Genomic DNA, 51,568 nt, shown 5'->3' with positions numbered 1-51,568 from the left:
GTGAGCAGCGCCTCATAGCTCGCCGGCGGCAGGTCGATCTGCGCACCCTGCGGCGTCGGCGGAATGATCAGCGCCGCTCGCCCATCGCTTGGGTGCAACTGCCACGCCCAGAGATACTGCGTCGCGCCGGGGGGATAGCCGAGGGCGTCCCACGCCGCCGCGCTGCGGGCAGCCGCCTCAGTGGCCGAGGCGAAGATCAGATAGCTCATGGCATGATCCCCTGCAGGGCAGCATCAAGGGGCGCGATATCGAGCGCGGCGCGGGAGAGCACCAGAGCGGACATCTGGCCGGTAAGGGGGACGCCGCTGTTTGGCGCAATGGCGATTCTCGCAACACCGTCATTGTCGACAGTGGGCGTCGTCGTCCCTAGCGCCACGGTGGAGAAGCCACCATTGATTGCGATTTCAGCCTCGCCCGCAAGAAATCTCCCGCGCCCGATGAGGCGCGCCCAGGCTCCCGGCGCGTAGGCACGCGACGCGAAGGGCGGATTGTCGGCATCGTCGCCGGAGGACGCAAACCGAACCGAGCCAAGCGTCGGCGTGTGCAACAGGCCGACGCGATACCAGGAGAGGTTTCCTCCTCTGGACGCGGTGAAGAAACCCGAGGATAGCGACGTTGCCGAGGACATTGCTGCCGCACCCACAGTCAGGTCACTGGCGTTTCGCGCGAAGCCTGCGGCGCCGGCAATGCCGAAGCTCTGGGCTCCGGTGAAGACGAGGACGGGGCGCCCATTGGGGCCTATATCGACCACGCCGGCATTCACCAGCCGAGGCTGAGAGGCCGTGACCGTCTGCGTCGCGTGGCGCCCATTCCCGCTCTGATCGTACCAGGTGACGACGAAGGCGCTCCCCGCGCCGGAGAAAGCGAGCAGCGCCGCAACGTCGAGCGCCCCCAATGCCGTAAAGCCGATATCCGTCTCAGCGCCGTCGCTGGAGCGGCGCACCCGGACGCCTGGCCCCGTGTACGAACTCAGCAGCCGACCCAGCCCATAGGCTGCATAAATCTGCCCTTGAAAAACGTCGAGCACCGGCGCCAAGGCCGGCCGGGTTGCTGCGAGGCCGAGCCCGATGGTGAGGTTCATGGCGGCCTCAGAGCAGCGCGATGATGTCGGCCGCCGTGGTGCCGGTGGCGCGGACGCGCGAGGCGCAAACCGGCAGCGTGGTGCCGCTGGGCACATTCTTGAACAAGCCGGTGGTGCCGCCGCAGATAAGCGAGATATTGCCCCCCGTGCCGACGAAGATGCCACGGGACACCGTCGCGAGGTCGACCGTATCGGACGGCGTCACCGCGATGATGCCGGATGCCGGCGCCGCCTTGTCGGTGGAGGCCTTGATGGCGTCCTGCTTCGCGGCGGTCGCCATCAGCGCCAGCAACCCCTCAAGGCCGTCCACATGGCCTATCAGCGTGTCCTGCTTCGCCGAAGTGGCAAGGGCCGCGAGTGCGGCCAAAATGGAGTCCTGTTTGGCAGAGGTCGCCGCCCCCGCCGGCAAGGCGGACGAGGTCACGATGTGCTTGGGGGTGTGAACGCCGGCGACATCGGTGGTGGCGAGCACCTGGCTGGCGCCGGCCCCATCCTTGATCGTCAGATTATCAGCCATGGGAACCTCAGAAGAGCGGGATGTACTGGGAGTTTGCCGGTTCGCTGAAATCGAGCATCGGCGTGGGTGCCATTTCGGCGGGGAAGACGAACAGCGAGAGATTGACCGTCAGCCATCCGCCGCCGGGCGTCACCTGCTCGGGAATGCCGCCGGTGATCTGCACAACGCGGGGCGCGTAGGTCGATCCGTCGAGGCAGACGGGCATCAGAAACCGCTGCGTGCCATCGCCGATGCTGGCGAGGAAGGCGAAGAAAGCGGCCGCCTCGGACGGCTTCAATTGCCGGCCCCAGCGCATCATCGCCAGCCGGTCGCCAGGTCGGCGGCGGCGGCGCACATTGCCGCCCTCCATCTGCGTCTCTGGCGGGTCGCGCAGCGGCTTCACGCCCCACATGTCCCGCTCCGGGCGAAAGGGCACGTCGGCCGGCCATTCGGCGTAGCTCATCGGCTGCGCCCTCGCATGGAATTCAGCCCGTAGCTCGTCTCCATGGCCGGCGCGAGCGGCCCGCGACGATTGGCGAGGTTCTCGGCCAGTCGCCCCTCCATCTGGTCGAAGATGACGTCGATGTTGAGCGCGCCGTCGGCGCCGAAGCGCGCATCGGTCTGCGCCGACATCCCGGCCGGCGCCCCATGGATATTGACGTTGACCGTCGGTGCGGCAGGCACCGCCCGGCCGCCCTCCCCCGAGGCGGCGCGGAGGCCGCGGAGCGTGTCGAGCGCGCCGACGGCCCCTCCCTCGGCATAGCCCCGCAAACCCCGGTGCAGGGCATCGAGACTGCCAACGCCGGCCGCCCGCGTCGCTTCGGACGAGAAGACATATTCGCCTCGGTGCACCACGCCCGCGGCCTGGTACTTGCCACCGGAACCGGTATAGCCGCCGGCGGCATAGATCCCCCTGCCCGTCGCCGGCGCATAACCGGCCATTCCCGCCGCGCCGGCCCCGCCGCCCGTGAACGCCGACACGATGCTGCCGAGGAAGTTGCTGCCGCCGGTGCCGGGGCCGAACAGGCTAGCGGCAAGGTTCTGCATCGCCATGTCGAGAATGACGTCGAGCGCGCGTTTCGCGGCATTCTCCAGCGCCGTCATGGCGTCGGCGCCATCGAGAATATCGCGCGCGAAGCCGGACAGGGCATCGCCGGCAATGTCGCGCGTCATGCTCAGCGTCGCGTTCAAGCGCAGCGCTGCGGCGTCGGCGGAGTCCAGATCGACCTTGAGCCCGGCCGAGCGCAGGGTCGAGGCGATCTGCTGATCAACCGGCCCCCGCCCCAGCTGGTCGCGCTCGAACTGGATATCTGCCATCAGCTGCGCCCGGGCGGTCAGCTCCACCTTTCGGCCAAGCTCGGCGTTTTGCTGCTTCAGGAGATCCAGCTGGCGCTCGTCGACCTCGGTCCCGTTATCGATCGCCTCGCGCTTGAGGTCCCAATAGGCGGCATAGTTGGCGCGCAGGGTCGCGACTTCGCCGGCGGTCTTGCTGATCAGCTGCGCTTCGAGATCCTGCGCCGCGATGCTCTCCTGGGCACTCAGCATCCGCTCGCGGCCGGCGCGCGTCAGCTGCACCTGCGCCTGCAGCATCTCCTGTTGAGCCGCCGCGCTCGCCTTCGCCGCTGCCGTCGCTGTATCAGCCCCTTCCGCCTCCGCCTGGTAGCGCGCGAGAGCGGCAGCGGCGGCGGCCCGCTGCGCCGGCGTGAGGGCTGTCACGACGGCGTTCTGCAGTTCCTGCTCGCGGCGCACCGCCTCCGCCTGCGGGATCAGATTCCCATAGGCGTCGGTCATCTTGCCGATCTGGTTGGTGACACCCTCAAGCGCACGGCGCTGCGCCTCGGTGTCGCCTACGCCCGCTTTAAGCGCCCGCTCCAGGTCGGCCTGCTGGGTGCGTAGCTTGAGCAGATTGTCATAGCGGCCATCCCACGACCGCAGCGCATCACCGCCGGCGGTCGAGATCTTGTTCCGCTGCGTCTCATTAGTGCCGAGCGCCGACCACCGGCGCTGCTGCTCCATCGCATCCTCGACGAGAGCGATGTCGGCCTGGATCTGCTTCCGCTTCCAGTTGGTGAATATGCCCCAATCGGGCAACTCATTGAGGCTCCCCTGAAGCTGGGCGAGGCCGCGCTGGCTGACCGACAGTTCCAGGCTGTCATTGACAGCGCGGCCAAGATTGGCAAAGGCATCGGAAATCGTCCCGCTGAGCGCCTTCCACGCACGCCCCAGCGCAGTCAGGCGCTGCTCGGCGTTCGGAAGGGCCGCGTTCAACCGGTCCAGAAGCAGGGCCTGCGCTTCCGTCGTCCGATTGGCCGCATCGAGCGACTTCACATATTGCAAGGTAGTGTCGTCGAGGAAGTTGAGCTTGCGGTTAAGCTCCTCCGCGCCCTTGCCCGGCTCGGCGAAGGCCTCCGCGATCTCCTGCCCCGCCTGCCGGACGTCGCCCGTCGTGATGCTGGCATAGGCTTCGACGGCGGCGATCAGGTCGACATAGAAGCCGGTCGCAATCTGGCCGGTACTGGCAAGGGAAGCCGCAATGTCACGGGCCGCCCCCTGCGTCAGGCCGCTGGCCTGCGAGGCGGCGGCGGCGATCGCCATCAACTCCTGCGCGGTCGCTCCGATCGCGCGGCCCCGGCCTTCCAGCGCGGCCTGCAGTTCCTTCTCTGCCGAGACCCAGCTTCCATAGGCCGCCGTCGCGGTAACGCCGACAGCGGCCAGCGCGGTGACCGCCGCGCCCGCAGGCGTCACCATGCCGGCCAGCGACCCACCGAGCGCCTTCACCCCGCCGATCAGGCCGCCCTGCTGGCTGGCGAGGATCTGATAGACTTGGCCGGCCTGCGTGGCGATGATCTGAAGCGGAGGCGCGCCCGACGCCAGCATGGTGAGGATATCGTTGACCTGGTACGACAGGTTCGCGAGATCATGGGAGGCGAGCCGCAGTCGCCCGCCAGCCTCCTGCACCCCGCGCAGCGCCACCACCTGCTCGGCGAAGGCGGCCTTGGTCCGCGACACGGCATCGGCACGTTCGGCCTCTGTCAGCACGCCGGCCTTGGCCGCCTGGTTGATCTCCTGCAGGGTTTCGAGATAACGCCGCTGGACGGCGGCGAGCGGCACGTACCGTTCCCGCAGGCGCTGGATCTCGTCGCCGACAGCCGCGATATCGGCGGCACGCGCTGCCGTCCCGAAGTCGCTGCGAACGCCGAGCGACGCATTGTAGCGCTGCTGGGCGGCGGCGGCGTCGGAGAGGGCCCGTGCTTCCGTATCGAGACGGCGCGCCATATCGGCCTGCGCCTGGCTCACCACGCCATAGCGCGCGTGCATCAGATCAAGCGTGCGGGTGTAATCCTCGGCCTCGATACGCCCCGTATGGAGTGCGCGATCCAGACGCTGATGCTCGCGCGCCAGCGTCTGGAGGGCACGAAACTCCTCGTCATATTTGCGGCGGACGGCATCGGCGGCACGGCCGGCGTCCATCTGGCGCTTGGTCGCCACATCGGTGACGGTCGCCATGGTCTGGCCGGTCTGGGCGACAAGCCCCTGCGCCGCCGCGACAGCATTGAGGTCGGCTGCTGACTTGCCGGCGCCGCGGCTCTCATACTGCGTGACGACACGGCGGATCTGCTCGACGGTTACAGCCATCGTGGACCTCACTCAGGATCGCGGGGGAGAGGGTTGGCGCTCGGCCAGAACATCGTTGAGAGCGGCGTTCATGGCCGCGAGCAGATCGCGGAACCGGTCGAAGTCGTCCGCGCCGTCGATGCCATAGCGGGCGGCGTAACGGTCGATCGATGAGAACGGCACCGCCGAGTGCGGCCCGGAGGGGCGGTCGGACAGCAGCGCCCAGAAGGCCCGCCACTCGAATTCGAGATGCGGATGCACCGCCGGGCGCTCGGCCAGCGCCTTTGGAATCTCGCCGGTTTCTTCGGCGAGATCCATCAGCCACGTTATCTGGTCGCCCCACGCCAGCAGCCAGCGCAGGGCGTCGGTCAGTTTTTTGCGTCGGCCTCGAAAGAGGCGATGCCCTTGGTCTGCACCTCACTCGCGGCGAAGACCGCCGCGGCGCGTAGGTACACCCCGATATCGGGATCGAGCAGCAGCGGCTTGGTGCAAGGCTCGTCAAGGCTCCATCCGGTCACCACCGTCGCGGCGAGGATCTCGGCGAAGATGTCGTCGGACACCTCGGGAGGGAGGTTTTCCTTCTGCTCCTCACTGAGCGCGGCGACCAGGCGGCTGCGGAGCCGGGCGGCGTCGGGATTGTTGAGGGTCCGGGCACGGATCGAGATCTCGATACCAAGCTCGTCGAGGCGAATTCCCCGCACCCACACGCCGGCATCCGCCTTGGCCTTGGCCGCACGGATGTCCTGCAGGCTGATCACGTTCGACGTTTCAGGCGTCACGGGTTTTCTCCTTGGTGGACTTATCCTCGCGCGCATGCCCCTTGCCGACGATCATCCTGGCAAAATCGAGGGGCACATCGTTGGGAATGGAAAGGGGCTGGCCGGCGACGAAGTCGCGCCGGCGCCCCTCGGGGTAGCCCGTGAAGGGCTCCACGACGGTGACGGTTTTCATGGGCTTGGTCCTGGTGGCGGAAGGATCAGGCGACGGCGCGCGTGATCTTGAGCGAACAGGCCTCGGCGGGGTCGAGCTTGGCGCGGAATGGAACGCTGACCATCACATCGTCATTGTTGCCGCCGATCTGCTTGGCGCCATCGAGGAAGACGATGTTCGGGCAGAGGATCGTGTATTTCTTGTTCGCATCCTTGCCGATCGTGAGGCTCAGAGCGCCGCCGCCATGGTCGAGAACCGCCTGATAAAGCGCCTGGCTCTCGAAATAGGCTTCCAGCGTTCCGGTGACGTCGCAGCGCCCAGCCCCGAATTCTTCGCTGAAGAGCGAACCAACCGCGGGGCGCTCGCGGAGATTGTTGTTGATCTCCAGATTGACGCTGCGCAGCTTCGGCGTCGGGTTGAGGCCGGCGACGGAGAGCGCCGCCACATGAGCGGAAGAGGTAAGGATCGGTTCCGTGGTCGCGGCGGTGTAGGTGGCTCCGGTCACGATGGCCGAGGCCAGCGCTTCCTTCTGGCCCATGAGTCCGAGCGAGCCGGTGACCTTGGCGCGGGCGGCTATGGCGAGGGAGAAGGTATTGACCGAACAGCCGGTGAAGCGGCTGAAGCTGTCGGTGGCGCCAAGCTCCAGGGTCTCTTCGACCGTGAAGTATTTCGGCGTGACGCCATTCTTCAGCACATTGGTCGTCCATACACCCCGAAGGGCGGACTCCAGCATGTCGTCGAACGTCCCGTAGGAGAACTCGAACGGGTAAGCGCCGCCGGCGCCGAGCCCGAGCAGGCCCTCATCCGTGACGTTCCGGTCCGCACGCAACTCGTCGCTGGTCTGCGTAGTCTTGTTCGTCCGCACCCCGCCGCCAGTGGTGCGGAGCACCTTGAAGGTAGGGGTGGCAGGCGTGGTGCCAAACGCCGTCTCGGCGACATAGGCGATCCGCGCCTCGCTGGAATTGGCGAAGGGCATGGCAGTTCTCCGATGTGAGAAGGGTCAGCCGATAAAATCGGCCTCGTAGACGATGGCGGCGCTGATCGACCAGTAATTGCCATCCGCGTTGCGATCGTCGGTCACAGGCGGCGAGGCCTGATAGGTCCGCACCGGCCCGAAGTCCTGATTGCGGAAGTGCCGGCGCAGATCGTCCAGCCATTCGGTGCCCGTGACGACACCCGTTCCCCGCTCCACATAGAGCACGAACCGGATCACGCCTTCCTCGCGTTGGACGTTGGCGCCCGGCGCGCCAATGCTCGCCGGGCCTTCGTTCGCGATGGGGTACTGGACCTCAAGATAGGGCGAAGCATCGATCGGGGTCTCGAAGACCTCATTCGGGTAGGAGATCGGGGTGAGGGTCCAGAAGCCGTCGAGCCGCAGCTTGACGGCCTTCATTACATCGGCGGATGCCATCTCAACCTCACAGGGTGATCACGATGGCGGGCTGGCGGGTGACGTGCTCCTGGGCACGAGCCGCTGAACGCGCGGAGGCCGCCGCGAACCGGCCGCGCCTGTCGCGACTGACAGGCGCGCCGGCGGGAATATAGGAAGTGAGGCCGCCGCCCTGATAGGACCGATAGGAGAAGCGGATGCGGGCCAGATTCCCGAACCTCGCTTTCGCCATGGCGGCAACCGCTTCATAAACCCCGTCCGGGGCCTGTGAGCTCGATCCCCGCTCGATCCTTCGGGCGTAGGGCACCGTCGAGAGAAACACATATTCCTCGGCGCGCGGGAGCGCCGCCCCCGGCCGCACCTCGGCGCCGTCCGCGAAGAGAACATGGCTGTCCTGGTACGCGCCCGTCAGCACCGGCGAGTGACGGACAAGCATGTCACCGATCCACTCAAACAGATCGTCGAGCAGATCGAATTCGAACACGATCACGCCGTCTGCCTTGACGCTCTCCAGCGGCGCACCCTGGCGGCCGTCGACGAACGTTTCATGAGGCGGCACACGGCCGAGCGCCCGTCGGTTGGTCTCCTGCGCCTCGGCCAGGCCCTTGCGCGCGTAATCTGCGAGATGCCGCGCCCGCTCGGCGGGCGGCTCGCCCTCGCGGATCGCCAGCGTAATGCTGCGATCCAGCGGCTCAATCCGCGTCGACACCCGGCTCATCAGCCGCGCACCCGCATTTCAATGCGGGAGACCACATCCGCCGTGCGGATGAGATCGACCGCCATCACCGCGCACACCCGCCCGCCAACCACCGCCTTGTCACCTACCCGCGGCGACCACGCGAAGGGGAAGCCCGTCGGCGACAGGATAAGGCGCCGATCCCCTTGAACCACACCGCCGCCGAGCTCATCCGGCAGGTAACCCCGCACGCAGGCACGCACCGACACTTCTTCCGCGCCGCGCCGGAGGGTTACGCCTTCGCCATAGGCGACAAGGGAGCGATCGAGCACCGCAATCATCTCGGCCGGCTTCATCAGAGATATATCCGATAGGGCAAAAGGAGGCGCTCTATGGCGCTCTGCATCAGGCGCTCGGCCTGCGGCGAAACCGTCCATTCCTTTTCGACGATGCCGTTGGCGCTCTCGCGCTTCAGGAAGATGTCTTCCCGCGCGAGAGAACGGAGCGACTGCACCGAAAGGGCGACTGCCTGCTTTGCGGGAAGAAGCTCGGGACTATCGTCGGCATAACCAGCGACGAAGCGGATACGCACGGCATCGGGTGATCGGGAGGTTGCCGGCCAGGAGAGGCCGGGAGCAGGACGGACGCCGCACAGTATGCCCTCAAGCGAAGAGCGATAGTTCGCCGGAGGGACGGTTTGCACCACGCCACTCCGGTCCTCGTACGTGATCGACACGATGCTGGCGATCGGCGGGTGCGGCAGCGGGATGACGCCCTGACTATCGATCGCACAGAAGTCGTCGGTCACCACTTCCAGCGTCTGCACGCCAAAGGCCCGACCAACCCAGCTGTTCGGCGGCTCGATCGCCTGTTGCGCCACAGCGATCAGCAGGCGGAGATGGGTGTCGTCGAGCCCCTCCAGGCCGGGGACAAACCTGCGAAGATCTGCCTCACTCAGGATAGGCCGCGCGGGCTCGACGACGATCACGGACATGGTCAGTTGCTCTCAACAGCCGGCTTGAGCAGCGCGACGATGTCCGCCTTCTTGGTGACATCGGCAGGGATCTCGATCCCGGACGCCTTCGCATGATCGCGAAGTTCCGCCACGGTCATTCCTTCAAGATCCGACCCCTTAGCCTGCGCCGCCACCGCCGCCGCAATCTCTTCCGGCGAGCTTTTGGACGCATAGCCGCGCGGCGGATAGGCATCGGCCCGATAGCCTGCCGACACAAACTCGGCGATGGTCGGCCCGTCCTGACGCAAGGTGGGCACACCCTCGCCCCCCTCGGTCAAGCATTCCGCCTTCACAAGCCGCTTGATCTGTTCGGCATCAAGCGGCGGGTCGATAGCGTCGCCCTCACCCGGGCGATAGCGGCGCCCGGTGCGGACGTCGACGAATTCGGCAACGATCTTCATCGCAGACTCCTTTGGAGATCGGCAGACAGGACCGGGTGCCGCCCCACGGCCGGCGCCCGGCTCGTGAGGGAGATCAGACCGGCGGGTTCGGCGTGGGCGCGTAGCGGGCGCCGAACAGCAGGGCGACGGCGTCGACGAAGATGTTGCCGGCATCATTGCCGGCCGGGGTGATGGTGAGGCGCACATAGCGCTTCGGCCCGACGTAACCGATCTTGCGGACCTTGTTATCGTCGTCTGCGGCGGTGAACCCCGCCAGCGCTTCCGTACCGCTCAGCTGCGCATCCGGCACGGCGGCAGCATCGGAAAGATTCGCCTGGTCGCCATGCTCGACGAGCACGGCGAAGGTGGCGTTGGTGTCGGTGTTCACGCCGATGTTGATGGCGAAGACGAGGCCATTGTAGCCGGCGAGGTCGATCACCTGGCTGACGATTGCGGTGTTGTCGGTGCGCGCGGCCTGCGGGCTGATCGCCCGCGCGACGTGCATGCGGCTCAGAAAGTCCTGCATCTGCGGACCCTTTCGAAATGGAGGAGATGGGAGGCAGGAGCAGCCCGGCGTGACGGCGGGGCTGCAGGAGGCGGCGTCAGCCGGCCGGGACGTCGAGGCCGACGAAGGGCGAGACCTGGTAACCGTTCTCTTCCTTGATCGGAGCAGTGAGCCAGGGAGCGCCGTCGACGTTCCAGAAGATCTTGATCACCGTCTTGTTCGACGTGAACTTGACGTGCTCGGAGGTCGCGACGAACGGGCCGGAGCCATCCTTGATGAGGTAATAGGACCAGTCGGCGAGCAGGATATCGCCCTTGGAGCCGAGGCCCGGCGCCCGGTTGTTCCAGCGCACCGGGTAGCCCAGCAGAGTGCCGGCGAATCCTTCGCGCGCATTGGCCTGCCAGATCAGATTATTGTTGTCGTCCTTGAGCAGGGCGATCTGCGGCAGGGCCGACTGCGGCATGGACCAGACCGGAGAGGTGCCGCCGCGCATCAGCAGGCGCGCCACCATGCCGACCAGATCGCGGTAGGAGACCTGGTTGGCCACCGCGCGATTGACGAAGTAGGTGGCGCCGGAATTCAGCGCACCGAGCGGCTGGGTGATGCCGTTGCCGCGCTGGAAGGCATAATCCTCGGCAGCGGTCACGGCACCGCGGAGCAGGTTCTCGATAAAGGTGCTGGAGGCGCGCCAGTTACGCAGCAGCTTGTCGGTGATCGTGGTGAAGCCGGCCACCTCATGCGGCGTGAGCGTGATCTCGCGCAGCCTGGCGTCGGTTTCGGGCTTTTCGTCGCCCTCACCGATCCACTTCACCTCGACGCCGCCATACATGTTGCCCGGGTTGGCACCGGTCTGGTCGAGCGCAGGGAAGGTCACGCCGGCGTCGGGCGGATCGCCTGCCTCGATAACGTTGGCGCGGGGACGCACCAGCGCATCCTGCGCGGGGACGGACAGGAGCGTCGTGCGCAGCTGGGCCGGCACCATGAAGCCGCCCTGCGCATTGCTGTCCATGCGCATCTCGGCGGAGAGGTCGTCGGCATTGGCGCCGGCACTCTCGACGAAGTTAAGCCGCTGATCGTTCGGGTTGAACCGAACGGCGTGCATGAACTGGCCGAAGCTCTCGAATTCGCGGGCCGCTTCCGGCCCGGGCGGGCGGATGATGCCGTTCTGCCGGGCCGCCGCCGGGCGAATGCTGGACAGGCTCGCCTCCTCCTGCTCCAGCCGCTCGGCGCGCTCGATCTGCGGCTTGATCTTTTCGAGCTCGGCCTCCAGCGCGTCAAATGCGGCGGTCTCCTCCGCCGTCAGGTCGCGACCATTGTCGTTCTCGGCGCCGGTGAGGATCGCGCGCATATCCGCGACCAGCTTGGCGCGCTTTTCGCGCAATGCCTTCAGCATGAATGTTCTCCAGATGCTGACGCCGGGCATGACAAAGCCCACGCAACGCCCCGGCGCGCGCGTGGATCGAAACCGCCGGTGGGCGGATATCCGATGAGGGCTAGAGGTCGAGCAGCGCCAGGGCGCGCCTTTCGCGCGCGACAGGGCGGCGGGAAGCGGCCGGCGCGGCGCTGGCGCCGAACCGGTTCAAGGTCTCTTCAAGCGTCGCGATGGAGTCGGCCATCTTTTCGGAGACGGCCGCCGCAGCGGTCACCGTGCGGCCCATGCCGAACCCTTCCCGCACCGCGGAAAGGGAGACGTTGCGGTTGGACGCGACGCGGCGGACGAACACATCGTAATAGTGATCGACGCGAGCCTGACGATGGGCAATCGCCTCTTCGCTCATCGGCGAGAAGGGCGAGCCCTCGGCTTTGTACTTGCCGGCCGAGATGATCGTCTTTCGCACGCCGGCCTTTTCCAGCGCGGCGCTCACATCCTCATAGATGCCGAGCACACCGATGGAGCCGACTTCGGCCGACGGGTTGAGCACCATCTCATCCGCTGCCGAGGCGATCCAGTAGCCGGCGCTCGCGGCCGTCGAATTGACGTGCGCGACAATGGGCTTGGCGCCGCGCGCGGCGAAGATCTTGGCCGCCAGTTCGTCGGTTCCGGAGACGACACCGCCCGGCGTGTCGACGTCGAGCACGATGGCCTTCACCGCATCGTCAGCCATGGCCATGTCGAAAGCACGCCCGAACCCCTCGGTGCTGGTGCCCCCGGAAATGTCGCTCATCAGGCTCATGCGATTGGCAATGACGCCGCGCAGCGGCAGCACGGCAACAGTCCCTTCGCGCCGCGCGACGTCGCGCTGGGTCTGCCGGGAGATCCGGGCTTCGATCTCCTCCGCTGAAAGCTTGTCGCCGGCGGCCTGCAGGGCGAGGAAGGCGACGATCTGCTCAAGCTTTTCCGACTGGATCGCCCAATACTCGCTGGCCACCGCCATCAAAATGTTGACGTACTTCATGCGGGCACCTGCTCGGGTTCAGCCGGCGTGGCCGGCTGCGGGGGCGGAACGCGTGGAGCGGGCGGCTCCGGTGGGTTGAGGGCGTTTTCAAGCGATTGCAGGTTCGTCGAGACGAACCGCGCGTCTCCGCCGGGGCCGGCGGGCTCCATATCCTCAAGGGCGCAGATTAGGTCGGGCGTGAGAGCGCCCACCTCGAACAGCGCTTTGTAGAAGGCGGCACGGGCGGCCATGTCGCCGCGTAGCAGCGCGTTCATGTTGAATTTGACGTAATAGCCCTGCTCGCGTTCCTCTTCGGTGAAGAGCTTCCAGTCGAGTTCCTGCTCCCACGCCGCCACCCAGGGCTCGATGGTCTGCCGCACGAAGCCAATCATCAGCTGCTCGATGCCGGCCCCCCAGGACGGCACGCCGTCATGGCTCTGGAGCAGGATCAGCGGGACGTCGTACATGCGGGCGATCTCGGCGATCTGCGCCAGCCGGGTGCCGAGGAACTGCGCATCCTCCGGCGGGATGGTCGTCTGCACGTATTTCATGCCCTCTTCGAGCACCTTCACCCGATGAGCATTGTCCAGCCCGCCCTGCGCCTCCACCCGCGAGGCGGGATTGGCGGGGTCTGCCCGCTTTTCGCCGTTCGGTCCCCGCAGGTTTTGGTGCGCCTGGCCGGACAGCTTGCCAGGATGCAGCAGGAAACCGCCGCTCTTCGCATCATTGGCGAAGAACTTGGCACCGAAGGTCTCAAGAGCCTTTGCGAGACCCAGCGCCTCGCGTGCCATGGCGATCGGCGACAGGCCGACATAGCCGTCCTGGCTGATGTCCATGATGTGCAGGACATCGCCCTGGTCTATACGGAACTGCTGGCCGCCGATCGTCGTGCGGTACAACAGGCGATCATCGCGCCGCTCGGGCGCCGTCGCCCACGGCAGAAGCGGCCACAGCCCGACCGCCTGCCCCTTCCCGTTTCGCTCGATCTCAATGTAGCCGTTACCCCAGAGCAAGGCGTGGGCCTGCACGGTCTTGCGCAGCGTGCGCGACGACATGAACGGGTTCGGCCGCAGCCCCAGCGTTCGGTAAAGCGGGTGCTCGGTCGCCTCTTCGGTGCCGCCGCCGGCCTTGCGCTTGAGTATCTTGACCGGGAAGCGGGCGATGGGATTGGTGATGCGGTTGACGCAGGCATAGACCACCGGCAGCTGCAGGGCCGTGCTCTCGGTCACGCTCACACCGGCATTGGTCTTCCCGCCAACGGCGCGGATAAGCCAGTGGTTCGGATCGCTTGTCGGCTGGGACTGGCCGAAGGCCGCCGCCATCAGGTTGGCGAAATAGCCCATCGTCAAACCTCGATCTCGATAATGCCGCGCCCCTCGTAGACCGAAGGCCCTTCGACCTCCTGCGTCATCGCGAGCCCGACTGCCATGACGCCAGCAGCAATGCCGTCGATCTTCTCGCGGCTCTTCTTCTTGGCCACGCAATAGTTCAGGTTATCATCGAACCGGACCACGGCATTTCCAGCCATCCACTTAAGAACGGGGTGCCCGCCATGGTCCAACTCCCCCGCCATTACCAATCTCTCAAAATGCTTGGTCGGCTCCCCAAGCGTCGGGATGCCCTGGCGCATCTCACGGAACAGGTTCGCATCAGCCCCCTCTTCCTGAAGATCGGTCAACAGCTTGGTCGAATTCCACGGGTCGTATGCGATGGCCTCGACGCCGAATTCCTCGATCCCCGCAAGGATCGCCCGCTTGAGGTAGTTCTGATCGACGACATTGCCGGGCGTCGGCGTCAGAGCACCTGCAGCGGCCCATTGATCATACGGCAGGCCATCGTTCTTAACCCTGGCCGCAAGCGTGTCTTCCGGCACCCAGAATTCGCAGAGCACCTGCCAGACCGGGTGATCGTCATCGGGCGGGAAAGCCCAGACGAGAGCGGTCACATCCTTGGTCGACGATACGTCGAAAGCGCCAAAGCACCGCCGCCCCCGGAATAGGAAACGGTCACTTCCCCAGACCTTCCAGGCCTTGGCATCCTTCGCACACCGTGCCCACGCCTTTGGATCGAGCCATCGAACGACGGCATCGATCCACTGGTTCAGATGGTAGCACTTGAAGTGAGCCTCGGCCCTCGGGTTGTCCTTTGCCGCCTTCGCCTCGCGCCGGAGGAAATCGATCGTGGGCGAAAGACCGAGCGAAGGATTCGCCCGGCGCCACACGGCCTCGTCTGTCCAGTCATCATCCTTCCCGGCGGCAAACAGCACGACGAGCGTTGACGGATCGTCGATCCGGCCATCGAGAATGGCGAGGCTCTTTTCCCACAGCCCGTAGCCGACATCGTTGGCCCGCACCCCGGCCGTGGACGCATAAAGCTCGATCGGCTGGAGCCGCGCGCCCGTCCCCTGGCGGAGGGTGTCGGCAAGCTCCGTGCTGATCCACTCGTGCATCTCGTCGCCGGCAATAACCGTGGGCGAGCGCCCGTGCTTTCCCTCCGGTTTGCCGGACAGCAGTTCGAACGTTGAGCGTATCTGCGGGATCCAGATGCTCTTTTTGAACGGCGTCACACGCCCGGCCATCGGAGGCGAGAGGGCTATCATCGCCTTCATCTTGTCGAAGACGACTTTCCCCTGCTTCTCGTCACGGGCGAAGGCATACCCTTGCCCACCAACGGCGCCATCGAGCACGAAGAATAACAGCGCGAGGGCCGAGAGGAATTCGCTCTTACCGTTCTTTCGCGGGACCCATAGCATCAGCTGCCGGAAGAGGCGGACGTGCTCCATTCGGGGCAGCCCGGTCTCTTCGTCGAGCACCTCGACCGGCACTTTCCAGCCGACGAGCAGGCGGACAATGATCTCCTGCCAGCGATTGAGCCGGAATGGCTTGCCGGCGAACCGATCCTCGGTGAGGCGGAACACCTGCGGCCACATGCGCACCGCTGCATCGGCCTTTACGGCATCGAACCACGCGCCAGGCACTTCCCGCGCGCGCCTCCACGCCGTGAGCGCCCAGGCGTAGACCTCCTCTTCTGCGACCGCGGCAAGCCATTTCGGTTCCGGGCATTGCGGCGGAGCGGCAGCGCGGACTTCCGCCTCCGCATCATCCATGATCAGCGCCTAGTTCGGACGCGAGCCCGGCGGCGCCGAATCCAGTCGGGCCAAAGCTCCGATCGGGTCCACGTCCGCCGGTGGAGCAGGATCGTCCGGAACCGACGAGGGCGCAGCTTGCGGAGCCTGATCCCCAAACAGTGGAAGGCTGCCATAGCCTCCCAGCGCGGCCGACTGGTCGCGCAGGATCTTGAACCGGGCGTCGGCGCGCATTCCGTAGGATGCCTCAAGGTCCGACAGCACTTTTTCGAGCGTCTGCATGGCCTTGAAGGCGGGATGCTGCCGCTTGGTCTTGTTGCCGTTCGTATCGGTCGCGTCGTACCAGGTGCCCTCTCGCCGGATGGCCTCGTCGGCGGCGATCCACTCGACGACATAACGGCAGTACCTGCCGAGCGGCTGTGCATCGAGCGCGTTGACGAAATTGAGCCGGGCGAGAAGCGGCACGTATTCGCGCCAGACATCCATCGCCTTCCGGCTCTTCGACAACCAGCGCGGCGGCTTGATCTCTCCCGGGTTCACCGGGGTGGTAGTCGCCTTGGCGGGACGCCGTCCGGGATTCCCCTTCGCGTCCTGCAGGCCGGCATCGTCCGGTTTTCTGCCCCGCATCTAAGTCACTCCCGGAAAAAAATAATCCGCCAATTTCGCGACAACACACGCGACCTTGCCCAAGCGGTCCGGGGCCCAAGGCTCTGGACTTTTTGCCCCCCCCCTACCCCTCGGCGTCGACCCGGAGAGCCCGCGTGACCCGGACGGCCTCGGGACTGTCGAGATGCAGATCGCGAAGGCGAATCTCGCCTCGATCAAACCGCGCTTCGAGGTGCTTCTTGACGACGTCGTGATGCCAGCGGCAGGAGGGCTGCCACATCTCCATCACCCAGAACTTCGTCATGTCGCCGCGATGCGGCTCGACATGGTCGACCAAGGTGGCAGGCGTGAGCCGGCCCTCTGCCGTGCATCCAAGACAAAGCGGGTGACTGGCGAGATAGGCCTTTGCGGCTCGGTCCCACTCGGCGGTATAGCCGCGAGCCCGCGCCGATCCCCGCCGCTTGTCATATTCCTGTGCCGGAGTGAGGCGCGGAGCCCGCACGTGCGACGGCCGGAACATCGGCGGGCGCGTGGGCATGGCAGGCTCCAGAAATGACAATGCCCGGCAGCGATATCGCTCCGGGCACATGTGCTCATCCTGTTTTTTGTACGGGTACGCCCGTTAGCAGAGATCGTCAACCATCGGCATAGACGATGCGCACCTCTTTTTCGTCGTGCATCCACACACCCCGCTCCTGATCGCTCCCTACCACTCTAACAGGCAAGTCATCGCCAGCCTTCGGATCGGTCATCTTCCACCGTCGGCACAGTTGAGAGAGGCCACGCTCAATCCGCATAAGGTCTCTTTCCGAACAGGGAAGGTCACGAATGATAACCCGCTCCATTGCAGCGAAGACGAGCGGCGCATCATCGAGACGACCAATCGCCTTCTTTGCCCCGTCAAGCTGGCTGAGCACGCGCGCGCGCATCTCCACTTCAGTCTCAGCCCTCTCATTCTTGCCGGACTCCCCGCGCTTCCACGCATCATCATCGTCGTCCACACCCGCCGAAACGACCCTGCCCAAGGCGGTGCCTGTAGGCATGGGCGTAGCGAGCACGATGTGGAACTGCATGACGATGGACCGCCAGCGGTCAGCCGCCCAATACTTGGCCTCGCTGATCTTGCCCGCCAGGTGCAGCCGCCCGATCTCGCTTTCGGCCCGCTGGTCGCGACGATGGGCATCCTTCAGCCAGCGCCGATGCGGCTGCTCGAAAACCACGGCACGCACATCGACGCGCTTCTGCTCCGAATCCGACAGCCGGCCGCACGGTTTCCGCTTCCCCAACTTCCTCGGCCTGCCCCGTCGCGCCATCTCGCCTCTCCTCACCCGCCGCCGTCCACAAATGCCGCCATGTCGTCGTCGCTCGTCGCTGCTTCGCCCGGCGGGCCGGCGCCCGGCTTGGGCGGGAACAGCGTCGGGAAGCTGCGCCCCAGCCGGCGCTGGTGCGTGCCGTCCGGCATGCGCGTCAGGATGCGGGCGCAGGTCATGCGGTTGCCGAAGCCGACAGCGGCATAGGCCTCCTGCCACGCCCGCCACGGTTCGCTGCCGGCCGCGACGAACACCCAGCGCTCATCGGTGCGCCCGCTCATCGCCCATTGCACCGCCCGGCTCACAGGGTCCGCCTCAACCGGCCGCGCGGCCGGCGCGTCAGAGGCCGGCGCCGTCGCCGGCAGCGTGGCGAAGCGCTCCCAGCGTCGTTCGGAAAGGTAGGTTGCCGGGTCGCAGATACGGCGCTTCACCGCCCGGCAGTGGTCGAGGAAGCGCGAGGCCAGCGCCAGCGCCTGCGCCCGGTCGACGGGCGAGAGGCGAGCCCATGCCCGCAGGAACTTGGCCTTGCTCGCCGCCGGGTCGGGAACGAACATTTCCCACAGCGCATCGGCCTGGGTGTCCGGCGCCGCCGGTGCCGCCCCCTGCTCCCCTTCCCCATCAGAATTTGAAATCCCCACCCCGGCCCCCTGGGGGGCTTGGGGGGATTCTTCCTTCAAGTGATGGTTAGGATGATAGTTATGGGCCTCCTCAATTTGAGGAGGGGCACTCCCCGAAATTGAAGAGGGGGCCTCCTCAATTTGAGGAGGGGGGCCTCTCCAATTTGAGGAGGGGGTGGCCCCGTTCCCCTGCCCCTTCATCATCAGCCGGATCATGTCGGTGGAGCGCGAACCGTTGTCGCGAAGCCGCTCCTCCCGGGCGATCAGCCGCGCGGCTTCCAGCGCCGCCAGATGGCGCGAAACCGAGCCCGGCGCCATTTCGGTGTCGTCGGCAATCTGCCGGCGGGAAGGCCAGCAGCACCCATCCTCGTCGGCATAGTCGGCCAGCGCCCGCAGCACGCTCTTCGCGCCCATGGAACCCGTCTGCTGCCGCTTCGCCCAAGCCATGGCCTCGACGCTCATGCGCGCCTCCTCGCCGGCCGCAATGCGTCGGACATTTTTGTACGAAACCTCTTGGCATCCGCACAGAAATGTGCGAATATCTCTCCATCGAAAACGGAGATGGGGAGATGAACAGGGACGACTTCCTCCGGGCGCTTCGCAAGTATTGCCGCAAGAATGGCCTTACCTTCGAAGTCAACCGCCGGCATGGGAAGGGAAGCCACTACTGGATCAAGGTCAACGACAAGTCGACCACGGCTCCAAAGGGTGACTACTCCTCCGATAAAGGCCCCCGGAGATATGTATGCCTTCAGCTTGGCATCGACCCCGCCGCCTTCTAGGCGGCGGGGCAGAAGTCGAAACCGGCTCACCCCATCCGAAACTGAGAAGGGAAAGGTGCATGCACGATGTCCATGACATACGCCGTTACGCTCACGCCCGACGCTGAGCTCGGTCACGTCGTGCGCTGCCGGGATATCCCGCAGGTTCTCACCTGGGGAGACACGCCCGAAGCCGCGCAATTGCAGGCAGAGGACGCGATCGAGGTCGCGCTCCTCTCCCTGATGGAAGAGGGGGCGGATATCCCCTCCCCCACGCCCCTCCAGCCGGGAGAGGTGCCGGTCACGGTGCCGGCCCGGCTGGCGGCGAAGGTGGCGGTCTATGCAGCGTGGAAGGCGGCGGGCATCAGCAAGTCCGCCCTCGCCGCGCGCATGGGGCGCAGCGAAGGCGAGGTCCGCCGCATCCTCGATCCGAGGCACGGCACCAAGCTGGAGCAGCTTGACGAAGCCGCGCGCGCTCTTGGCGGGCGCATCGTGGTGGGTTTCGAGAAAGCCGCGTGAGCGGCGGGGGCCGTGGAGCGTATCCACGGCCCCTTTTGCATTCATTCTTCGCCCAATCATTCCGCCGCCTCCACCTGCCGCGCGGCGGCCGTGCTCCACTGCGCCGCCATCGCCGCCGCCAGCCCCTCATAGGTGCGGCTGCGGTCCTTCCAGCGGTCAGGCCCGGGCGATGCGCGGTGCACCTGCGACCACGCCTTGTGCTCCTGCGTGCCGCGCGCCGGCGGCGTCAGTTTCCGGGTCGGCACCAACGGCGGAAGCCCGCGCAGATACAGCCCGGTGGCTTTGAAAGCCGGATCGCCAAACCACCAGGGCTGCACGGTCTGCGGCTTCACCCAGTTGCGAATGCGCTCGCGCGCATGGCGGTGCATGACAGGGTTTTCGACACACACCCGTTCCACCGGCGCGTTCCAGCAGTCGGAGAACAGCGCCGCGCCCTCGTCGAGCTTGGCCCACATGAAGGCCAGCCGCGCATCGCGATCCATTGCGGCATAGGCGGCAATGTCTACGGCGCTGTAATTCTGATTCAGCTTGGTCGGCGGCTCGTCGAGCCAGCGCACCCCGCTATTGCACAGCCGCGTGCAGGGCGGGTGCATCACCGCGAGCAGATCCCACCCCTCGGCGAGATAGTCGCGCACGTCTCCGATGATATGGCGGTTGCTGCCGTCTTCCGCCGGCAGCACGTCAACCGACCAGACATCGTGCCCAAAGGCGGCGAACGCCCGGCGCACGACGCCGGAGGTCTCGCAGCCGATGAGCACGCGCATGGGGGCGGGATGGATATCCATCCTCGATGGTGCGATCATGACGCGCCCCGTGTTCGCAAGGGGTTGCAAAGTATTAGCGTCGCAACATGCCCAGACACCCGGCCTTCATCGGCACCACTCTTGCGGTTGGTATTGTCTCCGTCGGCCTCATATTCGCCGACGGAACCGTCATCGCGGCCGCGCGACAGAACGGCGCTTATCGGGTGCTGACCGATCTGGGGGGCTTTATTGGAGCGCTGGTCGCCCTTGCTGGCGGCTGGCTGGCATATGCCGGCGCCATTCGCGCCTCCGACAACGTTCTTCGCGCTTCGATGATTGATCGCTTGAGAAATTACGCAACAGCTGTAGAAAAATTGGAGTATGCATACCATTTTGCCAAGCAGAAAATTCGGCAGCCTGATGACGACGTTGAACGAAGGAAGGCAATTAGCGAAGTTGATGAGCTCCGTCGCTGTGACGACATTACGTTGATGAGACTCGACCCCATATTCAGCGGCGAGGGAAGAGCATTCACCTTCTTCACGAATACAATTATCGCGGCCGTCGCCGTCTCGCATCCCGACCGAGAAAGAGACAGAGATGTGATCGACGCGATGGTATGGGAAGTAAAAGCCTCGATTTCTCGTCGAATTAAGATGCTTAATGAGGGATATGATATCGATCGCGTTAGCGCTCTGAATGTCATTTCCATGAACAAATACGGAAAGCTCATCGTCGACGGCACTCCCATTCCTTGGCGCGAGGTTGTTACCGAGTAGCATCACGTCCCCTCCCCGCTAGAGGGCGCCGCCGTCGCGGCCAGATGGTCCACCACGGCGCCGATAGGCCCCAGCGGCACGCCTTCGCTGTCGCGCTGCACGGCTGTCGCGAAGGCAGCGGGCGGCACGCCGTACTGCATGGCAATGGAGAGGATCGCCGCCGCGTCGCGGGCATTGGTCTCGGCGTCGGAGCCGCTCTTCGGCCCGCCGACAAACACTTCGCCCACGCGCCCGTCATCGTAGTAACCGAGCGTGACGGTGTAGAAGATCGTGCCGAGCGTGAAGCTCATGCTTTCGGCAAAGCGCCGCACGGGAAGCAGTTCGCGCGTCATTCGGCAGGCCCCGTCAGATTGGAGAAAAGCCCGTCAAGGGCTGGCGCGTTTGCGGTCTTGGCGCGCTCGGTCTGCGCGGCGCGGCGGCGTGTGCCCGGGCCGGCGGCGGCGAGATCCATCCGCCGGCGGATATCCGCCTGAAACTGCGGTTCCCGCTCGATCAGCACAGCGCGAAAACCCTCGCGCCACGCCGCCTCGCCCGTGGTGCCGGTGCCGGCAAAGGGATCAAGCACCGTTCCGCCCGGCGCCGTCACCAGCCGCACCAGCCATTGCATCAGGTCCACAGGCTTCACGGTCGGGTGCTTGGAGCCAAGCCGGTCGTCGCTATCGGCCTTGGCGGAATAGAAGAACCGAGCGGCGGACTGTTCTCCATCGGAAGGGAATGCCGCTGTCACCTCGCGCGAGCCGTATTGGATCACGTTCGCAGGATGCCGGCCGGGTGGGTTATAGTTCGCCTGCGCTCGCTCATCGCGGCCATACACGACGTTCTGACGTGGTGCGCTACCGAAGTCGTCGTGCTGGTTTTTGCCCTTGCTTTCCGCTTCGTCCGCAGCCCCAGCGAAATCCACCCGGCACCCGTCGATATTCAGCGCGCCGGTGCCGTGCGCGAGCACGTTCTCTGCCACTGTGCCAACCAGCGGCTTGCGCGCCAGCACGATCGGCTCCCATGCCGGCTTGAGCGCCGTGCCCCAGCCCTGCCATTCGCGTGCGGCGTCAGATGCAGGCTTGTCACGCCGGAGTCCGTCTTTCGAGGTGACTGCGTAATTGGTTCGGCCAGTCCACTCGACATGTGTTCCGGTGACTTCGCGCTCAACTTCCTCGAAACATTCGTCGAACTCGTCACCTAGCGACAGTGCCGCTTTGAGCTGTGGCCACTGCTCGCGCGTCGGCGCCCGCATGCCGGTTTCGAACCACATGAAGCCGCCGCCGCCCAGCGTTTCACCGTCGCCGATCAGCCCCATGCGCCGGGCCGCCTCGTTCTGCGATATGCCGAGGGCGGCGCGCGCCGTGCGAATAGCCCCTTGCAGCTTGGGAAGTGCGTTCCAATTCTTGCGCTTGTCGAGCGCCTTGCTCACGTCATGGCTCTTCGGGAATCCGGTGCCGTACACCCAGGCGAGCAGCCCCTCGAAGCCGATCAGGTCGGCCAGGCGCATGAAGGCATCGAGTTGCGCCTCATCGAGGCTGGCAACAAAGGCCCGCACCATCGGGTCAAGGCTCATCGCCTCGGCGATGGAGTCGCGGATCTCGAAGCCCGCGTCTTCGATGGCGACAGCCAGCCGGTGATAGGCGCGCGTGCCGCCGAACGCGACGACATGGCCGCCCGGCTTGAGCACGCGGAACACCTTCCGCCAGAACGCGGCAGAGAAGGCCACCTCGCCCGTGTCCCAGCTCTGCCCCATGAAGCCGGCCGAGGCACGGGCATAGGCGTCATTGCCGCTCGCCGGCGCCGCCCCGGCCTTACCGAAGCGCTTGCCGATGGAAACGAGCGCATAGGGCGGATCGCACACGCAGGCGTCGATGCTACCGGCGGGAATGTGGTCCAGCGCCTGCCGGCTGTCGCCGCAGAACAGCGTCACGCGCCCGTCGAGGAAGGTTTCCGGCTCCATCACCGCACCGCCTCCGCCGAGAAGTCCGCGCGGCGGCGGGCATGCGCCAGCTTCATGTTGCGCGGCTGGAACATCGGGCGCAGATGCGTCGGGTTGCAGCAGCGGCGCACCCGGCACTCATGGTCCAGCTGCTCGCCCTTGCGCAGAGGCCGCCCACCGGCGATGTGCCACACCACCTTGTGCACGGCCTGGGTCACGCCCTGCCATTTCACGCGGCCATAGCCGCCGCCGCGCCCGCTGCCGCTGTCGGCGCCCTGCCACACCCAGCGCCCCTTGCCGGGGTCCAGCGCCGTCAAGGCCGCCAGCCGGGGCGGCAGACTGTCGAAGGAAAAGGGCGCCATCACCGCGCCTCCCGTATCGCGGCGGTGAGGCCCGCCACCTCGGCCGCAAGCGCGGCGTCGATTTCCACCTGCCGCGTCAGTTTCAGCACCGCGTGCAGCACGGTCGTGTGGTCGCGCCCGCCGAAGCGTCGGCCGATCTCGGGAAGCGAGCGTAGGGTGAGCACCTTGGCGAGATACATCGCGATCTGGCGCGGCTTCACCACGGCGGCGGTGCGGCGCTGTGACAGAAGATCCTCGCGTGTCACGCCATAGTGGCGGCACACCACCCGCTGCACATCGTCGATCCGCACGGGCGACGGCACCTTGGCCGGCATCAGCTGCGCCGCATGGGCGGCGATGGCTTCCGCCGTCACCGGACCGCCACCCAGCACCAGCGTGCGCAACGTCGCCAGCATCGCCGGCAAGGGCAGGTCAAGCGCCAGAAACGCGGCAAGCGCCGGCTCGTCCAGCACGCGCACCAGCCGCCTTGCTTCCGCCTCCAGCGCGGCACGGCACAGCGCCGGGTCAGGCGGGGCGATCGCCACCACCACGGCGCCGGCCAGCGCCTCACGGGCGCGGCAATCGCTCGGTGCCAGCCGCCCCACGGCAAAGCCGCGCACCCCGCCCCCGGTGATCTGGCGGCATCGCGCCTCCGTCGCGTCGTGGGCATCGTCCAGCAGCCGCAAATGCCCCACCGGCAGCGCCGCACGCGCCGCCGCCAGCATCAGGCTCTTGCCGCAACCGGCCGGGCCGTAGAGGTAAAGCGCCCGGCCGGGCAACGCGTCGCGCAGCAGCAGGCGCAGCATATGCAGCGCCTCTTCATTGCTCGGCCCGCTGGCAATGCCGGCAAGCGCGGTGTCCACGGCGTCCGGCTCCGGCAGGGTGGCGGGCATGGCCGCCTCCTCCCGGCTGGGCAGGGCCGTGTCGATCATCCGTGGTGCGGGATCGGGCAAAGCGGCATGGCGCCGGTTCCGGCCTTCCCGCCGCGCCCGCGCCATCGCCTCGCGCAGCATCTGCGCCTGCGGGTCGGCAAGGGTCACGCCCCCGCCAGATCCGGATGGCAAGGCGGGAGGAGCGGCCTGCGCCCCCTCCCGCCCGCTTTGCCCGTCACTCGACATTTTACAGCCGTCTTGGACGGAGCCGAGGTCATCCAGCTGTCTCGGCGCCGGGCGCGGCATCACGCCCGGCAGAACGAAGGGGGAAAGCGGCTTGGCCCGCCGCATGTCCGGCGGGGCATAGGCCAGCGTCGCGTGGTGGCGGCAATAGGCGCCCTCCACCACCCCGGCGCCGCAATAGCGCCCGCCGTCGACTGCCCGCTCATGGAACGCCCAAAGCGGCCAGCGGCACATGTCGGTGTCGAGGTCGAAAAGCCCGCCGCCCGCAGGCGCGGGCGCGTCCGTGCGGTCAAGCATCGCCCGCCTCCTGCAATTTCAAGCTGTTACAGTGGGTGTTTCCCGTGGAGCCGGGGCGCGAGGTCACGGTGGACTGGCCTACGCCAGCCACGGTGTAGCCGTGTGGGTGCGGGCCGACATAAGCGGCCAGCCGCGCCAGCCCGTCGAAGGAAAGCACCCGCCCGTTCTCGCAGCGGGAAACCGTGGCAGCGCTCACACCCGCCGCCTTCGCCGCCTCGCGCACGCCATGCCCGCGCATCTCGCGCGTCACCCGCACCCCGGCGCCCAGCGTCGCCCAGCACACCGGCCCGGCCGGGCGGGGTGCCGTCGAAGCCTTGAGCCATACGGGATCGAGAAACAGCACGGCGCAGATCGCCATATGCGCGTCGGCCGCCACCGGGTGCGCGCAGGCGGCGCGCCGCCACACGCGCAGGCTCACCCCGGCCGTGGCGGCCAGCCTCCGCTCGGCCTCGCCGTCCAGCCGCAGCCCGGCCATGTGCCGCGCCAGCGCCTCGCTGCGTCCCTTGGCGGTGAAGCGGGCACGTTTTGCGTTCGCGCCCATGCTCACTTCTCCCCGGCGGCGCGCGCCCGCACCTCGGCATAAAGCCGGGAGGCAACGGCAACCACATCGGCCATCAGCGGCAGCGCCTGCTGCGCCTCGCGCGCGGTCATCGCGGTGCCGCCGTCCGAATGCGGGGCGGTGCTGGCGGCGAGTTGCACCAGCGCCTCGCCCACCTCGCGCATCATGTCGGCGCTCATCTCGGCGAAGGCGCCCTCGCCGGCCGGCATGGGCAGGAACACGCCGCCGGCGCAAAGCGCCAGGTGCTCGGCCGCGTCCGTGCAGCCGAAGGTGCGTGTCAGTTGCACCACCTTGGCGTAGGAGACTTCGGAACCCTTTTTGTCCGGGTTCGCCTGCGCCCGCAGCGTCCAGTGCGAAACGTCGAGCAGGCTGGCGGCGATATACACGCCCTCGGAAGCGGCGGAGCCGTGCGAGCGGCCGATGCTGTCGAACATCTTGTCGAGCGCGTCATGCGCGCTCCCGGGGAGAAGGCGCTTGCTCATACTGCAATCCTGAGTGGACGGGAGGCGGCCCGGCGCTTTTGCGTCTCGCGCCCCGTGCTAATGTGGGACTGGGTCGCTGCAACCGACCCAGTCCCCTTCATCCCCGCGCGAGACACGCGCACGGAGACAAAGATGAGCGACAAAGAAACGAAGCTGACGCCGCAGCCGAAACCACAACCGAAGCCGATCGGCGACGGAAATCGCGGCGTCCAGGGCAACACAAAGGGGTTTGGTCCCCGGCCCGCGACGACCTCCAGCGGAAGCGGAGGCGGCGGCAAGAAAGGCTGAGAGAGATGGAAGACCAGGTCAGGGACGTTAAGTTCGATGCGCTCCGCAACGCGCTGTATCACTCGGCCCGGCGCAGCGCCCTTGAGACGATGAACAGGATGATAAATCTTGTTGTCATCGTTGCGGGTGCGGCTGCTGTCTCCGACCTGTTCGGACCAACTTTCGATGTACGATGGTTTGCGCTTGCGGCAACCATTGCTGGGGCATTTCAGCTTGTCTTTGATTTCGGCGGACGCGCCAAGGAACACGCTTTCTTGCAGAAGCGCTTCTACGATGTTGTCGCCGAGATCGAGAAAAGCAGTACCGCCACCGAGCAGGACATCTGTCGCTGGCGCGGTGACCTCGTCACCATCTATGCTGATGAGCCGCCTACCATGCGCGTGCTTGACGCGATAGCGTACAATAATGCCGGCGATGCCCTTGATATGCCGATGCGCATCAAGGTGGACTTCGTTCGCAGCGCGCTGCGCCACCTCCTGCCGTTCAATGATTGGTCGGGCGAGTGGATCCGCGTCCCGAAGCCTGTCTCTGACTGACCCGATCATCAGGCAATCTCCCGTTCACGCTCACCCTGCGGCGCCAGCAGCGCGCGCAGGGGCTCGATGGAAGTTGGCCGCACGGGGCGGAAATGGGCGGAGAGAAACCAGATTTCCGGGCCGAAGGGCTCCAGATGCAGGAACACCCCGCCGCCGAACGGCTTGAGATCGGCAATGGTGTAGACACAGCCGGAAACCGGCAGCGGGATAGGCGGGGCGGCCTGCCCCGCCCTAACCCAGCCGTCATCGACGCACTCGACCATCTGGCCGGCGCGCAAGGCGCAGAACGCGCTCATCCCAACACCTCCGCGTGATTGGCATTTTCGGGGAAAGCCGCCGGCGGCACAGTGGGCGGCGGGTAAAGGTCGGGCCGCAGCGCATGGCGCGGCACACCGGTGATGCGCTCCACGTCCAGCACCCGCTCGGCGGGAACGCGACGGTCTTCCCACCGAAGGAACGTGCTGCGGTTCACGCCGATCAGCCGCGCCAAAGCAGCGGCGCTCTGGTCGGTTTCAAGTCGATACTGACGGAGTGGGGGCTCGGTAATCATGGTCGAAATGTTGCATTTTGTGCAACCCTCCGTCAAGCCAAGCGTTGCATGCGGGTTTAACGACACGGCGTCTCGCACCTGCACAATGTTGCGCATGGTGCAACGCGACGCGATTCACACCGGAAAGACCCCGCCCCGCATCCACTACATCAGGGAGTGGGCGGAACGGCGCGGCATGTCGCAGGCCGATGTGGCGCGCGCCACGGGTGCCGATAAGGGCCTGGTGTCGCGCTGGTTCAATGACGGTACGGTGCCCGGCGAGCGCTATCTTTCTGCCCTCACCATCGCCTTCCATATTGACGAGCCAGCAGCACTGTTCCGCCACCCCGATGAGGATTGGCTGGCCCGCTTTTTCGCAGAGCGCACCGAGGAAGAACGGCGTCGCATGATCCAGACGCTGGAAGCCGCATTCCCCCGCAAGCACGCCTAGATTGCCCTCGACTCCCGGGCGCCGATGCGCGAGCATTCCCGCCTAGGTTGGGGGAATACGAATGCGCGTTCTATGCTTGGCGGCCACAGCGATGGCCGTTGCCGGTTGCGTCACCTCGGAAAAGGCGGAGTTCACGCCTTCGGCAGGCCAGGAAGCGATTGTGCGGGATGGCAATCCGGCCATCGTCTCCAAGAAGCCATCGTCCATCGTCTTGGTCAGGCCGGCGAAGCGCGAAATGGACCCCATGGCGCGCCCTGTCTTCGTCGTGGCTGCCTACAATGCCGGCGCGGCACCGACGCTGTTGTCGGTGTCGAATATCACCGTCGAGCAGATGGAGAACGGCGAGCCCACCGGGAACCTGAAGGTCTACACCTATGAAGACCTCGTGAAGGAAGAGCAGACACGGCAGGCCGTCGCCATCATCCTTACGGGCATGTCATCGGCAGCGAATACGATCTCGGCCAGCAACGCGGGGTATTATAACAGTCGCTCCACCATTTACACGCCGAGCGGCGCATCAACCATCTACACCTCCGGCTACAGCCCCGCAGCCGCGTCCATCGCTCGCAGCAACGCGGCGTATGAGAATGCGGCGATGACATCAGCGGTCATAGAGCGCGGCCAGCAGAGCCTCGCGGCGCTCGAAAATCAGGTGCTGAAAGACAACACGATCATGCCCGGCGAGTGGATCGGCGGCCAGGTACATTTCGCCCCTCCGACGGCAACGGAGGCCGGCAAGCAGTATCGCATCACGGTCGTGATTGGTGGCGATACCCATCAGATCGACGTGAAGCAAAAAGCTCAATCAAGCTGACAGGCCGGCATTTCGCAGCCGCAGGGCGAGACGTGTGGCCGCCCGTTGCAAATGCCTTGTCCTGTCTGTTGCATTGTGTGCAACTTTCCGATTGACGCTTGGTTGCGTTTAATGCAACCTTCGCCCCCATCACCCCTTGCGTTGATGGGAGCACACCATGCCCAGCCCCTTCCTGCCCACGTCCGCCCTCGCGCTGCCGCCCCATGAGGCCGGCGCCATTTGCGATCGCGTGTCCGCCGCCGTGCGGGCCGAAGCCTATGGCGACACGGTCGAGCGCCTCGCCCGCGAAATTGAGGGCATCATTGCCCGCCAGGGCAGCATGCAGGAGGAAGACCTGCTGACGCTTGGCTGGTCCAAGCCTGCGCTGGTCGAGGCGCTGCCGGACGCGCTGGATCGCGTCCGCGCCCGCGCCTCCCGCCATCTCTCCTAAGCCTCCTCCCAGGGCGCGCCCGGCGGTTCCTCGTTGCCGCCGGGCACTCGCCGGGGCGCGTGTTTCATACCTGAGCCCCCACGCGCCCCGGCTCTTTCATCCCCGCAGCGAGAAAACGTCCTGTCCTCAGCGTGAGCCCAGAACCCTGCAAGCCGGCGCCGGCCTCGGTGGTCAGTATGGGCGAGCAACAGCGCGACACCTTGGGCGTGACAGCCGGAGAGAGCGGCACCCCTTCAATCGAGCCGGAGCGCGCCATGTCGCCGCCGACCTTTCCCGAAATTAAGGGCATCGCCAATGCCGGCTTTCAGGCGCTGTGCGGCGAGACGGAGCGCCGCGAGGTGCCGGCGCAGCACGCCATTTCGACCATGCTCATCGCCATGGCGTACATGCTCGGCACCTATGCCTGCACGGTGAGCGTCGCCACCGGGCGCTCTGTCGAGGAGGTCATCGACGACATCACGGAAGGCGCCAGATGCGCCGCCGCCGATGCAAAGGACCTGATGCGCGCCGGGGCGCATGGAGCGGTGCAATGACCCTGCACCTCCCCGCCCGCCTCCGCCAGCGCCTGCTGCGCGCCGCGCTTGCCGTCATGGCCCGCCGGCCGGCGGATATGCTTATCGGTGGGGCGGAACGCCCCTATATGCGCCGCTGGTGGCTCTTCCCGCGCAATCGATGGTTCAACATCTACCTGCACGATTTCCAGCGGGATGATGATGACCGTGCTTTGCACGATCACCCATGGCCCTCGCTGTCCATCCTGCTGCAGGGCGATCTGATCGAAACCTATGCGCCCATCCCGGCACTGGCGGCGGAACCGGCGCACCAGCGCACCCGCCACCTCACACCCGGCGCCATCGTCTGGCGCGGCCCGCGTTTCGCCCATCGGCTCGCGCTCACATGGTCGCCGCGCGCCATGGCGCCGCGTCCGGCCATCACCCTCTTCATCGTCGGCCCGCGTGTGCGCGAATGGGGCTTCTGGTGCCCGAAGGGCAGCCCGGCCGGCGGCTGGATTCCGTGGAAGCGGTTTGTCTCGCCGGATGATCCCGGCGCCGTCGGCCCCGGCTGCGAGTGAGGCGCCCCATGCACGCCCCCTCGCCCATCACCGCCCGCGATATCGGCCTCGCTCTGCGTGAGGTCATGCCCTTCGCGGCCTTTTTCGGCTCCATCGCCGTCGGCCTCGTCTGGGTCGGCATCCTGTCCTGAGCGAGGAGGAGGCTCCCATGCTCGCCCGCCTGCGCCGTCTCTCGCCATCCGCCCGCCTCGCATGGGCGCTGTGGGGCATCGCCCTCAGCGGCGCCGCCGGCCTGCTGCTCGCCGCCAGCGCGGGGAGGTGAGCATGGCAAAGGGTCCCGTCGAGCGCTGGGGCAGCGAAGCGCCCCGCCCGCGCAAATCCACCAAGGCGACTGAAACCACGGCGGCGCTGGAGCAGGTGGCCGAACGGCCGAACGATCAGCCCGACGATGCGCCCCTGTCCGACGCGGCCGCCGGCTTCGCGAAGGAACAGCTGAAATCCTTCATCGAGCGCATCGAGCGGCTGGAGGAGGAAAAGAAGACCATCGCCGACGACATCAAGGATGTATTCGCCGAGGCCAAGGGCACGGGTTTCGACGTGAAGGCCCTGCGCGCCATCCTGCGCATGCGCAGAGAGGATGCCGACCAGCGCGCCGAGCATGAGGCGATTGTTGATCTCTACATGCAGGCGCTGGGCATGATCCCGTTCGAGCGCACCCCTCTCGGCCAGACGATGGAGGGGTGAGGCAATGCGTCGATCTTGTCTCATCCCCTATGGCCACGAGGCCGAGCACGCGGCGGCGCTGGCGCGCGGGCTATCCCGGCTGCGCCGCGACTTCATTGGCCAGGTCTGCCCGGTTTGTGCGGGGCAAGGGACTTATCGCCAGACCTACACGGCAGGGTGCGGCGGCGGGCACTTCAGCATGCCCGGCCCCTGCGACTGCTGCGGCGAAACAGGCCTCATGCAGAACGGTCGGCCGGCGCCGGACAGCGTCGTCCATCAGGTGCTCGTCGCCGCTTCCGATGGGGGCGGTCATGGTCACTGAAAGCATTTACCGGCTTCGGGGCCTTGTGAAGAACGGCACCGCCACCCGTGAGGATTTCGAGAGCGTGATCGTCCGCGCACGCGGGCTGGAATGCGATCTCGCCTGCGAGGCCGAAAGCCTGTTTCGCGATGGGCTGACCGAAGAGGCGCACGCCCGCCTGAACCTTTGGACGCGCCCGAAATGGGCGTCGGAACACGAATGCCGCAAGGCGTACGCCGCCCATATGGCCGCGCAGCACGCGGCACGCCCCTCCTCCGGAGCCTGACCATGAAGCTCATTGCCGAGCGCACCCATCTGCTCGCCGCCCTCAAGGCGGTGTGTCACCTCGCCGACAGCAAGGCGAAGATCCCCATGCTCTCAACCGTGCGCCTGCGCACGGAAGGCAGCCGGCTGCTCATCGCCGCGACGGACAATGACGCCTATGCCGAGGCCGAGATCGCCGCCGAGGTGGAACGCCAGGGCGCCGCCTGCATAGCGGCCGACGTGCTGCTGCGCATGACCGGCAATTTCCCCGAAGGCGCGCAGGTCAGCATCGACGCGGGCGACGCGCTCGCCACCGTCAAGGCCGGGCGCAGCCGCTATCAGCCGCATGTGCTGCCGGCGACGGACTTCCCGTCGGCCTTCGTCGCCACAGGCAATGTCGCCCGCTTCATGCTGATGCCGGAGGAGGTGCGCCGCCTGTTCGATATCCCGCGCCCCGCCGCTGCCAAGGGCATGAAGGATCGCCCCTATCTGGAAGGCGTCTATCTCCACACCTCGGAAGATGACGCCGCCCTCTGGGGTGTCGCCGGCAGCGGCTATGTGCTGCTCGCCGCCAATGTGGAAGCGCCGGAGGGCGCGCAGGATCTGCCGAAGAAGCTTGAGCCCGACGGCACCCGCCCCGGCCGTGCGCGCGGCGTCATGGTGCCGCTGGAAAGCGTCGCCCATCTGCTGCGCCTCGGTGAAGTCCCGCTTGAGATCGAGGCGGGCGACAACGTGCTCGCCGTGCGCGGTGCCGGCAGCGGCGTCAAGGTGAGTTACGCCACGCGGCTGCTGGAGAACCGCTATCCGCCCTATGAGCGCGTGGTGCCGCCTCTGGAAGGCCCCCGCATCACGGTCGAGGCCGGCGCCTTTGCCGCCGCCGTGAAGCGGCTCGCCGACATGGCGGGCAATGACGAGCGCCCGGTGGCGATGGAATGGGGCGAGGAGGGCGACCTGTCGCTCTGGCTCGACGATCATTCCGACGGCATTTACGGCACCGAAATGCTGGAGATCGAATCCCGCGTCGGCACCGGTCGCGTCGGCATCCGCTCCGGCTTCATCATGAAGGCGATCGAAGCCGTCGGTCGCGGGCATGTGGAAATCTGGTGCGCGGGCGAAGACAAGCCGGTGCGCTTCCGCAACCTTGACGATGCCGATCTCGTCGCCGTCGCCGCCCCGCAAACCCTGCGACGCCGCCCCCATCAAGGCGCGGCCATAGCGGCAGGAGAAGCGGCGTGATGGGCAACCCCTCCCGCCCCATCTCCATCGTCCTGCTGCTTTTCTTCGCGGCCTGCGTGGTCGCAACGGACGTGCAGCACATCGGCCTCATTGACAGCGCCATCGCCGCGCTGCGGGCCATTCTCCATGGAGCGAGCGCATGAGCGGCGAATGGAAAATGGTGCCGGTCGAGCCGACAACCACCCAACTTGCGGCAGGACGGGACGCTTGGTGCAAAGACCCGGCGCGACGGTCAAGCACCCTCTACAGCGCCATGGTGGCTGCGGCGCCAGCGAGGGCGTCATTCCAGCAGCGTGTGCAGCCTTGGATGCTTGCCTGCTTCGGCCCGGCCATCGCCGCCGACAAACTGGAGCGTGGTGATCGTCTGCTCGAAGAGGTGCTGGAGCTTCTGCAATCCGTTGACTACCCGCGCGAGCGTGTTGCCAGCCTGTCGAGTTATGTCTGGTCGCGGCCGAAAGGCGAACCGGCGCAGGAAGTCGGCGGCTCCATGGTGACGCTCGCGGCCTTCTGCCTCGCACACGATCTCGACATGCACGCGGCCGGGGAAACCGAACTCGCCCGCATCTGGACCAAGGTCGAGGCCATCCGGGCGAAGCAGGCCGCTAAACCGACAGGCTCGGCGCTGCCTGTTGCGTTCGTGACCGACGACGACAGCGAAGACGAGGAAGGGTGAGCACCACGATGGGTAAAGCCTCGATCACCTCCCAGGAGCCGGCCATCACCGACGAATCGCCGCTTCGTCTCGACGTCGCGGCCGCCTTGGCCTTTCCCGACGGATCGATGAAGGTTGCCGGTCTGCGGCGCGAGGCGGCGCGGGGGCGCCTTGCCATCAACCGCATCGCGGGCAAGGATTATACGACCCTGGCCGCCATACGGGACATGATCGACAAATGCCGCGTCCATCCAAAGGAGCCCGTCTCTGGCTTCGGCCCGCGCGCCGGCGCAAAGATGGAACCGTCAGCCATGCCCCCACATGGATCATCATCGACGCGAACGTCCAACATCCCACTGGATGCGGCGCTGAGGATCGTGGACGAGCTGAGCGCGCCCTCGCCGCTTACATCGCAGGGAAGTATGAAGCGCCGCGGCGGGATCGTGACCTCTCTGTCGTCCCCATCCCCGACGTCATAGCCATTTATCTGCGCGACTGCGCAGACCGTCAGGCCAATAAGAAGAAGCTGGCGGAGCGTGCCCGCCGGCTTCTTCTTTGGTGGGGCGACAAGAAGCTTTCCGATGTCTCGATGCTCACCTGCCGGGCCTATGTGGACCATCGCAAGGCCGAGTATCTGCGTCGCTACTACGAGGCCGAGAGCCGCCGCACTCGCCCGCCCAAGCCTGATGGCGGCGCCGCCGGCGCGCGCCGAGATCTCGAGGATCTGCGCGCCGCCATCCAGCACCATGCCAAGGAGCAGCTTCACAAGGGCGAGGTGCGCGTCCACCTTCCCGAGAGGGGCGTAGCACGCGAGCGATGGCTCACCCGCAGCGAGGCGGCGGCCCTCCTCTGGGCGTGCTGGCGCACCCGGGAGAAGCAGAAGCGCTCCCACAAGGGGCTGCCGGGCGAAGCGATCCCCACGGCCAAGTACACGATGCGTCACCTCGCCCGCTTCATCCTGATCGGGCTCTATACCGGCACGCGCGCCGGCGCCATCGCGTCCGCCAGTTGGGCGGCGGCGTCCGGGCGCTCCTACATCGACCTCGAGCGCGGCGTTTTCTATCGCCTCGCCCAGGGCGCGCGCGCCACAAAGAAGCGCCAGCCGCCGGCGCCCATCCCCGCGCGCCTGCTGGCACACATGCGCCGCTGGAAAGAGATGGGAATATCAAAAGAATACCCCGTCGAGTATCGCGGCCAGCCGATCAAGTCGGTGAAGGTGGCGATGGCCCGGGCTGTGGATCTCGCGGGACTCGAGCCCGGCGTGACCCCGCACACCTTAAGGCATACGGCCGTCACCTGGCTGATGCAGTCGGGCGTCACGATCTGGGATGCCGCCAGCTTCGTCGGCATGTCCGCGGCGCTGGTCGAGCGCACCTATGGCCACCATCACCCCGACTACATGGCGAGGGCCGCGCACGCCCTTTCTATTGGCGCCAATAAAACGCCAATAAAACCCGTGAACCGAACGAGAACAGAGCCCCGAGGGACCGCCTGAGATCGCACGGTTTTATGCGGGTTTGTCGCGAAAGAAGCGCGCTCATAACGGTCTGGTTGCAGGTTCGAGTCCTGCCGGGCCCACCACTATTTCAATGACTTGGCTGGTGTGGCGCCGATCCAGCCCCGTTATCCCCAACGGAACTCCCAATGATTGGGATCGCTGTGGGAATGTTTGACTACATCAAGTGGGAAGCGCCGCTGCCCGTGACGCCGCTGGCGCCAGTTGGAGATTCTGGACCAAGGACACCCCCGACCAATATCTGAAGGCGCACACCATCACGGCGGACGGACGGCTTACGTGGCGCCCGAACACGGTGGAAGAGGTTCCGAAGTCTAAATGGCGTATCTTGACGCCGGTAACACGCGGACTCGGATACGCGGCGCGCCTACATGCTGAGCTAGTGACGGGGCAGGTAGGCGTCGATGAAGTCGCGCTCCTCATCTCCGTAGACGAACTTCTTCGCGTTGATGAGGGACGATTGGTTGTTCGCCTTGACCACATCGCAAGCAGGCATTCGGGCAAAGTGGTCAAGAATGTCTGGCGCATCACTGGCGATAAAGAGGTGCGTCGGAGACAACGGCATCGAGATGGTGGTGCGTGATTTGTACAAGTCGCCGACCCGTTCAAAAGGGTTATCCCCAAGGAGCAGCCGCCTCGGCCCTGTTGAGACGTCTTTGACGAGCCAGCGAAGATGAATGATGCGGTCGATGGCCTTCTTGCTTTGGATCAGATCAACCAGCACCTTCAGTCCCGAGTTGGCGACACGGGCGGGCGCGTGATTTGACGCCCATTCGAACAGCGTGTTCTCCGGTGCGTCTCCTTTAGCAACATCGAACTCGGGGATCGGTTGTGACAGGTCCTGAGCGATGCGCTCCTGCACACTCGACGTGACCATCTCCACGATATGGGGTACGCGCAGCAACGAGGCGTTGAGGTAGATGGTCCACCAGTAGCGTTCTTGAACCGACAGCTTGGCAGGCCCGTTTCTAATCAGCTTCTCCAGCACGGGCTTCGCAGCGTTTTCAATTTTGCCGAACAGTTTGGTCTCTATCTGCTGGTCTTCCTCATCATTTACGTGAGCAAGCGAATATAGGCCGGGGACGTATGCCGTGGCGGCTTTGGTGACAGACGTGCAAACGAGCTCGTTGTTGTAAGCGATGCGTCCCCATTGGTTGATCTGACCGGACGGCCCGCTCCACATCCCGAGGTGAAACTGAGGCACGTAATGGTGGTCTCCTGCTTTGCTCAATCTTGGCCCTCTCAATGCAACTTTCCAGAAAGTCCATATTGCCAAACCAATGTCCACAGGCGTCCCATAGAAGCCCAACTCTTGTCGGCATCAGCATTGGCACAGCCGGCTTCGCCAATGCTAAAATTCAGTGTTTTCAAATCTTACGGCTAATTTTCGGACTCCTCCGGGCCCACCAAATCGGTCAATAGGTTAGCTGGTCTGCGCAACGATTCGCTCGGTTCTCTCCAACGAAACCCCAATGCCCGCCGCCCGCCGCCCGCCCGCCTCTCCACCACCCGCCGCTTCCCATGCCAGCGGCAAAATGGCACTGTGCCGGCCTTCGCGTTGGGTCTACATCCTCTTCCATGCTCAAACTGTGCTTTCTTCTCATCGGTGCGCCCTCGTTCCGTGCCCGGTGGTACGTCATCGCGATTCTCGGCGGGGTCTTCGTGACTCTCGCCACCCTGTTGGCCATCGATGCGTCGGATGGCGTCACCTTCGTCACGCGCGAGGCCCTGGGCTTCGTCTTCATCGTCAACGGGCTGGCGGCGCTGCTGGTCCTGCTGGGGCGGATGCGCGGGGCGGCGCGCTCGCTGCTCTTTCTGAAGGCTGCCGCGCTGATGCTGCTGGGGGTTCTCATCATCCAGCCGCCGGTCTCGACCGAATGGGCGCTCGCCCTGCTGTTCGGCCTCGCCTTCGCGCTCGACGGAATCGGGCGGATCGCCACCGGGCTGGTGGTGCGTTTTTCCGGCTGGAGGATGATGGCGCTGATCGGCGCGCTGGAAATCGCGGTGGCGGGGCTCATCATTACCGAATGGCCGCTGCCGCATAACCGCAACATCCCCTTCTGCATCGCCCTGCTGCTGGCGCTGTCCGGCTGGCTGCTGCTGCGCATCGGCTTCATGTTCCGCACGCTGGAAAGCGAAGCGGCCATTCTCGCCCTGCCGATCTTCGGCGGGCGCGGCTGGTACGACAACGCCCCTGTCATGATCGACGCCGGCGACGAGCCGGCGCCGGAACAGCCGATGATCGTGCATGTGTGGACGCCGGTCGGCTCAGCCTATGCGCCGGAGCGCCGGCTGCTGGTGGACCGCTACGTCGCTGCCGTCGATGGGCACGGCGTTATCTCAACCGGCCACGCGGCGCTGGAAATGCCGCCGGACCTCTATATCAGCCACTACCCGGCCATGGAGGTGGAGCGCTCCAGCAGCGACTTCATCGCCTCGCTGCGCGCCACCGGCGAAAACGACCTCAAGGGCCGCTTCCAGCCTTCCTATGCCTATGAGTCGGACTGGTGGTGCCCGGCCGATCAGAATGTCGAATTCCGCAATTACAGCCCGCGCCGCCTGCGGGTGTTCTGGGCCGGCTACAAGCAGGACGACACGTATAATCTCACCAACCGCAACTGTTCCGTGGTGGTGGCGCAAGCGCTCGACGCCGCGCTCGAAGGTTCGCTGGCGAGCCGCTTCCCCTGGCTGCGCCTCCTGCGCCTGCTGTCCAATCCCGATATCTGGGTGGCGGCGATGATCCGCACCCGCGCGCATTCGGCGACCTGGACGCCCGGGCTGGTGCTGGACTATGCCCGCACCCTGGCGCGGATCGTCGAACAGGGCGATGTCGCCTGGAGCACGCGCCTGCTCGGCTTTCTCAGGCGCGGCCGGCATGGCCCGATCGATGGCAACGAGGTTCGCCCCGCATGACGGCGCCGGTTTCCGCCGAACGCCCCGCCAGCCTGCTCTCGCGCGGCGCCGTCATCATGACCGCCATGATGTTCGGGCTCACCTACAGCCTGAGCGCGGCGCTGATCGCGCTCGACCTCACCGCGCGGGGCCTGAGCGAGAGCCTGATCGGCGCCAACGCGGCCATGCACGCGGTCGGCGTGCTCGTCACCGCCATGATCCTGCCGCGCATCGTCGCGTTTTTCGGCATACGCCGGCTGGTCATCATCGCGTTGGTGGTGGCGGCGCTGGTGCTGAGCGCCTTTCCAGCGATCCCGCTGATCTGGCTGTGGTTTCCACTGCGCCTCGTGCTCGGCATGGCGTCGGAGATCCTGTTCGTGCTCTCAGAGACCTGGACCAACAGCCTGAGCACCGAGGCCACCCGCGCCCGCGCCATGGCGGCCTACACCGCCGCGCTCTCGGTCGGCTTCGCCCTCGGGCCGCTGATCCTCTCGGTCGTCGGCTCGGGCGGGGCCCTGCCCTATCTCGTGGGCGCCGGCATTTCGCTGGTCGCCGCCGGCTTCATCGCTTCGCCGAAGGTGCAGGCGCCGGTGTTCGACGAACCCGCCACCGGCAGCCCGCTGCGCTTCATCCGCCTGGCGCCGGTCGCCATTTCCGCCGTGATGCTGAACGCGGCAATCGAGACCTCCGGCCTGTCCTTCCTCGCCATCTATGCCGTCAATCTCGGCTGGGAGGAGAGCGGGGCCACGCGGCTGATGTCCTGCATGATGATCGGCGCCATCCTGCTGCAGCTGCCCATTGGCTGGCTCGGCGACAAGATGGACCGGGTGAAGCTGGTGATCGCCCTCGCCGCCACCTCCATGCTCGGCGCGCTGGCCTGGCCGTTCGCCCTGCAGAACGAGATCGCCACCTACACGCTGCTGTTCCTGTGGGGCGGCGCCTTTGTCGGCATCTACACCATCATGCTCACCTTGGTCGGTAGCCGCTTCAAGGGGTCGGAACTGGTCGGCATCTATGCCGCCATGGGGCTGATGTGGGGGCTCGGCGCGCTGCTCGGGCCGCTGCTGGCGGGCTTTGCGATGAACGCCACCCTGCACGGCCTCGCCTTCTTCACCGCCGCCATCTGCGGGGCCTTCACCCTGTTCGTCACGCTGAAGGGCCGGGGCGGCAGTTGAGGGCGGCGCTCACGCCCTTGTGGCTCCGCCGCGCCTTGACCGCCAGCGCGGCCGCGTCATTTCCGAGGGCCAAGCGCCCCGCCGCCGGAGAGCGCGCCGCCGAGGCCCGATCATGACCCCAGCCTTTGCCATGCCTGCCTTTGCCATCCCCGCCATCGCCATCGCCACGGCCCTGTTCCTACCGCTTCCCGCCTCCGCGCAGGCCATGCCGAACTCGCTCACCATGAGCTGCGCCCAGGCGCAGGCGCTGGTCGCACGCCAGGGCGCGGTGGTTATCAGCACCGGGCCGGACCTGTTCGACCGCTACGTCAGCAATCCCGGCTATTGCCAGTCGCAGCGGTCCAAGCCCGCCTGGATTCCCACGCGCGACAATCCGCAATGCCTCGTGGGTCAGGAATGCCGCGAGCGGCGCATCCGCTGGCGGTGAGCCCCGCCATCGGCCAAAGCGGCCCGCCACAACGGCGAGACGGTTGCGCGATACGCGCACGGGGGGCATAAGCGCGGCAAAGAGTTTGGAGGAATTCCATGCCCGCCTATCGCTCGCGCACGTCCACCCATGGCCGCAACATGGCCGGAGCCCGCGGCCTCTGGCGCGCCACCGGCATGAAAGACGGCGATTTCGGCAAGCCGATCATCGCCGTGGTGAACTCCTTCACCCAGTTCGTGCCCGGCCATGTCCACCTGAAGGATCTCGGCCAGCTGGTGGCGCGGGAGATCGAGAAGGCGGGCGGCGTCGCCAAGGAGTTCAACACCATCGCGGTGGATGACGGCATCGCCATGGGCCATGACGGCATGCTCTATTCGCTGCCTTCGCGCGAGATCATCGCCGACAGCGTGGAATACATGGTCAACGCTCATTGCGCCGACGCCATGGTCTGCATCTCCAATTGCGACAAGATCACGCCCGGCATGCTGATGGCGGCGCTGCGGCTCAACATCCCGGCCGTCTTCGTCTCCGGCGGGCCGATGGAGGCGGGCAAGGTGCTGCTCTCCACCGGCGAGAAGAAGGTGGACCTCATCGACGCCATGGTCGCCGCCGCCGACGACCGGGTGAGCGACGCGGACGTGACGGTGATGGAGCGCTCGGCCTGCCCGACCTGCGGCTCCTGCTCCGGCATGTTCACCGCCAATTCCATGAACTGCCTCACCGAGGCGCTGGGCCTCGCTTTGCCCGGCAATGGCTCGGTGCTCGCCACCCATGCCGATCGCGAGCGGCTGTTCGTCGAGGCCGGCCATCTCATCGTCGATCTCGCCCGTCGCTATTACGAGCAGGAAGACGAGAGCGTGCTGCCGCGCGCCGTGGCCTCGTTCAAGGCGTTCGAGAACGCCATGACGCTCGACATCTCCATGGGCGGCTCCACCAATACGGTGCTGCACCTGCTCGCCGCCGCGCATGAGGGCGAGGTGCCCTTCACCATGGCCGACATCGACCGGCTGTCGCGCCGCGTGCCGGTGCTGTGCAAGGTCGCCCCGGCCGTCGCCAACATTCATATGGAAGACGTGCACCGCGCCGGCGGCATCATGGCCATTCTCGGCGAACTCGACCGCGCCGGCCTCCTCCACACCGATCTGCCGACCGTCCACGCCCCCACGCTGGGCGACGCGTTGGAGCGCTGGGATGTGGTGCGCACCAAGAGCGAGCAGGTGCAGACCTTCTACCGCGCCGCGCCGGGCGGGGTGCCGACGCAGGTGGCGTTCAGCCAGTCCCGCCGCTGGGACGACCTCGACCTCGACCGCGAAGCCGGCGTCATCCGCAACGCCGCGCATGCCTATTCCAAGGACGGCGGCCTTGCCGTGCTGTTCGGCAATCTCGCCGAGGATGGCTGCATCGTGAAGACGGCGGGCGTCGACGAGAGCATTCTCAAATTCACCGGCACCGCCACCGTGTTCGAGAGCCAGGACGACGCGGTGTCCGCCATTCTCGGCAACCGGGTGAAGCCGGGCCAGATCGTGCTCATCCGCTATGAGGGGCCGCGCGGCGGGCCGGGCATGCAGGAAATGCTCTATCCCACGAGCTATCTGAAGTCGAAGGGCCTCGGCAAGGCCTGCGCGCTCGTCACCGATGGCCGCTTCTCCGGCGGTTCCTCGGGCCTGTCCATCGGTCATGTCTCGCCGGAAGCGGCGGAAGGCGGCACGGTCGGGCTGGTGCGCGAGGGCGACGTGATCGAGATCGACATCCCCAATCGCCGCATCCACCTCGCCGTCGACGATTCCGAGCTCGCCGCCCGCCGCGAGGAGCAGCAGGCCAAGGGCTGGGTGCCGGCGGCGCCGCGCAAGCGCAACGTCACCACCGCGCTCAGGGCCTATGCCGCGCTCGCCACCAGCGCCGCCAAGGGCGCCGTGCGTCACGTGCCCTGAGCGGCCGATCGCGCGGCGAAAACGCCGGCAGACGAAACGGAGGCGGGGCCGCAGGCTCCGCCTTTTTGCATCCCCCTTCACGATCCCGCAGGGAGGCCGACATGGCCGATGACGACGATTCCTATGTCTATGACGAAGCCACCGGCGAATGGCGCCCGGCCTCCGAGGTGAAGGCGGCCGCCGCGGCCGCCCTCGAGGTGCGGGACGCCTCCGGCAATCTGCTCGCCGACGGCGATTCCGTCGTGCTGATCAAGGACCTGAAGGTGAAGGGCGCCGGCCAGACGCTGAAGCAGGGCACGGTCATCAAGACCATTCGCCTCACCGACAACCCGGAGGAAATCGACTGCCGGCACGAGGCCATCAAGGGGCTGGTGCTGCGCACGGAATTCGTGCGCAAGCGCGGCTGAGCACGGGGCACGACGTGGCGCGTCGCACGGTGGCATGGTAGCGTCCGCCGTGCCCTCCACTGCGCAGGTTCTCCATGCGAAAGCTCGTCCTGAGAAAGCTCGTTCTCGCCCTCGCCCTCGCCGGCCCTGTCCTCGCGGGCCTGCCGCACGCCGCGCTGGCGGAGAAGATCGACCTCTCCACCACCACGTGCGGCCAGTTCCTGGAAAGCGACAAGACCGAGATCATGCTGACGCTGGCCTGGCTCGACGCCTATTACAAGGATGTCGACGCTCCGCCGGTGATCGACACCGACAAGTTCATCGAAAACGCCGGCAAGCTCGGCGAGTATTGCGCGGCCAACCCGACCATCGGGCTGATCACCGCCGCCAACGAACTCTTCGGCGAGTGAGCGCCGCCGCTTCTGTCACGCCTTCGTGAGCGACAGAGGCTTATAGGGTCCGATCCGGTATTATCGTCGGATCGGACGGTAAAATGAACCTCTTCTGATGGCGCATCACCGACATTTGCCCGAAAAGCGGTAGTTCATTACACCGCGCTATAAGTTTATGTCGCGGAACCCTGGGAGATTGTCGGGATTATTCCTTCACTCAACAGGAGGATACAGCCGATGATCAACGCCAAGACAGCTTCCGCCGCCGTTCTCGCCGCCATGCTCGCCCTCAGCGGCCCCGCCCTCGCCCAGTCCAGCGGCACGGGCGGCTCTTCGTCGAGCGCGGGCGCGTCGGATTCCGGCGCGGGTACGGGCAAGGATGCCGGCACCAACACCACCGAAAGCCGCATCGGCGCCCCGTCCAACGCGACCTCGGGTTCGGACATGAACGCCCCGGAAGGTCGTAATACGACCACCGGCACCAGCAGCACCGACAATGTCGGCGCCACCACCGACCAGCCGAGCGACACCAAGTCGAACCGCGACTGCTCGAGCACGCAGACCCCCTGCTGACCTGCGCCGTCGTGACATGGAAAAGGCCGCCCACTCCCCGGGGCGGCCTTTTCTCATGGGCGCGGCATCGGCGCGGCGAGTTGCGAACAAAACGCGAAACGTGCTCTCTGGTTTGCTGATCCGCGCCGGAGATTCGCCCGTCCATGCAGCCCGCTGCCTATCTCGACACGCTCAATCCGCAGCAGCGGCGGGCGGTCGAGCATGGAATCCACGGGCCCGGCGACACACTTGCCGGGCCGCTGCTGGTGATCGCCGGTGCCGGCTCGGGCAAGACCGACACGCTGGCCCATCGCGTCGCCCACCTCATCGTCAACCGCGCCGATCCGCGCCGCATCCTGCTGCTCACCTTCTCGCGCCGGGCGGCGGCGGAGATGGCGCGGCGGGTCGAGCGCATCGCCGCCAAGGTGCTGGGGCCGGAAGCGCGGGTGCTGACCGAGGGACTGAACTGGGCCGGCACGTTCCACGGCATCGGCGCCCGGCTGCTGCGCGACCACGCCCTCGATATCGGCCTCGACCCCGCCTTCACCATCCATGACCGCGAGGACAGCGCCGACCTCATCAATCTCATCCGCCACGAGCTTGGCCTCAGCCGCACCGAAAAGCGCTTTCCCACCAAGGGCACGCTGCTCGCCATCTATTCGCGCGCGGTGAATGCCGAGCAGAAGCTGGAAGAGGTGATCGGCCGCGCTTTCCCGTGGTGCGCGGGCTGGAGCGGCGAACTGAAGGCGCTGTTCGCCGCCTATGTCGAGGCCAAGCAGCGCCAGAACGTGCTCGATTACGACGATTTGCTGCTCTACTGGGCGCAGATGATGAGCGAGCCGACGCTGGCGGCCCGCGTGGCCAGCCGCTTCGACCATGTGCTGGTGGACGAGTATCAGGACACCAACCGGCTGCAATCCACCATCCTGCTCGGCCTGAAGCCGGACGGGCGTGGCCTCACCGTGGTCGGCGACGATGCCCAGTCGATCTATTCCTTCCGCGCCGCCACGGTGCGCAACATTCTCGACTTCCCCGGCCATTTCACCCCGCGCGCCGACACGGTGATGCTGGAGCAGAATTACCGCTCCACCCAGCCCATCCTCGCCGCCGCCAATGCGGTGATCGACTTCGCCAGCGAGCGCTACGCCAAGAATCTCTGGTCCGAGCGCGCTTCCGCCGAGCGGCCGGTGCTGGTGAGCGTGCGCGACGAGATCGAGCAGGCCAATTTCATTGCCACCCGCGTGCTGGAAAACCGCGAGGACGGCATGGCGCTGAAGCAGCAGGCGGTGCTGTTCCGCGCCGCCCATCACAGCGGGCCGCTGGAAGTGGAGCTGACCCGGCGGAACATTCCCTTCGTGAAGTTCGGCGGGCTGAAATTCCTCGATTCCGCCCATGTGAAGGACGTGCTCGGCGTGCTGCGCTTCGTCGAGAATCCGCGCGACCGTGTCGCCGGTTTCCGCGTGCTGCGGCTGCTCTCCGGCCTCGGCCCGGCCACGGCGGGGCGCATTCTGGAGGCGGTCGAGGCCGCCGGCACGCTGTTGTCGGCGCTGGAGGCGGTGACGCCGCCAGCCCGGGCGGAGCAGGAATGGCCGGCCTTCCTCGCCATGGCGCGCGAGCTGAAGGCGAACAGCGCGGGCTGGCCGGGCGAGCTTGACCTTGTGCGCGCGTGGTACGAGCCGCTGCTGGAGCGCCTGCACGAGGATGCCGGCAGCCGGCAGGCCGATCTCGTACAACTCGCGCAGATCGCGGCGAGCTACCCGTCCCGCGCCCGCTTCCTCACCGAATTGACGCTCGACCCGCCGGACGCCACCAGCGCCGAAGCCGGGCCGCCGCACCGCGACGAGGATTACCTCATCCTCTCCACCATCCATTCCGCCAAGGGGCAGGAGTGGAAATCCGTGTTCGTGCTCAACGCGGTGGATGGCTGCATCCCCAGCGATCTCGGCACCGGCACGCGCGAGGAGATCGAGGAGGAGCGGCGCCTGCTCTATGTCGCGATGACGCGGGCGAAGGATAGCCTGCACCTGATGCTGCCGCAGCGCTTCTTCACCCATGGGCAGTCCACGCGCGGCGACCGCCATGTCTACGCCGCCCGCACCCGTTTCATCCCGCCCACCATCCTCTCCCGCTTCGCCATGGCGAGCTGGCCGCCGGCGACGACGGAAGCGGCAGGCATGCGGGCCGCGCCGCAGGCCCCCATCGACATCGGGGCGCGGATGCGGGCAATGTGGAAATAGGGGGTCAGCGTATCCGCACGCCCGGCCCGTGCTCGCCGGGCGGCAGCAGCATAATTCCGGCCTGTTCGAGCGTGGTGATGAGCAGCGTTTCCGTCGCGCGGTGGAGCACATGGCGGTGGCGCTCGAAATCGCGCACCGTGCTGCGCGAGACGCCGGCGCGCTCGGCCAGATGTTCCTGCGTCCAGTCGAGAAGCCCGCGTGCGGCGCGGCATTGTTCGGGCGCCAAATCCATCGCTTCTGCCTTGCGTAACGACGACCAAATCAACCATAATGGGCGACATATCGCAAGACTCGAGGTTTAACCGCCCGCAGGGAGGCCCCCGCTACCTATGTCCCATGGCACGCTGCTCCTCGTCGCGCTGCTTCTGCCGTTCATCGGCAGCCTCGCTGCGGGGTTTCTGCCGACCCACGCGCGCAACACCGCGGCGATCCTGGCCGGCAGCGTGGCGGTGGCGGGGATCGGCATAAGCGGCTGGCTCTACACCACGCTTGCGGACGGGGCACCGGTGCAGTTCTGGCTGTCCTGGCTGCCCATGCTGGGGCTAGACTTCACCCTGCGGCTTGATGGCCTCGCCTGGCTGTTCGCCATGCTGATCTTCGGCATCGGCGCGCTCGTCGTGCTCTATGCCCGCTACTACATGTCGCGCGAAGACCCGGTGCCGCGTTTCTTCTCCTTCCTGCTCGCCTTCATGGGCTCGATGATCGGCATCGTGCTGTCGGGCAATCTCATCCAGCTGGTGTTCTTCTGGGAACTCACCAGCCTGTTCTCCTTCCTGCTCATCGGCTATTGGCACCACACCGCCAATGCGCGCGACGGCGCCCGCATGGCGCTCACCGTCACCGGCACGGGCGGGCTGTGCCTGCTGGTCGGCGTGCTGCTCATCGGCCGCATCGTCGGCAGCTACGACATCGACCAGGTGCTGGAATCGCGCGACCTCATCGTCCAGAGCGATCTCTATGTCCCGGCGCTGGTGCTGGTCCTGCTCGGCGCCTTCACCAAGAGCGCGCAGTTCCCGTTCCATTTCTGGCTGCCGCACGCCATGACGGCGCCGACACCCGTTTCGGCCTATCTGCATTCGGCCACCATGGTGAAGGCCGGCATCTTCCTGCTGATGCGGCTGTGGCCGGTCATGTCCGGCACGGATGCGTGGTTCTATCTCGTCGTGCCGGCCGGGCTGGTGACGCTGCTGCTCGGCGCCTTCATCGCCATCTTCCAGCAGGATCTGAAGGGGCTGCTGGCCTATTCCACCATCAGCCATCTCGGCCTGATCACGCTGCTGCTCGGCCTCGGCAGCCCGCTGGCGGCGGTGGCGGCGATCTTCCACACGCTGAACCACGCCATCTTCAAGGCGTCGCTGTTCATGGCCGCCGGCATCATCGACCATGAGACCGGCACGCGCGACCTGCGCAAGCTGAGCGGGCTCTACCGCTACATGCCGATCACCGCCACGCTCGCCATGGTCGCCGCCGCCGCCATGGCCGGCGTGCCGTTGCTCAACGGCTTCATTTCCAAGGAAATGTTCTTCGCCGAGGCAGTGGCGGAGCATACCGGCTCTCTGCTCGACGACAGCCTGCCCTATTGGGCGACGCTCGCCGGCGTGTTCAGCGTCACCTATTCGCTGCGCTTCATCCTCGGCGTGTTCTTCGGCCCGCCGCCGGTCAACCTGCCGCATCGCCCGCACGAGCCGGCGCACTGGATGCGCTTTCCCATCGAGCTTTTGGTGCTGATCTGCCTGTTGATCGGCATCGTGCCGGGGCTCACCGTCGGCCCGTTCCTCGCCACTGCCGTCAAAGGCCTGCTCGACGCCACGCCGCCCTATTACAGCCTGGCGCTGTGGCACGGCTTCAACCTGCCGCTGATGATGAGCCTCATCGCCATGGCCGGCGGCGTGGTGCTCTATCTCGGCCTGCGCCGCTATCTCGAAAGCGGCATCGAAGGCCCGCCGGTCCTGCGCGACTTCAAGGGCCAGCGCATCTTCGAGAAGGTGCTGGCGACGCTGTCCTGGCAATGGGCGCGCGCCGGCGAGGCGACGCTCGGCACGCGGCGCCTGCAGCCGCAGATGCGCATCGTCATCGCGCTCGCCGTGGTGGCGGCGCTGGCACCCTTCATCGCCAATGGCGCGGTGGGCACGGGCGACATGCCCGGCACGACGCTGCCGCCGGGCTTCGCCCTGCTCTGGCTGGTGGGCGGGGTCTGCGCGCTCGGCGCCGCCTATCAGGCGAAATATCACCGCTTCGCCGCGCTGGTGCTGGTCGGCGGGGCGGGCCTCGTCACCTGCATCACCTTCGCCTGGCTGTCGGCGCCGGACCTCGCGGTGACGCAGCTTCTGGTGGAGATCGTCACCACGGTGCTGCTGCTGCTCGGCCTGCGCTGGCTGCCCAAGCGCATCGAGAATGTCTATCCCAGCCGCCCGCCGCTGAAAGTGCTGCTGCGCCGCTATATCGACCTCACCATCGCCTGCGCGCTTGGCGGGCTGATGGCCTTCCTCGCCTATTGCCTGATGACCCGCCCGCTGACCCAGAGCGTCTCGCGCTTCTTTGTCGAGCGCGCCTATTCCGAAGGCGGCGGCACCAACATCATCAATGTGATCCTGGTCGATTTCCGCGGCTTCGACACGATGGGCGAGATCGTCGTGCTGTGCCTCGCCGGCCTCACCGTCTTCGCCCTGCTGCGCCGCTTCCGTCCGGCGCCGGAGAGCATCGAACAGCCCGAGCAGCAGCGCATCCAGCACGCCTACGATGTCGCCACGCCCGACCGTTCGCCCGGCGACACGGTGGCCGACTACATGCTGATCCCGCGGCTGATCATGCACTGGCTGTTCCCGGTGATCGCGGTCATGGCGGTGTATCTGTTCATGCGCGGCCATGACCTGCCGGGCGGTGGCTTCGCCGCCGGCATCACCCTCTCCATCGCCTTCGTGGTGCAGTACATGGCCAGCGGCACCCGTTGGGTGGAGGATCATTTGCGGGTGCTGCCGCTGCGCTGGATGGGGATGGGCCTGCTCACCTCCTGCGCCACCGGCGTGGGTTCCTGGTGGTTCGGCTACCCCTTCCTCACCTCGCATTTCCAGTATGTGGAGCTGCCCTATATCGGCAAGGTGCCGGCCGCCTCGGCGCTGCTGTTCGACCTCGGCGTTTTCGCGCTGGTGGTCGGCGCTACGGTGCTGATCCTCATCGCCCTCGCCCATCAGTCGCTGCGCAGTTCGCGCGCGGCGCAGGCCAGCGAGGGAGGCGAGTGATGGAAATCGTTCTCTCCATCGGCATCGGCCTGTTCACCGCCTCCGGCGTGTGGCTGCTGCTGCGCCCGCGCACCTATCAGGTCATCATCGGCCTGTCGCTTCTCTCCTATGCGGTAAACCTGTTCATCTTCGCCATGGCCGGCGGCGGGCTGCGCGTCGACGGGCCGCCCATCCTCGCGCCCGGCGGCGTCGGCGACCCCGCGAAGATCGCCGATCCGATCCCGCAGGCGCTGGTGCTCACCGCCATCGTCATCGGCTTCGCCATGACGGCGCTGTTCCTGGTCGTGCTGCTGGCCGCGCGCGGACGCACCGGCACCGACCATGTCGACGGGCGGGAGCCAGAGTGATGACCCCCGCCCTCGATCATCTCGCCATCATTCCCGTCGTGCTGCCGCTGGCCGTCGGCGCCCTCATGCTGCTGTTCGACGAGCGGCGGCGGCGGCTGAAAATGACGCTCAGCCTCGCCACGGTCTTCGCCCTGCTCGCCATCGCGGTGACGATGGTGGTGATGGTCGGCCTGCCCAATGGCGACCGTTGGTCGACCCTCATCGTCTATCCGCTCGGCAACTGGCCGCCGCCCTTCGGCATCGTGCTGGTGGTGGACCGGCTGGCCGCGCTCATGCTGCTGATGACCGCCGTGCTGGGCTGCACCACCCTGCTCTTCGCTCTCGCGCGCTGGCACACGGCGGGGCCGCGCTTCCACACGCTGTTTCTGCTGCTGCTGACCGGCCTCAACGGCGCGTTCCTGACCGGCGACCTGTTCAACCTGTTCGTGTTCTTCGAGATATTGCTCGCCGCCTCTTATGGGCTGGTGCTGCATGGCTCGGGCACGGCGCGGGTGCGGGCGGGCCTGCACTATATCCCGATCAACCTCGTCGCCTCCTCGCTGTTCCTCGTCGGCGTGGCGGTGATCTATGGCGTGACCGGCACGCTGAACATGGCCGATCTCAGCCGGATCGTGCCGACGCTGCCGCCGGATTCGCGCACGCTCATGGAGGCGGGCGCGGCGGTGCTGGGCATCGCCTTCCTGGTCAAGGCCGGCATGTGGCCGCTCAGCTTCTGGCTGCCGACCACCTATGCCGCCGCCTGCGCTCCCGTCGCCGCCATGTTCGCGATCATGACCAAGGTCGGCATCTATGTGATCCTGCGGCTGTTCCTGCTGTGCTTCGGCGACGAGGCCGGCGCCTCGGAGGATTTCGGCGCCGCCTGGCTCTATTATGGCGGCATGGCGACGCTGCTCTTCGGCGGCATCGGCGTGCTCGCCTCGCAATCCATGCAGCGGCTTGGCGGCTATAGCGTGCTCATCTCCTCCGGCACGCTGCTCGCCGCCATCGGCACCGGCAACAGCGCGGTGATATCCGGGGCGCTCTATTATCTCGTCGCCTCCACCTTCGCCATCAGCGCCTATTTCCTGCTGGTGGAACTGATCGAACGCGGCCAGGCCGCCGGCGCCGACGTGCTCGCGGTCACGCTGGAGATTTTCGGCGACCCGGAGGAGGATATCGAGGACGAGGACGAGGAGGTCGGCGTCGCCATTCCCGCCACCATCGCCGTGCTCGGCGGCGGCTTCGTCGCCTGTACCGCCGTGCTGGCCGGCCTGCCACCGCTCTCCGGCTTCATCGGCAAATTCGCCATGCTGTCGGCGCTGCTGAACGAGGCGGGCGAAATCCCCTTCGACCACTGGCTGTTCGTCGCGCTGCTGATGCTCTCCGGCCTCGCCACCCTCATCGCCATGACGCGCAACGGCATCCGCACCCTGTGGGTGCCGGCCGAGACGGACATTCCGCGCGTGCGCGCCATCGAGGCCATTCCAGTCGGGGTTCTGCTGCTGCTCTGCGCGGTAATGACCTTCGCCGGCGGCCCGACCATGCGCTACATGGAAGCCACGGCGCAGATCCTCTATTGGCCGAGCGAATATGCGCGCGATGTGCTCGGCAGCCAGCCGGTGGGCCATAACACGAGCGATCCGCGGTCCAGCGGCCACGGCCCGTCCGGGCTCAGCGCGACGGGAGCCACGCCATGAACGGGCTGCGCCGCGTCATCCCCTACCCGCTGCTGTTTCTCGCCCTGCTGGTCATGTGGCTCCTGATGACGCAGAGCCTGTCGCTGGGCCAGCTTCTGCTCGGCGCGGTGGTGGCGCTGGGCGGCTGCTGGGCCATGACGGCGCTCGATCCGCCGCCAGCGCGGCTGCGCCGCCCCGCCGCCGCCGCGCGTCTGGCGGGCCGGGTGTTCGTCGATGTGTTCCGCTCCAATGTCGCGGTCGGCAGCATCATTCTCGGCAATGAGGACCGGCGCACCCATGCCGGCTTCATGCGGCTGAAGCTTGACCTGAAAAGCCCCTATGGTCTGGCCATCCTCGCCATCGTGCTCACCTGCACGCCCGGCACGCAATGGGTGCGCTACGATCCTGCCACCGGGCTCCTGCTGCTGCATGTGCTCGATCTCGTCGACGACAAGGAGTGGGTGCGCACCATCAAGGGGCGTTATGAGGGGCTGCTGATGGAGATCTTCGAATGAGCGTCGCCATCCTCGGCTGGTCGATCACGCTGGCGCAGGTGCTGCTGACCCTCGCCATGGGCTGCGCCGCGCTGCGCTTCATTCGCGGCCCGCGCGCGCAGGACCGCATCATCGGCCTCGACACCTTCTATGTGAACGCCATGCTGCTGTTGGTCACGCTCGGCATCCGCAGCGGCACCACGCTCTATTTCGAGGCGGCGCTGGTCATCGGCCTGCTCGGCTTCGTCGGCACGGTGGCGCTGGCGAAGTTCCTCATGCGCGGCGAGGTGATCGAATGAGCGCCGCTCCCGACCTGCCGCTCTGGGCGGCGATTCTCGTCTCGTTCTTCGTCGTCACCGGCGCGCTGGTGACGCTCATCGGCTCCATCGGCCTGTGGCGCCTGCCGGATTTCTACGCCCGCCTGCACGCCCCCTCGCTCGGAGCGACGCTCGGCACCGGGGCGATGCTAGTCGGGTCGATCATCTGCTTTTCCGTGCTGCAACAGCGCCCGCTGATCCATGAGGTGCTGATCGGCCTGTTCGTCACCATCACCACCCCGGTGACGCTGATGCTGCTCGCCAGCGCCTCGCTCTACCGCGACCGGGTGGAAGGCAACGACGCCGCGCCCAAGGAAGACCCGGCGCCGACCGAGCTGTAAGCGCTTTAGCGGCGCGGATCGTCCGGCTTCTTCGGCGTGCCGTCCGCCGAGCCATCCACCGTGTTCAGCGTCTCGGGTGCGAAGCGGCCGCCATCGCGCCGGGTGGGCTCGCCATCGACCGGGGAATTGTCGTTGTCCACCTCGTCCAGCGGCGGGGTCAGCGGGTTCGAGACCGCCGTGGTGCGGTCTTCGAGCACGGCGTCGACATTGGCGGGGTCGACGACGACGGGGTTCTGGTCGAGCGTGCGGGGATCGCGCACCATCGGAAGGCCTCCATGAGTGTTGCCAGAGGCAACAAGCGGGGCCGCCTGCGGTTCCCTCCGGAATACCGGCTCAGGCGTGGAACAGCCGCCGATAGAGGGTGGAGCGGTTGACGCCCAGCCGGCGCGCGGCCTGCGAGACATTGCCGCCGCAGGCTTCCACCGCCTGGCGCATCGCCTCCACGGTGAGCGCGTCCAGCGTGCCGGCCGGCGGCGAGGCGGCGGGCGCGGCGAGAATGTCCGGCGGCAGCATGTCCTCGCCCACCGGGCGGAACGGATCGGCCAGCGCCGCCAGCGCCTTGAGCGTGCCCGCCAGCTGGCGGAAATTGCCCGGCCAGTCATAGGCGGCGAGCCGCGCCTCGCACCCCTCCGACAGCGTCAGGCGTTCATCCGCCACCAGCCGCCCCCACAGCGCGCGGACGATTGCCGCCCGGTCCGGCAGGCGGCGCAGCGGCGGCAGTTCCACGGTGTAATGGGCGATGCGGAAATACAGGTCCTGGCGGAAGCTGCCGGCTTCCACCAGCAGGCGCAGGTCGCGATGGGTGGCGCAGAGTAGCGCCACGTCGATCTTCACCG

At 66.6% G+C, this 51,568-nt stretch carries 66 protein-coding genes (2 of these 66 running past the window's edge); 30 read left to right on the top strand and 36 right to left on the bottom strand.

Annotation, left to right across the window (positions count from 1 at the left end; all coding sequences use genetic code 11):
• The 23 genes from ACP2AH_RS09030 to ACP2AH_RS08920 all read right to left on the bottom strand — a co-directional run.
• Window positions 1-209: the 5' portion of a hypothetical protein gene (locus ACP2AH_RS09030; protein ID WP_425105495.1), read on the bottom strand. It extends 64 nt beyond the left edge of the window; only the first 209 of its 273 coding nucleotides appear in the window; the start codon lies at window positions 207-209; its stop codon lies beyond the left edge, outside the window.
• Window positions 206-1,081 (bottom strand): arabinofuranosidase catalytic domain-containing protein, encoded by an 876-nt coding sequence (locus tag ACP2AH_RS09025; protein ID WP_425105494.1) that lies wholly within the window; start codon window positions 1,079-1,081, stop codon window positions 206-208. Before ACP2AH_RS09025 ends, ACP2AH_RS09030 begins: the two co-directional genes overlap by 4 nt.
• Window positions 1,082-1,088: 7 nt before the next feature.
• The gene (locus ACP2AH_RS09020) at window positions 1,089-1,598 is read right to left on the bottom strand and encodes a spike base protein, RCAP_Rcc01079 family (RefSeq protein ID WP_425105493.1); all 510 of its coding nucleotides are present in this window, start codon (window positions 1,596-1,598) and stop codon (window positions 1,089-1,091) included.
• 7 nt (window positions 1,599-1,605) lie between these two features.
• A complete protein-coding gene (locus ACP2AH_RS09015) occupies window positions 1,606-2,040 on the bottom strand; it encodes a hypothetical protein (RefSeq protein ID WP_425105492.1) in 435 nt (144 codons plus the stop codon).
• Complete coding sequence (locus ACP2AH_RS09010; RefSeq protein WP_425105491.1) at window positions 2,037-5,084, bottom strand: phage tail length tape measure family protein; 3,048 nt, start codon at window positions 5,082-5,084, stop codon at window positions 2,037-2,039. The genes ACP2AH_RS09015 and ACP2AH_RS09010 overlap by 4 nt, the downstream gene beginning before the upstream one ends.
• A 141-nt stretch (window positions 5,085-5,225) precedes the next feature.
• Window positions 5,226-5,510 carry a phage tail assembly chaperone gene (locus tag ACP2AH_RS09005; protein WP_425105490.1) on the bottom strand — a complete coding sequence of 95 codons (285 nt, stop codon included), beginning with the start codon at window positions 5,508-5,510 and terminating at the stop codon, window positions 5,226-5,228.
• Window positions 5,511-5,560: 50 nt separating this feature from the next.
• On the bottom strand, window positions 5,561-5,971 hold the full coding sequence (locus ACP2AH_RS09000; RefSeq protein WP_425105489.1) for a hypothetical protein: 411 nt from the start codon (window positions 5,969-5,971) through the stop codon (window positions 5,561-5,563).
• Window positions 5,961-6,143: a hypothetical protein gene (locus ACP2AH_RS08995; RefSeq protein WP_425105488.1), complete on the bottom strand. Its 183-nt coding sequence runs from the start codon at window positions 6,141-6,143 to the stop codon at window positions 5,961-5,963. Before ACP2AH_RS08995 ends, ACP2AH_RS09000 begins: the two co-directional genes overlap by 11 nt.
• Before the next feature lie 25 nt (window positions 6,144-6,168).
• Window positions 6,169-7,098: a phage tail tube protein gene (locus tag ACP2AH_RS08990; RefSeq protein WP_425105487.1), complete on the bottom strand. Its 930-nt coding sequence runs from the start codon at window positions 7,096-7,098 to the stop codon at window positions 6,169-6,171.
• A 24-nt stretch (window positions 7,099-7,122) separates the two neighbouring features.
• A complete protein-coding gene (locus tag ACP2AH_RS08985) occupies window positions 7,123-7,533 on the bottom strand; it encodes a phage tail terminator-like protein (protein ID WP_425105486.1) in 411 nt (136 codons plus the stop codon).
• Between the two features lie 7 nt (window positions 7,534-7,540).
• Window positions 7,541-8,230 (bottom strand): hypothetical protein, encoded by a 690-nt coding sequence (locus ACP2AH_RS08980; protein WP_425105485.1) that lies wholly within the window; start codon window positions 8,228-8,230, stop codon window positions 7,541-7,543.
• A complete protein-coding gene (locus ACP2AH_RS08975; RefSeq protein ID WP_425105484.1) occupies window positions 8,230-8,544 on the bottom strand; it encodes a hypothetical protein in 315 nt (104 codons plus the stop codon). The genes ACP2AH_RS08980 and ACP2AH_RS08975 overlap by 1 nt, the downstream gene beginning before the upstream one ends.
• Window positions 8,544-9,182 carry a hypothetical protein gene (locus ACP2AH_RS08970; protein ID WP_425105483.1) on the bottom strand — a complete coding sequence of 213 codons (639 nt, stop codon included), beginning with the start codon at window positions 9,180-9,182 and terminating at the stop codon, window positions 8,544-8,546. Before ACP2AH_RS08970 ends, ACP2AH_RS08975 begins: the two co-directional genes overlap by 1 nt.
• A 2-nt stretch (window positions 9,183-9,184) precedes the next feature.
• A complete protein-coding gene (locus ACP2AH_RS08965) occupies window positions 9,185-9,604 on the bottom strand; it encodes a Rho termination factor N-terminal domain-containing protein (protein WP_425105482.1) in 420 nt (139 codons plus the stop codon).
• A gap of 73 nt (window positions 9,605-9,677) precedes the next feature.
• Window positions 9,678-10,109, bottom strand: a complete 432-nt coding sequence (locus tag ACP2AH_RS08960; RefSeq protein WP_425105481.1) for a hypothetical protein — start codon at window positions 10,107-10,109, stop codon at window positions 9,678-9,680.
• A gap of 76 nt (window positions 10,110-10,185) precedes the next feature.
• A complete protein-coding gene (locus ACP2AH_RS08955; RefSeq protein ID WP_425105480.1) occupies window positions 10,186-11,481 on the bottom strand; it encodes a phage major capsid protein in 1,296 nt (431 codons plus the stop codon).
• A gap of 100 nt (window positions 11,482-11,581) precedes the next feature.
• A complete protein-coding gene (locus tag ACP2AH_RS08950) occupies window positions 11,582-12,484 on the bottom strand; it encodes a S49 family peptidase (protein ID WP_425105479.1) in 903 nt (300 codons plus the stop codon).
• Window positions 12,481-13,806 carry a phage portal protein gene (locus ACP2AH_RS08945; RefSeq protein ID WP_425105478.1) on the bottom strand — a complete coding sequence of 442 codons (1,326 nt, stop codon included), beginning with the start codon at window positions 13,804-13,806 and terminating at the stop codon, window positions 12,481-12,483. The genes ACP2AH_RS08950 and ACP2AH_RS08945 overlap by 4 nt, the downstream gene beginning before the upstream one ends.
• Window positions 13,807-13,808: 2 nt before the next feature.
• Entirely contained in the window at window positions 13,809-15,569 is a 1,761-nt protein-coding gene (locus tag ACP2AH_RS08940) for a terminase large subunit (protein ID WP_425105477.1), read from the bottom strand.
• Window positions 15,570-15,578: 9 nt separating this feature from the next.
• Window positions 15,579-16,175 carry a phage terminase small subunit P27 family gene (locus ACP2AH_RS08935; RefSeq protein WP_425105476.1) on the bottom strand — a complete coding sequence of 199 codons (597 nt, stop codon included), beginning with the start codon at window positions 16,173-16,175 and terminating at the stop codon, window positions 15,579-15,581.
• A gap of 103 nt (window positions 16,176-16,278) precedes the next feature.
• The gene (locus tag ACP2AH_RS08930; protein ID WP_425105475.1) at window positions 16,279-16,692 is read right to left on the bottom strand and encodes an HNH endonuclease; all 414 of its coding nucleotides are present in this window, start codon (window positions 16,690-16,692) and stop codon (window positions 16,279-16,281) included.
• A 97-nt stretch (window positions 16,693-16,789) separates the two neighbouring features.
• Window positions 16,790-17,467 (bottom strand): hypothetical protein, encoded by a 678-nt coding sequence (locus ACP2AH_RS08925; protein WP_425105474.1) that lies wholly within the window; start codon window positions 17,465-17,467, stop codon window positions 16,790-16,792.
• A gap of 11 nt (window positions 17,468-17,478) precedes the next feature.
• Window positions 17,479-18,543: a helix-turn-helix domain-containing protein gene (locus ACP2AH_RS08920; protein ID WP_425105473.1), complete on the bottom strand. Its 1,065-nt coding sequence runs from the start codon at window positions 18,541-18,543 to the stop codon at window positions 17,479-17,481.
• A 386-nt stretch (window positions 18,544-18,929) separates the two neighbouring features.
• Here ACP2AH_RS08920 and ACP2AH_RS08915 point away from each other — a divergent pair, with 386 nt between their 5' ends.
• Window positions 18,930-19,361, top strand: a complete 432-nt coding sequence (locus tag ACP2AH_RS08915; RefSeq protein WP_425105472.1) for a type II toxin-antitoxin system HicB family antitoxin — start codon at window positions 18,930-18,932, stop codon at window positions 19,359-19,361.
• A gap of 56 nt (window positions 19,362-19,417) precedes the next feature.
• On the opposite strand, the gene ACP2AH_RS08910 is transcribed toward ACP2AH_RS08915, so the two are convergent.
• A complete protein-coding gene (locus tag ACP2AH_RS08910; protein WP_425105471.1) occupies window positions 19,418-20,164 on the bottom strand; it encodes a hypothetical protein in 747 nt (248 codons plus the stop codon).
• A 47-nt stretch (window positions 20,165-20,211) separates the two neighbouring features.
• Between ACP2AH_RS08910 and ACP2AH_RS08905 the strand changes: the two genes are divergently transcribed.
• Window positions 20,212-20,883, top strand: a complete 672-nt coding sequence (locus ACP2AH_RS08905; RefSeq protein WP_425105470.1) for a hypothetical protein — start codon at window positions 20,212-20,214, stop codon at window positions 20,881-20,883.
• Window positions 20,884-20,885: 2 nt separating this feature from the next.
• Here the strand turns inward: ACP2AH_RS08905 and ACP2AH_RS08900 are convergent, their stop codons facing one another.
• From ACP2AH_RS08900 to ACP2AH_RS08875, 6 genes are read right to left on the bottom strand one after another with little or no spacing between them, the layout of a single operon-like run.
• Window positions 20,886-21,215, bottom strand: coding sequence for a hypothetical protein (locus tag ACP2AH_RS08900; protein WP_425105469.1), 330 nt, complete (start codon window positions 21,213-21,215; stop codon window positions 20,886-20,888).
• Window positions 21,212-22,822: a DNA methyltransferase gene (locus ACP2AH_RS08895; RefSeq protein WP_425105468.1), complete on the bottom strand. Its 1,611-nt coding sequence runs from the start codon at window positions 22,820-22,822 to the stop codon at window positions 21,212-21,214. Before ACP2AH_RS08895 ends, ACP2AH_RS08900 begins: the two co-directional genes overlap by 4 nt.
• Window positions 22,822-23,163 carry an HNH endonuclease gene (locus ACP2AH_RS08890; RefSeq protein WP_425105467.1) on the bottom strand — a complete coding sequence of 114 codons (342 nt, stop codon included), beginning with the start codon at window positions 23,161-23,163 and terminating at the stop codon, window positions 22,822-22,824. Before ACP2AH_RS08890 ends, ACP2AH_RS08895 begins: the two co-directional genes overlap by 1 nt.
• Window positions 23,163-24,554 (bottom strand): helix-turn-helix domain-containing protein, encoded by a 1,392-nt coding sequence (locus ACP2AH_RS08885; RefSeq protein WP_425105466.1) that lies wholly within the window; start codon window positions 24,552-24,554, stop codon window positions 23,163-23,165. The genes ACP2AH_RS08890 and ACP2AH_RS08885 overlap by 1 nt, the downstream gene beginning before the upstream one ends.
• Entirely contained in the window at window positions 24,547-25,095 is a 549-nt protein-coding gene (locus ACP2AH_RS08880) for a helix-turn-helix domain-containing protein (RefSeq protein WP_425105465.1), read from the bottom strand. Before ACP2AH_RS08880 ends, ACP2AH_RS08885 begins: the two co-directional genes overlap by 8 nt.
• Before the next feature lie 2 nt (window positions 25,096-25,097).
• On the bottom strand, window positions 25,098-25,595 hold the full coding sequence (locus tag ACP2AH_RS08875) for a hypothetical protein (RefSeq protein ID WP_425105464.1): 498 nt from the start codon (window positions 25,593-25,595) through the stop codon (window positions 25,098-25,100).
• 132 nt (window positions 25,596-25,727) lie between these two features.
• Here ACP2AH_RS08875 and ACP2AH_RS08870 point away from each other — a divergent pair, with 132 nt between their 5' ends.
• Complete coding sequence (locus ACP2AH_RS08870; RefSeq protein ID WP_425105463.1) at window positions 25,728-25,883, top strand: hypothetical protein; 156 nt, start codon at window positions 25,728-25,730, stop codon at window positions 25,881-25,883.
• A gap of 5 nt (window positions 25,884-25,888) precedes the next feature.
• Entirely contained in the window at window positions 25,889-26,419 is a 531-nt protein-coding gene (locus ACP2AH_RS08865; RefSeq protein ID WP_425105462.1) for a hypothetical protein, read from the top strand.
• A gap of 8 nt (window positions 26,420-26,427) precedes the next feature.
• Here ACP2AH_RS08865 and ACP2AH_RS08860 read toward each other — a convergent pair whose 3' ends face one another.
• Together ACP2AH_RS08860 and ACP2AH_RS08855 are read right to left on the bottom strand one after the other, a co-directional pair.
• Entirely contained in the window at window positions 26,428-26,715 is a 288-nt protein-coding gene (locus tag ACP2AH_RS08860; protein ID WP_425105461.1) for a hypothetical protein, read from the bottom strand.
• Entirely contained in the window at window positions 26,712-27,065 is a 354-nt protein-coding gene (locus ACP2AH_RS08855) for a transcriptional regulator (RefSeq protein WP_425105460.1), read from the bottom strand. The genes ACP2AH_RS08860 and ACP2AH_RS08855 overlap by 4 nt, the downstream gene beginning before the upstream one ends.
• Here ACP2AH_RS08855 and ACP2AH_RS08850 point away from each other — a divergent pair.
• From ACP2AH_RS08850 to ACP2AH_RS08795, 12 genes are all read left to right on the top strand, one after another.
• Window positions 27,064-27,399 carry a helix-turn-helix domain-containing protein gene (locus ACP2AH_RS08850; RefSeq protein WP_425105459.1) on the top strand — a complete coding sequence of 112 codons (336 nt, stop codon included), beginning with the start codon at window positions 27,064-27,066 and terminating at the stop codon, window positions 27,397-27,399. The genes ACP2AH_RS08855 and ACP2AH_RS08850 overlap by 2 nt on opposite strands.
• Window positions 27,400-27,490: 91 nt before the next feature.
• Window positions 27,491-28,213 (top strand): hypothetical protein, encoded by a 723-nt coding sequence (locus tag ACP2AH_RS08845; protein ID WP_425105458.1) that lies wholly within the window; start codon window positions 27,491-27,493, stop codon window positions 28,211-28,213.
• 157 nt (window positions 28,214-28,370) lie between these two features.
• Entirely contained in the window at window positions 28,371-28,643 is a 273-nt protein-coding gene (locus ACP2AH_RS08840; protein WP_425105457.1) for a hypothetical protein, read from the top strand.
• A gap of 254 nt (window positions 28,644-28,897) precedes the next feature.
• A complete protein-coding gene (locus ACP2AH_RS08835; protein ID WP_425105456.1) occupies window positions 28,898-29,176 on the top strand; it encodes a hypothetical protein in 279 nt (92 codons plus the stop codon).
• Complete coding sequence (locus tag ACP2AH_RS08830; RefSeq protein ID WP_425105455.1) at window positions 29,173-29,715, top strand: hypothetical protein; 543 nt, start codon at window positions 29,173-29,175, stop codon at window positions 29,713-29,715. Before ACP2AH_RS08835 ends, ACP2AH_RS08830 begins: the two co-directional genes overlap by 4 nt.
• Window positions 29,716-29,723: 8 nt before the next feature.
• Window positions 29,724-29,846, top strand: a complete 123-nt coding sequence (locus ACP2AH_RS08825) for a hypothetical protein (protein WP_425105454.1) — start codon at window positions 29,724-29,726, stop codon at window positions 29,844-29,846.
• Between the two features lie 265 nt (window positions 29,847-30,111).
• Window positions 30,112-30,399 carry a DUF2312 domain-containing protein gene (locus ACP2AH_RS08820; protein ID WP_425105537.1) on the top strand — a complete coding sequence of 96 codons (288 nt, stop codon included), beginning with the start codon at window positions 30,112-30,114 and terminating at the stop codon, window positions 30,397-30,399.
• Window positions 30,400-30,689: 290 nt separating this feature from the next.
• Complete coding sequence (locus ACP2AH_RS08815) at window positions 30,690-30,965, top strand: hypothetical protein (protein ID WP_425105453.1); 276 nt, start codon at window positions 30,690-30,692, stop codon at window positions 30,963-30,965.
• A gap of 2 nt (window positions 30,966-30,967) precedes the next feature.
• Window positions 30,968-32,179 (top strand): DNA polymerase III subunit beta, encoded by a 1,212-nt coding sequence (locus tag ACP2AH_RS08810; RefSeq protein ID WP_425105452.1) that lies wholly within the window; start codon window positions 30,968-30,970, stop codon window positions 32,177-32,179.
• Window positions 32,179-32,322 (top strand): hypothetical protein, encoded by a 144-nt coding sequence (locus ACP2AH_RS08805; protein ID WP_425105451.1) that lies wholly within the window; start codon window positions 32,179-32,181, stop codon window positions 32,320-32,322. Before ACP2AH_RS08810 ends, ACP2AH_RS08805 begins: the two co-directional genes overlap by 1 nt.
• On the top strand, window positions 32,319-32,852 hold the full coding sequence (locus tag ACP2AH_RS08800; protein ID WP_425105450.1) for a hypothetical protein: 534 nt from the start codon (window positions 32,319-32,321) through the stop codon (window positions 32,850-32,852). Before ACP2AH_RS08805 ends, ACP2AH_RS08800 begins: the two co-directional genes overlap by 4 nt.
• A 217-nt stretch (window positions 32,853-33,069) precedes the next feature.
• A complete protein-coding gene (locus ACP2AH_RS08795; RefSeq protein WP_425105449.1) occupies window positions 33,070-34,326 on the top strand; it encodes a tyrosine-type recombinase/integrase in 1,257 nt (418 codons plus the stop codon).
• 400 nt (window positions 34,327-34,726) lie between these two features.
• Here ACP2AH_RS08795 and ACP2AH_RS08790 read toward each other — a convergent pair whose 3' ends face one another.
• Window positions 34,727-35,551 (bottom strand): DUF4238 domain-containing protein, encoded by an 825-nt coding sequence (locus ACP2AH_RS08790; protein ID WP_425105448.1) that lies wholly within the window; start codon window positions 35,549-35,551, stop codon window positions 34,727-34,729.
• Window positions 35,552-35,925: 374 nt separating this feature from the next.
• On the opposite strand from ACP2AH_RS08790, the gene ACP2AH_RS08785 reads away from it, so the two are divergent.
• The 8 genes from ACP2AH_RS08785 to ACP2AH_RS08750 all read left to right on the top strand — a co-directional run bounded on the left by ACP2AH_RS08785 (window position 35,926) and on the right by ACP2AH_RS08750 (window position 44,339).
• Window positions 35,926-37,260: an HdeD family acid-resistance protein gene (locus ACP2AH_RS08785; RefSeq protein ID WP_425105447.1), complete on the top strand. Its 1,335-nt coding sequence runs from the start codon at window positions 35,926-35,928 to the stop codon at window positions 37,258-37,260.
• On the top strand, window positions 37,257-38,414 hold the full coding sequence (locus tag ACP2AH_RS08780) for an MFS transporter (protein WP_425105446.1): 1,158 nt from the start codon (window positions 37,257-37,259) through the stop codon (window positions 38,412-38,414). Before ACP2AH_RS08785 ends, ACP2AH_RS08780 begins: the two co-directional genes overlap by 4 nt.
• Before the next feature lie 112 nt (window positions 38,415-38,526).
• On the top strand, window positions 38,527-38,841 hold the full coding sequence (locus ACP2AH_RS08775; RefSeq protein ID WP_425105445.1) for a hypothetical protein: 315 nt from the start codon (window positions 38,527-38,529) through the stop codon (window positions 38,839-38,841).
• A gap of 98 nt (window positions 38,842-38,939) precedes the next feature.
• Window positions 38,940-40,772 (top strand): dihydroxy-acid dehydratase, encoded by a 1,833-nt coding sequence (ilvD, locus tag ACP2AH_RS08770; RefSeq protein ID WP_425105444.1) that lies wholly within the window; start codon window positions 38,940-38,942, stop codon window positions 40,770-40,772.
• Window positions 40,773-40,873: 101 nt separating this feature from the next.
• Complete coding sequence (locus ACP2AH_RS08765) at window positions 40,874-41,179, top strand: zinc ribbon domain-containing protein YjdM (RefSeq protein WP_244375790.1); 306 nt, start codon at window positions 40,874-40,876, stop codon at window positions 41,177-41,179.
• A 74-nt stretch (window positions 41,180-41,253) separates the two neighbouring features.
• On the top strand, window positions 41,254-41,568 hold the full coding sequence (locus tag ACP2AH_RS08760) for an HdeA/HdeB family chaperone (protein WP_421700324.1): 315 nt from the start codon (window positions 41,254-41,256) through the stop codon (window positions 41,566-41,568).
• Between the two features lie 219 nt (window positions 41,569-41,787).
• On the top strand, window positions 41,788-42,123 hold the full coding sequence (locus tag ACP2AH_RS08755; protein ID WP_425105443.1) for a hypothetical protein: 336 nt from the start codon (window positions 41,788-41,790) through the stop codon (window positions 42,121-42,123).
• 143 nt (window positions 42,124-42,266) lie between these two features.
• The gene (locus ACP2AH_RS08750) at window positions 42,267-44,339 is read left to right on the top strand and encodes an ATP-dependent helicase (protein ID WP_425105442.1); all 2,073 of its coding nucleotides are present in this window, start codon (window positions 42,267-42,269) and stop codon (window positions 44,337-44,339) included.
• A 4-nt stretch (window positions 44,340-44,343) separates the two neighbouring features.
• Here the strand turns inward: ACP2AH_RS08750 and ACP2AH_RS08745 are convergent, their stop codons facing one another.
• Window positions 44,344-44,571, bottom strand: coding sequence for a helix-turn-helix domain-containing protein (locus ACP2AH_RS08745; protein WP_421700321.1), 228 nt, complete (start codon window positions 44,569-44,571; stop codon window positions 44,344-44,346).
• Between the two features lie 97 nt (window positions 44,572-44,668).
• Between ACP2AH_RS08745 and ACP2AH_RS08740 the strand changes: the two genes are divergently transcribed.
• From ACP2AH_RS08740 to mnhG, 6 genes are read left to right on the top strand one after another with little or no spacing between them, the layout of a single operon-like run.
• Window positions 44,669-47,578 (top strand): monovalent cation/H+ antiporter subunit A, encoded by a 2,910-nt coding sequence (locus tag ACP2AH_RS08740; RefSeq protein WP_425105441.1) that lies wholly within the window; start codon window positions 44,669-44,671, stop codon window positions 47,576-47,578.
• Window positions 47,578-47,925: a Na+/H+ antiporter subunit C gene (locus ACP2AH_RS08735; protein WP_425105440.1), complete on the top strand. Its 348-nt coding sequence runs from the start codon at window positions 47,578-47,580 to the stop codon at window positions 47,923-47,925. The genes ACP2AH_RS08740 and ACP2AH_RS08735 overlap by 1 nt, the downstream gene beginning before the upstream one ends.
• Window positions 47,925-49,601, top strand: a complete 1,677-nt coding sequence (locus tag ACP2AH_RS08730) for a monovalent cation/H+ antiporter subunit D (RefSeq protein WP_425105439.1) — start codon at window positions 47,925-47,927, stop codon at window positions 49,599-49,601. Before ACP2AH_RS08735 ends, ACP2AH_RS08730 begins: the two co-directional genes overlap by 1 nt.
• Entirely contained in the window at window positions 49,598-50,095 is a 498-nt protein-coding gene (locus ACP2AH_RS08725) for a Na+/H+ antiporter subunit E (RefSeq protein WP_421700317.1), read from the top strand. Before ACP2AH_RS08730 ends, ACP2AH_RS08725 begins: the two co-directional genes overlap by 4 nt.
• Window positions 50,092-50,373, top strand: coding sequence for a K+/H+ antiporter subunit F (locus ACP2AH_RS08720; RefSeq protein WP_244375772.1), 282 nt, complete (start codon window positions 50,092-50,094; stop codon window positions 50,371-50,373). Before ACP2AH_RS08725 ends, ACP2AH_RS08720 begins: the two co-directional genes overlap by 4 nt.
• Window positions 50,370-50,732, top strand: coding sequence for a monovalent cation/H(+) antiporter subunit G (mnhG, locus tag ACP2AH_RS08715; RefSeq protein WP_425105438.1), 363 nt, complete (start codon window positions 50,370-50,372; stop codon window positions 50,730-50,732). The genes ACP2AH_RS08720 and mnhG overlap by 4 nt, the downstream gene beginning before the upstream one ends.
• Window positions 50,733-50,737: 5 nt before the next feature.
• Here mnhG and ACP2AH_RS08710 read toward each other — a convergent pair whose 3' ends face one another.
• Both ACP2AH_RS08710 and ACP2AH_RS08705 read right to left on the bottom strand, forming a co-directional pair.
• The gene (locus ACP2AH_RS08710; protein WP_425105437.1) at window positions 50,738-50,995 is read right to left on the bottom strand and encodes a hypothetical protein; all 258 of its coding nucleotides are present in this window, start codon (window positions 50,993-50,995) and stop codon (window positions 50,738-50,740) included.
• A 70-nt stretch (window positions 50,996-51,065) separates the two neighbouring features.
• Window positions 51,066-51,568, bottom strand: partial view of a sigma-54-dependent Fis family transcriptional regulator gene (locus ACP2AH_RS08705; RefSeq protein WP_425105436.1) — the 3' portion only. 1,336 nt of this gene lie beyond the right edge of the window; only the last 503 of its 1,839 coding nucleotides appear in the window; the start codon falls outside the window, past its right edge; the stop codon is at window positions 51,066-51,068.

This window comes from Ancylobacter sp. (assembly GCF_965249975.1).
Taxonomy (GTDB): domain Bacteria; phylum Pseudomonadota; class Alphaproteobacteria; order Rhizobiales; family Xanthobacteraceae; genus Ancylobacter.
The sequence above is the reverse complement of the archived record's forward strand: the minus strand, read 5'-3'. Positions and strand labels throughout refer to the sequence as shown.

Bases quoted from the DNA above. Each gene is read 5' to 3' on its own strand.
- ACP2AH_RS08855 (WP_425105460.1), bottom strand. From the start codon at position 27,065: ATGCGCAACATTGTGCAGGTGCGAGACGCCGTGTCGTTAAACCCGCAT.
- ACP2AH_RS08825 (WP_425105454.1), top strand. From the start codon at position 29,724: ATGCACGCCCCCTCGCCCATCACCGCCCGCGATATCGGCCTCGCTCTG.
- ACP2AH_RS08795 (WP_425105449.1), top strand. From the start codon at position 33,070: ATGCCGCGTCCATCCAAAGGAGCCCGTCTCTGGCTTCGGCCCGCGCGC.
- ACP2AH_RS08865 (WP_425105462.1), top strand. From the start codon at position 25,889: ATGGAAGACCAGGTCAGGGACGTTAAGTTCGATGCGCTCCGCAACGCG.
- ACP2AH_RS08995 (WP_425105488.1), bottom strand. From the start codon at position 6,143: ATGAAAACCGTCACCGTCGTGGAGCCCTTCACGGGCTACCCCGAGGGG.
- ACP2AH_RS08940 (WP_425105477.1), bottom strand. From the start codon at position 15,569: ATGGATGATGCGGAGGCGGAAGTCCGCGCTGCCGCTCCGCCGCAATGC.
- ACP2AH_RS08765 (WP_244375790.1), top strand. From the start codon at position 40,874: ATGGCCGATGACGACGATTCCTATGTCTATGACGAAGCCACCGGCGAA.
- ACP2AH_RS08780 (WP_425105446.1), top strand. From the start codon at position 37,257: ATGACGGCGCCGGTTTCCGCCGAACGCCCCGCCAGCCTGCTCTCGCGC.
- ACP2AH_RS08830 (WP_425105455.1), top strand. From the start codon at position 29,173: ATGACCCTGCACCTCCCCGCCCGCCTCCGCCAGCGCCTGCTGCGCGCC.
- ACP2AH_RS08980 (WP_425105485.1), bottom strand. From the start codon at position 8,230: ATGAGCCGGGTGTCGACGCGGATTGAGCCGCTGGATCGCAGCATTACG.
- ACP2AH_RS08990 (WP_425105487.1), bottom strand. From the start codon at position 7,098: ATGCCCTTCGCCAATTCCAGCGAGGCGCGGATCGCCTATGTCGCCGAG.
- ACP2AH_RS08775 (WP_425105445.1), top strand. From the start codon at position 38,527: ATGACCCCAGCCTTTGCCATGCCTGCCTTTGCCATCCCCGCCATCGCC.
- ACP2AH_RS08885 (WP_425105466.1), bottom strand. From the start codon at position 24,554: ATGCTTGACCGCACGGACGCGCCCGCGCCTGCGGGCGGCGGGCTTTTC.
- ACP2AH_RS08950 (WP_425105479.1), bottom strand. From the start codon at position 12,484: ATGAAGTACGTCAACATTTTGATGGCGGTGGCCAGCGAGTATTGGGCG.
- mnhG (WP_425105438.1), top strand. From the start codon at position 50,370: ATGAGCGCCGCTCCCGACCTGCCGCTCTGGGCGGCGATTCTCGTCTCG.
- ACP2AH_RS08960 (WP_425105481.1), bottom strand. From the start codon at position 10,109: ATGCAGGACTTTCTGAGCCGCATGCACGTCGCGCGGGCGATCAGCCCG.
- ACP2AH_RS08880 (WP_425105465.1), bottom strand. From the start codon at position 25,095: ATGGGCGCGAACGCAAAACGTGCCCGCTTCACCGCCAAGGGACGCAGC.
- ACP2AH_RS08860 (WP_425105461.1), bottom strand. From the start codon at position 26,715: ATGAGCGCGTTCTGCGCCTTGCGCGCCGGCCAGATGGTCGAGTGCGTC.
- ACP2AH_RS08930 (WP_425105475.1), bottom strand. From the start codon at position 16,692: ATGCCCACGCGCCCGCCGATGTTCCGGCCGTCGCACGTGCGGGCTCCG.
- ACP2AH_RS08935 (WP_425105476.1), bottom strand. From the start codon at position 16,175: ATGCGGGGCAGAAAACCGGACGATGCCGGCCTGCAGGACGCGAAGGGG.
- ACP2AH_RS08875 (WP_425105464.1), bottom strand. From the start codon at position 25,595: ATGAGCAAGCGCCTTCTCCCCGGGAGCGCGCATGACGCGCTCGACAAG.
- ACP2AH_RS08750 (WP_425105442.1), top strand. From the start codon at position 42,267: ATGCAGCCCGCTGCCTATCTCGACACGCTCAATCCGCAGCAGCGGCGG.
- ACP2AH_RS08740 (WP_425105441.1), top strand. From the start codon at position 44,669: ATGTCCCATGGCACGCTGCTCCTCGTCGCGCTGCTTCTGCCGTTCATC.
- ACP2AH_RS09020 (WP_425105493.1), bottom strand. From the start codon at position 1,598: ATGGCTGATAATCTGACGATCAAGGATGGGGCCGGCGCCAGCCAGGTG.
- ACP2AH_RS08805 (WP_425105451.1), top strand. From the start codon at position 32,179: ATGGGCAACCCCTCCCGCCCCATCTCCATCGTCCTGCTGCTTTTCTTC.
- ACP2AH_RS09005 (WP_425105490.1), bottom strand. From the start codon at position 5,510: ATGGATCTCGCCGAAGAAACCGGCGAGATTCCAAAGGCGCTGGCCGAG.
- ACP2AH_RS08745 (WP_421700321.1), bottom strand. From the start codon at position 44,571: ATGGATTTGGCGCCCGAACAATGCCGCGCCGCACGCGGGCTTCTCGAC.
- ACP2AH_RS08870 (WP_425105463.1), top strand. From the start codon at position 25,728: ATGAGCGACAAAGAAACGAAGCTGACGCCGCAGCCGAAACCACAACCG.
- ACP2AH_RS08755 (WP_425105443.1), top strand. From the start codon at position 41,788: ATGATCAACGCCAAGACAGCTTCCGCCGCCGTTCTCGCCGCCATGCTC.
- ACP2AH_RS08785 (WP_425105447.1), top strand. From the start codon at position 35,926: ATGCTCAAACTGTGCTTTCTTCTCATCGGTGCGCCCTCGTTCCGTGCC.
- ACP2AH_RS08845 (WP_425105458.1), top strand. From the start codon at position 27,491: ATGGCCGTTGCCGGTTGCGTCACCTCGGAAAAGGCGGAGTTCACGCCT.
- ACP2AH_RS08920 (WP_425105473.1), bottom strand. From the start codon at position 18,543: ATGAGCGTCGAGGCCATGGCTTGGGCGAAGCGGCAGCAGACGGGTTCC.
- ACP2AH_RS08800 (WP_425105450.1), top strand. From the start codon at position 32,319: ATGAGCGGCGAATGGAAAATGGTGCCGGTCGAGCCGACAACCACCCAA.
- ACP2AH_RS09025 (WP_425105494.1), bottom strand. From the start codon at position 1,081: ATGAACCTCACCATCGGGCTCGGCCTCGCAGCAACCCGGCCGGCCTTG.
- ACP2AH_RS08905 (WP_425105470.1), top strand. From the start codon at position 20,212: ATGCCCAGACACCCGGCCTTCATCGGCACCACTCTTGCGGTTGGTATT.
- ilvD (WP_425105444.1), top strand. From the start codon at position 38,940: ATGCCCGCCTATCGCTCGCGCACGTCCACCCATGGCCGCAACATGGCC.
- ACP2AH_RS08900 (WP_425105469.1), bottom strand. From the start codon at position 21,215: ATGACGCGCGAACTGCTTCCCGTGCGGCGCTTTGCCGAAAGCATGAGC.
- ACP2AH_RS08915 (WP_425105472.1), top strand. From the start codon at position 18,930: ATGTCCATGACATACGCCGTTACGCTCACGCCCGACGCTGAGCTCGGT.
- ACP2AH_RS08725 (WP_421700317.1), top strand. From the start codon at position 49,598: ATGAACGGGCTGCGCCGCGTCATCCCCTACCCGCTGCTGTTTCTCGCC.
- ACP2AH_RS08975 (WP_425105484.1), bottom strand. From the start codon at position 8,544: ATGAAGCCGGCCGAGATGATTGCGGTGCTCGATCGCTCCCTTGTCGCC.
- ACP2AH_RS08835 (WP_425105456.1), top strand. From the start codon at position 28,898: ATGTCGCCGCCGACCTTTCCCGAAATTAAGGGCATCGCCAATGCCGGC.
- ACP2AH_RS08945 (WP_425105478.1), bottom strand. From the start codon at position 13,806: ATGGGCTATTTCGCCAACCTGATGGCGGCGGCCTTCGGCCAGTCCCAG.
- ACP2AH_RS08970 (WP_425105483.1), bottom strand. From the start codon at position 9,182: ATGTCCGTGATCGTCGTCGAGCCCGCGCGGCCTATCCTGAGTGAGGCA.
- ACP2AH_RS08710 (WP_425105437.1), bottom strand. From the start codon at position 50,995: ATGGTGCGCGATCCCCGCACGCTCGACCAGAACCCCGTCGTCGTCGAC.
- ACP2AH_RS08840 (WP_425105457.1), top strand. From the start codon at position 28,371: ATGCCCAGCCCCTTCCTGCCCACGTCCGCCCTCGCGCTGCCGCCCCAT.
- ACP2AH_RS08810 (WP_425105452.1), top strand. From the start codon at position 30,968: ATGAAGCTCATTGCCGAGCGCACCCATCTGCTCGCCGCCCTCAAGGCG.
- ACP2AH_RS08985 (WP_425105486.1), bottom strand. From the start codon at position 7,533: ATGGCATCCGCCGATGTAATGAAGGCCGTCAAGCTGCGGCTCGACGGC.
- ACP2AH_RS08890 (WP_425105467.1), bottom strand. From the start codon at position 23,163: ATGGCGCCCTTTTCCTTCGACAGTCTGCCGCCCCGGCTGGCGGCCTTG.
- ACP2AH_RS08910 (WP_425105471.1), bottom strand. From the start codon at position 20,164: ATGATCGCACCATCGAGGATGGATATCCATCCCGCCCCCATGCGCGTG.
- ACP2AH_RS08955 (WP_425105480.1), bottom strand. From the start codon at position 11,481: ATGCTGAAGGCATTGCGCGAAAAGCGCGCCAAGCTGGTCGCGGATATG.
- ACP2AH_RS08730 (WP_425105439.1), top strand. From the start codon at position 47,925: ATGACCCCCGCCCTCGATCATCTCGCCATCATTCCCGTCGTGCTGCCG.
- ACP2AH_RS08850 (WP_425105459.1), top strand. From the start codon at position 27,064: ATGGTGCAACGCGACGCGATTCACACCGGAAAGACCCCGCCCCGCATC.
- ACP2AH_RS08815 (WP_425105453.1), top strand. From the start codon at position 30,690: ATGGTCACTGAAAGCATTTACCGGCTTCGGGGCCTTGTGAAGAACGGC.
- ACP2AH_RS08760 (WP_421700324.1), top strand. From the start codon at position 41,254: ATGCGAAAGCTCGTCCTGAGAAAGCTCGTTCTCGCCCTCGCCCTCGCC.
- ACP2AH_RS09010 (WP_425105491.1), bottom strand. From the start codon at position 5,084: ATGGCGACCGTCACCGATGTGGCGACCAAGCGCCAGATGGACGCCGGC.
- ACP2AH_RS08925 (WP_425105474.1), bottom strand. From the start codon at position 17,467: ATGGCGCGACGGGGCAGGCCGAGGAAGTTGGGGAAGCGGAAACCGTGC.
- ACP2AH_RS08965 (WP_425105482.1), bottom strand. From the start codon at position 9,604: ATGAAGATCGTTGCCGAATTCGTCGACGTCCGCACCGGGCGCCGCTAT.
- ACP2AH_RS09015 (WP_425105492.1), bottom strand. From the start codon at position 2,040: ATGAGCTACGCCGAATGGCCGGCCGACGTGCCCTTTCGCCCGGAGCGG.
- ACP2AH_RS08720 (WP_244375772.1), top strand. From the start codon at position 50,092: ATGAGCGTCGCCATCCTCGGCTGGTCGATCACGCTGGCGCAGGTGCTG.
- ACP2AH_RS08895 (WP_425105468.1), bottom strand. From the start codon at position 22,822: ATGGAGCCGGAAACCTTCCTCGACGGGCGCGTGACGCTGTTCTGCGGC.
- ACP2AH_RS08735 (WP_425105440.1), top strand. From the start codon at position 47,578: ATGGAAATCGTTCTCTCCATCGGCATCGGCCTGTTCACCGCCTCCGGC.